General features: G+C 58.9%; 56 protein-coding genes and 1 tRNA gene (2 of these 57 only partly in view). 30 read left to right on the forward strand and 27 right to left on the reverse strand.

Annotated features, from left to right (window positions below; all coding sequences use genetic code 11):
- The 3 genes in view from emhC to emhA are tightly spaced (at most 3 nt apart) and all read right to left on the reverse strand, a layout consistent with a single transcriptional unit that may run on beyond the window.
- Window positions 1–827, reverse strand: partial view of an efflux RND transporter outer membrane subunit EmhC gene (gene emhC, locus ACYZUM_RS02895; RefSeq protein ID WP_108181911.1) — the 5' portion only. Its footprint begins 634 nt before the window's first position; 827 of the gene's 1,461 nt are visible here — the first part of the coding sequence; the start codon lies at window positions 825–827; its stop codon lies beyond the left edge, outside the window.
- Window positions 824–3,973, reverse strand: a complete 3,150-nt coding sequence (gene emhB, locus ACYZUM_RS02900; protein ID WP_473061233.1) for an efflux RND transporter permease subunit EmhB — start codon at window positions 3,971–3,973, stop codon at window positions 824–826. The genes emhC and emhB overlap by 4 nt, the downstream gene beginning before the upstream one ends.
- A gap of 3 nt (window positions 3,974–3,976) precedes the next feature.
- Window positions 3,977–5,131 (reverse strand): efflux RND transporter periplasmic adaptor subunit EmhA, encoded by a 1,155-nt coding sequence (gene emhA, locus ACYZUM_RS02905; protein ID WP_041070493.1) that lies wholly within the window; start codon window positions 5,129–5,131, stop codon window positions 3,977–3,979.
- A gap of 267 nt (window positions 5,132–5,398) precedes the next feature.
- On the opposite strand from emhA, the gene emhR reads away from it, so the two are divergent.
- Complete coding sequence (emhR, locus tag ACYZUM_RS02910) at window positions 5,399–6,031, forward strand: efflux system transcriptional repressor EmhR (protein WP_008080104.1); 633 nt, start codon at window positions 5,399–5,401, stop codon at window positions 6,029–6,031.
- Window positions 6,032–6,248: 217 nt separating this feature from the next.
- Here the strand turns inward: emhR and ACYZUM_RS02915 are convergent, their stop codons facing one another.
- Genes ACYZUM_RS02915 through ACYZUM_RS02925 form a run of 3 tightly spaced genes read right to left on the reverse strand, consistent with a single transcriptional unit; the run spans window position 6,249 to window position 8,821 of the window.
- Window positions 6,249–7,298 (reverse strand): alkene reductase, encoded by a 1,050-nt coding sequence (locus ACYZUM_RS02915; protein WP_108181913.1) that lies wholly within the window; start codon window positions 7,296–7,298, stop codon window positions 6,249–6,251.
- 30 nt (window positions 7,299–7,328) lie between these two features.
- Window positions 7,329–8,495 (reverse strand): MFS transporter, encoded by a 1,167-nt coding sequence (locus ACYZUM_RS02920; protein WP_003222434.1) that lies wholly within the window; start codon window positions 8,493–8,495, stop codon window positions 7,329–7,331.
- A 5-nt stretch (window positions 8,496–8,500) separates the two neighbouring features.
- Window positions 8,501–8,821: an ArsR/SmtB family transcription factor gene (locus tag ACYZUM_RS02925; protein ID WP_003222436.1), complete on the reverse strand. Its 321-nt coding sequence runs from the start codon at window positions 8,819–8,821 to the stop codon at window positions 8,501–8,503.
- Between the two features lie 169 nt (window positions 8,822–8,990).
- On the opposite strand from ACYZUM_RS02925, the gene ACYZUM_RS02930 reads away from it, so the two are divergent.
- Window positions 8,991–9,569 (forward strand): acyl carrier protein phosphodiesterase, encoded by a 579-nt coding sequence (locus tag ACYZUM_RS02930; protein ID WP_108181914.1) that lies wholly within the window; start codon window positions 8,991–8,993, stop codon window positions 9,567–9,569.
- Window positions 9,570–9,694: 125 nt separating this feature from the next.
- On the opposite strand, the gene ACYZUM_RS02935 is transcribed toward ACYZUM_RS02930, so the two are convergent.
- Window positions 9,695–10,486, reverse strand: coding sequence for a lysophospholipid acyltransferase family protein (locus tag ACYZUM_RS02935; protein WP_108181915.1), 792 nt, complete (start codon window positions 10,484–10,486; stop codon window positions 9,695–9,697).
- On the reverse strand, window positions 10,486–11,241 hold the full coding sequence (olsB, locus tag ACYZUM_RS02940; protein ID WP_007963187.1) for an L-ornithine N(alpha)-acyltransferase: 756 nt from the start codon (window positions 11,239–11,241) through the stop codon (window positions 10,486–10,488). The genes ACYZUM_RS02935 and olsB overlap by 1 nt, the downstream gene beginning before the upstream one ends.
- Before the next feature lie 153 nt (window positions 11,242–11,394).
- Between olsB and ACYZUM_RS02945 the strand changes: the two genes are divergently transcribed.
- From ACYZUM_RS02945 to ACYZUM_RS02965, 5 genes are all read left to right on the forward strand, one after another.
- A complete protein-coding gene (locus tag ACYZUM_RS02945; protein ID WP_108181916.1) occupies window positions 11,395–12,276 on the forward strand; it encodes an acyl-CoA dehydrogenase middle domain-containing protein in 882 nt (293 codons plus the stop codon).
- A 137-nt stretch (window positions 12,277–12,413) separates the two neighbouring features.
- Window positions 12,414–13,493, forward strand: coding sequence for a serine hydrolase domain-containing protein (locus ACYZUM_RS02950; RefSeq protein WP_108181917.1), 1,080 nt, complete (start codon window positions 12,414–12,416; stop codon window positions 13,491–13,493).
- On the forward strand, window positions 13,490–13,795 hold the full coding sequence (locus ACYZUM_RS02955; RefSeq protein WP_108181918.1) for an amidase: 306 nt from the start codon (window positions 13,490–13,492) through the stop codon (window positions 13,793–13,795). Before ACYZUM_RS02950 ends, ACYZUM_RS02955 begins: the two co-directional genes overlap by 4 nt.
- A gap of 143 nt (window positions 13,796–13,938) precedes the next feature.
- The gene (locus tag ACYZUM_RS02960; RefSeq protein ID WP_041070474.1) at window positions 13,939–14,529 is read left to right on the forward strand and encodes a YceI family protein; all 591 of its coding nucleotides are present in this window, start codon (window positions 13,939–13,941) and stop codon (window positions 14,527–14,529) included.
- Between the two features lies 1 nt (window position 14,530).
- Entirely contained in the window at window positions 14,531–15,688 is a 1,158-nt protein-coding gene (locus tag ACYZUM_RS02965) for a phospholipase D-like domain-containing protein (protein ID WP_041070472.1), read from the forward strand.
- A 104-nt stretch (window positions 15,689–15,792) separates the two neighbouring features.
- Here ACYZUM_RS02965 and bglX read toward each other — a convergent pair whose 3' ends face one another.
- Window positions 15,793–18,084 (reverse strand): beta-glucosidase BglX, encoded by a 2,292-nt coding sequence (gene bglX, locus ACYZUM_RS02970; protein ID WP_108181919.1) that lies wholly within the window; start codon window positions 18,082–18,084, stop codon window positions 15,793–15,795.
- Window positions 18,085–18,342: 258 nt separating this feature from the next.
- Here bglX and ACYZUM_RS02975 point away from each other — a divergent pair, with 258 nt between their 5' ends.
- The 4 genes from ACYZUM_RS02975 (at window position 18,343) to ACYZUM_RS02990 (ending at window position 21,836) form a co-directional block, all read left to right on the forward strand.
- Window positions 18,343–18,951 (forward strand): LemA family protein, encoded by a 609-nt coding sequence (locus ACYZUM_RS02975; RefSeq protein ID WP_007963199.1) that lies wholly within the window; start codon window positions 18,343–18,345, stop codon window positions 18,949–18,951.
- 13 nt (window positions 18,952–18,964) lie between these two features.
- On the forward strand, window positions 18,965–19,717 hold the full coding sequence (locus ACYZUM_RS02980; protein ID WP_041070468.1) for a TPM domain-containing protein: 753 nt from the start codon (window positions 18,965–18,967) through the stop codon (window positions 19,715–19,717).
- Window positions 19,718–19,750: 33 nt separating this feature from the next.
- A complete protein-coding gene (locus ACYZUM_RS02985) occupies window positions 19,751–20,368 on the forward strand; it encodes a TPM domain-containing protein (RefSeq protein ID WP_095667319.1) in 618 nt (205 codons plus the stop codon).
- A 241-nt stretch (window positions 20,369–20,609) separates the two neighbouring features.
- Window positions 20,610–21,836, forward strand: coding sequence for a class I SAM-dependent methyltransferase (locus tag ACYZUM_RS02990; protein ID WP_108181920.1), 1,227 nt, complete (start codon window positions 20,610–20,612; stop codon window positions 21,834–21,836).
- Between the two features lie 139 nt (window positions 21,837–21,975).
- Here the strand turns inward: ACYZUM_RS02990 and ACYZUM_RS02995 are convergent, their stop codons facing one another.
- Window positions 21,976–22,866, reverse strand: coding sequence for a DMT family transporter (locus ACYZUM_RS02995; RefSeq protein WP_108181921.1), 891 nt, complete (start codon window positions 22,864–22,866; stop codon window positions 21,976–21,978).
- A 292-nt stretch (window positions 22,867–23,158) separates the two neighbouring features.
- Between ACYZUM_RS02995 and ACYZUM_RS03000 the strand changes: the two genes are divergently transcribed.
- The 3 genes from ACYZUM_RS03000 (at window position 23,159) to ACYZUM_RS03010 (ending at window position 24,599) form a co-directional block, all read left to right on the forward strand.
- Entirely contained in the window at window positions 23,159–23,740 is a 582-nt protein-coding gene (locus ACYZUM_RS03000; RefSeq protein WP_108181922.1) for a DJ-1/PfpI family protein, read from the forward strand.
- A gap of 13 nt (window positions 23,741–23,753) precedes the next feature.
- A complete protein-coding gene (locus ACYZUM_RS03005; protein WP_003222468.1) occupies window positions 23,754–24,059 on the forward strand; it encodes a ribbon-helix-helix domain-containing protein in 306 nt (101 codons plus the stop codon).
- Between the two features lie 195 nt (window positions 24,060–24,254).
- Window positions 24,255–24,599, forward strand: a complete 345-nt coding sequence (locus tag ACYZUM_RS03010) for a YegP family protein (protein WP_108181923.1) — start codon at window positions 24,255–24,257, stop codon at window positions 24,597–24,599.
- 131 nt (window positions 24,600–24,730) lie between these two features.
- Here the strand turns inward: ACYZUM_RS03010 and ACYZUM_RS03015 are convergent, their stop codons facing one another.
- Together ACYZUM_RS03015 and ACYZUM_RS03020 are read right to left on the reverse strand one after the other, a co-directional pair.
- Window positions 24,731–25,615, reverse strand: coding sequence for a dihydrodipicolinate synthase family protein (locus tag ACYZUM_RS03015; protein WP_262948962.1), 885 nt, complete (start codon window positions 25,613–25,615; stop codon window positions 24,731–24,733).
- 22 nt (window positions 25,616–25,637) lie between these two features.
- Complete coding sequence (locus ACYZUM_RS03020) at window positions 25,638–26,420, reverse strand: aldolase (protein ID WP_041070452.1); 783 nt, start codon at window positions 26,418–26,420, stop codon at window positions 25,638–25,640.
- 106 nt (window positions 26,421–26,526) lie between these two features.
- Between ACYZUM_RS03020 and ACYZUM_RS03025 the strand changes: the two genes are divergently transcribed.
- Window positions 26,527–27,069, forward strand: coding sequence for a helix-turn-helix domain-containing protein (locus ACYZUM_RS03025; protein ID WP_027614428.1), 543 nt, complete (start codon window positions 26,527–26,529; stop codon window positions 27,067–27,069).
- Between the two features lie 88 nt (window positions 27,070–27,157).
- Here ACYZUM_RS03025 and ACYZUM_RS03030 read toward each other — a convergent pair whose 3' ends face one another.
- Entirely contained in the window at window positions 27,158–28,177 is a 1,020-nt protein-coding gene (locus ACYZUM_RS03030) for a DUF4917 family protein (protein WP_108181925.1), read from the reverse strand.
- Between the two features lie 153 nt (window positions 28,178–28,330).
- On the opposite strand from ACYZUM_RS03030, the gene yiaY reads away from it, so the two are divergent.
- Window positions 28,331–29,479, forward strand: a complete 1,149-nt coding sequence (gene yiaY, locus ACYZUM_RS03035; RefSeq protein ID WP_108181926.1) for an L-threonine dehydrogenase — start codon at window positions 28,331–28,333, stop codon at window positions 29,477–29,479.
- 144 nt (window positions 29,480–29,623) lie between these two features.
- Here the strand turns inward: yiaY and ACYZUM_RS03040 are convergent, their stop codons facing one another.
- Window positions 29,624–30,112, reverse strand: coding sequence for a DMT family transporter (locus tag ACYZUM_RS03040; RefSeq protein WP_041070444.1), 489 nt, complete (start codon window positions 30,110–30,112; stop codon window positions 29,624–29,626).
- Window positions 30,113–30,189: 77 nt separating this feature from the next.
- Between ACYZUM_RS03040 and ACYZUM_RS03045 the strand changes: the two genes are divergently transcribed.
- A complete protein-coding gene (locus ACYZUM_RS03045; RefSeq protein WP_262948924.1) occupies window positions 30,190–31,113 on the forward strand; it encodes a LysR family transcriptional regulator in 924 nt (307 codons plus the stop codon).
- Between the two features lie 7 nt (window positions 31,114–31,120).
- Here the strand turns inward: ACYZUM_RS03045 and ACYZUM_RS03050 are convergent, their stop codons facing one another.
- On the reverse strand, window positions 31,121–31,405 hold the full coding sequence (locus tag ACYZUM_RS03050) for a type II toxin-antitoxin system RelE/ParE family toxin (protein WP_108181928.1): 285 nt from the start codon (window positions 31,403–31,405) through the stop codon (window positions 31,121–31,123).
- A complete protein-coding gene (relB, locus tag ACYZUM_RS03055; RefSeq protein ID WP_041070438.1) occupies window positions 31,395–31,634 on the reverse strand; it encodes a type II toxin-antitoxin system RelB family antitoxin in 240 nt (79 codons plus the stop codon). Before relB ends, ACYZUM_RS03050 begins: the two co-directional genes overlap by 11 nt.
- Before the next feature lie 107 nt (window positions 31,635–31,741).
- Between relB and ACYZUM_RS03060 the strand changes: the two genes are divergently transcribed.
- The 6 genes from ACYZUM_RS03060 (at window position 31,742) to ACYZUM_RS03085 (ending at window position 35,862) form a co-directional block, all read left to right on the forward strand.
- Window positions 31,742–32,458: a PA3715 family protein gene (locus tag ACYZUM_RS03060; RefSeq protein WP_473061234.1), complete on the forward strand. Its 717-nt coding sequence runs from the start codon at window positions 31,742–31,744 to the stop codon at window positions 32,456–32,458.
- Window positions 32,459–32,463: 5 nt separating this feature from the next.
- On the forward strand, window positions 32,464–32,880 hold the full coding sequence (fos, locus tag ACYZUM_RS03065) for a fosfomycin resistance glutathione transferase (protein ID WP_041070434.1): 417 nt from the start codon (window positions 32,464–32,466) through the stop codon (window positions 32,878–32,880).
- A gap of 60 nt (window positions 32,881–32,940) precedes the next feature.
- Window positions 32,941–33,579, forward strand: a complete 639-nt coding sequence (locus ACYZUM_RS03070) for a LysE family translocator (RefSeq protein WP_064586399.1) — start codon at window positions 32,941–32,943, stop codon at window positions 33,577–33,579.
- A gap of 77 nt (window positions 33,580–33,656) precedes the next feature.
- Window positions 33,657–35,006 carry a sensor domain-containing protein gene (locus ACYZUM_RS03075; RefSeq protein WP_108181930.1) on the forward strand — a complete coding sequence of 450 codons (1,350 nt, stop codon included), beginning with the start codon at window positions 33,657–33,659 and terminating at the stop codon, window positions 35,004–35,006.
- A 118-nt stretch (window positions 35,007–35,124) separates the two neighbouring features.
- Entirely contained in the window at window positions 35,125–35,283 is a 159-nt protein-coding gene (locus tag ACYZUM_RS03080) for a KGG domain-containing protein (protein ID WP_080963245.1), read from the forward strand.
- Between the two features lie 75 nt (window positions 35,284–35,358).
- Window positions 35,359–35,862, forward strand: coding sequence for a DUF4142 domain-containing protein (locus ACYZUM_RS03085; protein ID WP_047292232.1), 504 nt, complete (start codon window positions 35,359–35,361; stop codon window positions 35,860–35,862).
- A gap of 117 nt (window positions 35,863–35,979) precedes the next feature.
- Here the strand turns inward: ACYZUM_RS03085 and ACYZUM_RS03090 are convergent, their stop codons facing one another.
- The gene (locus tag ACYZUM_RS03090; RefSeq protein ID WP_027614440.1) at window positions 35,980–36,390 is read right to left on the reverse strand and encodes a low affinity iron permease family protein; all 411 of its coding nucleotides are present in this window, start codon (window positions 36,388–36,390) and stop codon (window positions 35,980–35,982) included.
- Window positions 36,391–36,577: 187 nt separating this feature from the next.
- On the opposite strand from ACYZUM_RS03090, the gene tam reads away from it, so the two are divergent.
- Window positions 36,578–37,348: a trans-aconitate 2-methyltransferase gene (gene tam / locus ACYZUM_RS03095; RefSeq protein WP_108181931.1), complete on the forward strand. Its 771-nt coding sequence runs from the start codon at window positions 36,578–36,580 to the stop codon at window positions 37,346–37,348.
- A 128-nt stretch (window positions 37,349–37,476) separates the two neighbouring features.
- Here the strand turns inward: tam and ACYZUM_RS03100 are convergent, their stop codons facing one another.
- The 7 genes from ACYZUM_RS03100 to ACYZUM_RS03130 all read right to left on the reverse strand — a co-directional run bounded on the left by ACYZUM_RS03100 (window position 37,477) and on the right by ACYZUM_RS03130 (window position 42,682).
- Window positions 37,477–38,205: a class I SAM-dependent methyltransferase gene (locus ACYZUM_RS03100; RefSeq protein WP_108181932.1), complete on the reverse strand. Its 729-nt coding sequence runs from the start codon at window positions 38,203–38,205 to the stop codon at window positions 37,477–37,479.
- Window positions 38,206–38,432: 227 nt separating this feature from the next.
- Window positions 38,433–39,692, reverse strand: a complete 1,260-nt coding sequence (locus tag ACYZUM_RS03105; RefSeq protein ID WP_108181933.1) for a type II toxin-antitoxin system HipA family toxin — start codon at window positions 39,690–39,692, stop codon at window positions 38,433–38,435.
- On the reverse strand, window positions 39,685–40,002 hold the full coding sequence (locus tag ACYZUM_RS03110) for a helix-turn-helix domain-containing protein (RefSeq protein WP_027614444.1): 318 nt from the start codon (window positions 40,000–40,002) through the stop codon (window positions 39,685–39,687). The genes ACYZUM_RS03105 and ACYZUM_RS03110 overlap by 8 nt, the downstream gene beginning before the upstream one ends.
- A 289-nt stretch (window positions 40,003–40,291) precedes the next feature.
- Window positions 40,292–40,365 (reverse strand) — tRNA-Gly (locus ACYZUM_RS03115).
- A gap of 159 nt (window positions 40,366–40,524) precedes the next feature.
- Window positions 40,525–41,409: an alpha/beta fold hydrolase gene (locus tag ACYZUM_RS03120; protein WP_108181934.1), complete on the reverse strand. Its 885-nt coding sequence runs from the start codon at window positions 41,407–41,409 to the stop codon at window positions 40,525–40,527.
- 316 nt (window positions 41,410–41,725) lie between these two features.
- Window positions 41,726–42,418: a pseudouridine synthase gene (locus ACYZUM_RS03125; RefSeq protein ID WP_108181935.1), complete on the reverse strand. Its 693-nt coding sequence runs from the start codon at window positions 42,416–42,418 to the stop codon at window positions 41,726–41,728.
- A 33-nt stretch (window positions 42,419–42,451) separates the two neighbouring features.
- The gene (locus ACYZUM_RS03130; RefSeq protein WP_041070414.1) at window positions 42,452–42,682 is read right to left on the reverse strand and encodes a cysteine-rich CWC family protein; all 231 of its coding nucleotides are present in this window, start codon (window positions 42,680–42,682) and stop codon (window positions 42,452–42,454) included.
- 376 nt (window positions 42,683–43,058) lie between these two features.
- Here ACYZUM_RS03130 and ACYZUM_RS03135 point away from each other — a divergent pair, with 376 nt between their 5' ends.
- The 5 genes from ACYZUM_RS03135 to ACYZUM_RS03155 all read left to right on the forward strand — a co-directional run bounded on the left by ACYZUM_RS03135 (window position 43,059) and on the right by ACYZUM_RS03155 (window position 51,727).
- Complete coding sequence (locus tag ACYZUM_RS03135; protein WP_041070412.1) at window positions 43,059–43,322, forward strand: hypothetical protein; 264 nt, start codon at window positions 43,059–43,061, stop codon at window positions 43,320–43,322.
- 179 nt (window positions 43,323–43,501) lie between these two features.
- On the forward strand, window positions 43,502–43,897 hold the full coding sequence (locus tag ACYZUM_RS03140) for a hypothetical protein (RefSeq protein WP_108181936.1): 396 nt from the start codon (window positions 43,502–43,504) through the stop codon (window positions 43,895–43,897).
- Window positions 43,898–44,099: 202 nt separating this feature from the next.
- Window positions 44,100–45,308: a glycosyltransferase family 4 protein gene (locus ACYZUM_RS03145; protein WP_108181937.1), complete on the forward strand. Its 1,209-nt coding sequence runs from the start codon at window positions 44,100–44,102 to the stop codon at window positions 45,306–45,308.
- A gap of 36 nt (window positions 45,309–45,344) precedes the next feature.
- Window positions 45,345–46,205 carry a hypothetical protein gene (locus ACYZUM_RS03150; protein ID WP_108181938.1) on the forward strand — a complete coding sequence of 287 codons (861 nt, stop codon included), beginning with the start codon at window positions 45,345–45,347 and terminating at the stop codon, window positions 46,203–46,205.
- 2 nt (window positions 46,206–46,207) lie between these two features.
- On the forward strand, window positions 46,208–51,727 hold the full coding sequence (locus tag ACYZUM_RS03155) for a calcium-binding protein (protein ID WP_108181939.1): 5,520 nt from the start codon (window positions 46,208–46,210) through the stop codon (window positions 51,725–51,727).
- Between the two features lie 68 nt (window positions 51,728–51,795).
- Here ACYZUM_RS03155 and ACYZUM_RS03160 read toward each other — a convergent pair whose 3' ends face one another.
- Entirely contained in the window at window positions 51,796–52,908 is a 1,113-nt protein-coding gene (locus ACYZUM_RS03160) for an enoyl-CoA hydratase/isomerase family protein (RefSeq protein ID WP_108181940.1), read from the reverse strand.
- Window positions 52,909–53,040: 132 nt separating this feature from the next.
- Here ACYZUM_RS03160 and ung point away from each other — a divergent pair, with 132 nt between their 5' ends.
- A complete protein-coding gene (gene ung / locus ACYZUM_RS03165; protein ID WP_108184367.1) occupies window positions 53,041–53,733 on the forward strand; it encodes a uracil-DNA glycosylase in 693 nt (230 codons plus the stop codon).
- Between the two features lie 126 nt (window positions 53,734–53,859).
- On the opposite strand, the gene ACYZUM_RS03170 is transcribed toward ung, so the two are convergent.
- Entirely contained in the window at window positions 53,860–54,894 is a 1,035-nt protein-coding gene (locus tag ACYZUM_RS03170; protein ID WP_108181941.1) for an AbrB family transcriptional regulator, read from the reverse strand.
- Window positions 54,887–55,804: the 3' portion of a tripartite tricarboxylate transporter permease gene (locus ACYZUM_RS03175; RefSeq protein WP_041070400.1), read on the reverse strand. 597 nt of this gene lie beyond the right edge of the window; only the last 918 of its 1,515 coding nucleotides appear in the window; its start codon lies off the right edge, out of view — the gene reads right to left on this strand; the stop codon is at window positions 54,887–54,889. Before ACYZUM_RS03175 ends, ACYZUM_RS03170 begins: the two co-directional genes overlap by 8 nt.

Below are 55,804 nucleotides of genomic sequence, written 5' to 3' on the forward strand. Positions count from 1 at the left end.
ACGTCGCTGAGCAGATCATCCGACAGCGGTTTGGCCGCTTGCAGATTGGCCGGGATGCCGGTGCCGAGCAGCAGGGTCAGGCTGTTCTCGTCCTGAGCCACCTGACGGGTGTACTTGGCCAATTGTGCCCGGGCGTTTTCCACCGAGGTGCGCGACTGCGCCAGGTCCAGCGCCGAGGCCACACCGACTTCGTTGCTGCGGCTGGTCAGCTTGTAGCTTTCTTCGAAGGCACCGAGGGTGTCTTGCGTCAGCTTGAGCAGTTCCTTGTCGGCCTGCCAGGTCATGTAGGCGTTGGCCACACTGGCCACCAGACTGATCTGGGTGCTGCGACGCGCTTCTTCGGTGGCGAAGTATTGTTGCAGCGCTTGTTCGCTCAGGCTGCGCACCCGACCGAACAGGTCGAGTTCGTAGGCGCTGATGCCGACGGTCGCGGTGTAGGAGCTGCTGATGTTCGCTTCACCGGTCTGCGACGCACGGGCCGGAACCCGCTGACGACTGCCGCTGGCATTGGCCGAAACCGCCGGGAACAGATCCGCTCGCTGGATGCGGTATTGAGCCGCATAAGCGTCGATGTTCAGCGCCGCGACACGCAGGTCGCGGTTGTTTTCCAGTGCCACCTGGATCAGCTGCTGCAGGGCCGGATCATGGAAAAACTGCTTCCAGCCCTGCTCGGCAGCGGCTTGCGCCGGCGCCTGGGCCGGCGAATAGGCCGGCCCTTGCGGGTACTGACCTGCGACAGGAGCCTCAGGCTGCTGATAATCGGGGATCAGCGAGCAACCGCTCAGCACGAAGGCGGCGACTGCGATGGAGAGTAGCGACTTGCTCATTGGCCAGCCTCTTTAGGAGTTTCAGTCGTCTCGTCCGGATCGGCGATTTTGCGCTGGCCCATGGACGAAACCGTGACGAAGAACAGTGGGACCCAGAAGACCGCCAGGATCGTGGCCGTGAGCATACCGCCAATCACGCCGGTACCGATCGCATGCTGGCTACCCGAACCTGCACCCGTGGAGATCGCCAACGGTACTACACCGAGAACGAACGCCAGCGAGGTCATGATGATCGGTCGCAGACGCATGCGGCATGCTTCGATCGCCGCCTCGCGCAGACTGCGTCCTTGCTCGTGCAGCTCTTTGGCGAACTCGACGATCAGAATGGCGTTTTTAGCCGCAAGACCGATAGTCGTCAACAGACCCACCTGGAAGTACACGTCGTTGGACAGCCCGCGCAGGCTGGTGGCCATCAGCGCGCCGATGATCCCCAGCGGTACCACGAGCATCACGGCGATCGGAATCGACCAGCTCTCGTACAGCGCCGCCAGACACAGGAACACCATCAGCAGCGACAGGGCATACAGCGCTGGCGCCTGCGAGCCGGACAGCCGTTCCTCATAGGACAGACCGGTCCAGGAGATACCGACACCGGCCGGCAGCTTCTTGGCAATCGCTTCGACTTCGGCCATCGCTTCGCCGGTGGAGTAACCCGGCGCCGGAGAACCGAGGATCTCCATCGCTTCCACACCGTTGTAGCGCGCCAGTTTCGGCGAACCGTAGATCCACTCGCCCTTGGCGAATGCGGAGAACGGCACCATGGTCCCGGCGCTGTTGCGCACGTACCACTTCTTCAGGTCTTCCGGGCTCATGCGAGCGCCAGCCTGACCTTGCACGTACACCTTTTTCACTCGACCGCGGTCGATGAAGTCGTTGACGTAGCTACTACCGAAGGAGATCGACAGGGTGCTGTTGATGTCGGAAATGCTCACGCCCAGGGCGCGGGCCTTCGCATCGTCGATTTCCAGGTGGTATTGCGGCTCATCGTTCAGACCGTTCGGGCGCACCTGGTAGAGCACCTTGCTCTGTGCAGCCATGCCGAGGAACTGGTTACGCGCTTCCATCAGTTTTTCGTGACCGATACCGGCGCGGTCCTGCAGGAACACGTCGAAACCGGTGGCGTTACCCAGCTCCAGTACCGCTGGCGGGGCGAAGGCAAACACCATCGCGTCGCGGAAGCTGAAGAAGTGCTGCTGGGCGCGCTGGGCCAGGGCAAACACGCTGTTGCTCGAATCACGCTCGTGCCACGGCTTGAGCATGATGAACGCCAGACCCGAGCTCTGCCCACGACCGGCGAAGTTGAAGCCGTTCACGGTGAACACCGAGGACACCGCTCCCGCTTCTTTCTCCAGCAGATACGAACGCATTTCGTCGATCACGACCTGGGTCCGTTCGGCACTGGAACCCGCCGGGGTTTGCACTTGGGCGAACAGTACGCCCTGGTCTTCTTCCGGCAGGAACGCAGTCGGAATGCGGGTGAACAGCCAGATCATGCCGACCACGATCAACAGGTAGGCCAACAGATACGGCGCCTTGCGCTGCAGGATGTTGCCGACGCCGCGCTCGTAGCTGCGCACGCTGCGGTCGAAGTTGCGGTTGAACCAGCCGAAGAAGCCTTTTTTCGGCGTGCCGTGCTCGCCTTTCGGGATGGCCTTGAGCATGGTCGCGCAGAGCGCCGGGGTGAAGATCAGCGCAACCAGCACCGACAGGGCCATGGCCGAGACGATGGTGATCGAGAACTGACGGTAGATCACACCGGTGGAACCGCTGAAGAACGCCATCGGCAGCAATACTGCTGACAGTACCAGTGCGATACCGACCAGAGCGCCCTGGATCTGGCCCATGGACTTCTTGGTCGCTTCTTTCGGTGACAGGCCTTCTTCGGCCATCACCCGCTCGACGTTTTCCACCACGACGATGGCGTCGTCCACCAGCAAGCCGATGGCCAATACCATACCGAACATGGTCAGGGTGTTGATGCTGAAACCGGCAGCCGCGAGGATGCCGAACGTGCCGAGCAATACCACCGGCACGGTCATCGTGGTGATGACGGTGGCGCGGAAGTTCTGCAGGAACAGGAACATCACCAGGAACACCAGCGCGATCGCCTCGACCAGGGTTTCAACCACACCCTTGATCGATTCGGTCACCACTGGCGTGGTGTCGTACGGGAACACCACTTCCATGCCTTGCGGGAAGAACGGCTTGAGTTCGTCAATCGTCTTGCGCAGCGCCTTGGCGGTGTCGAGGGCGTTGGCGCCGTTGGCCAGTTTGACCGCCAGACCGGACGACGGCTTGCCGTTGAACTGCGCCGAGATGGTCGAGTTTTCACCACCCAGGCCGACGTCGGCGACATCGCCGATGTGCACTTGCGAACCGTCCTGGTTGACCTTCAGCAGAATCGCCTTGAACTGCTCGGCAGTCTGCAGACGGGTCTTGCCGATGATCGTGGCGTTCAGTTGCTGGCCAGGCAGCGCCGGCAAGCCGCCGAGCTGACCGGAAGACACCTGAACGTTCTGCGCCGAGATCGCGCTGCTGACATCAGCCGGGGTCAGGTTGTACTTGTTCAACTTGGCCGGATCGAGCCAGATGCGCATCGCGTACTGGGCACCGAAGACCTGGAAGTCACCGACACCGGCAGTCCGCGAGATCGGGTCCTGCATGTTCGACACGATGTAGTTGGACAGGTCGTCCTTGGTCATGCTGCCGTCACGCGATACCACGCCGATCACCAGCAGGAAGTTCTTCACTGCCTTGGTCACGCGGATACCCTGTTGCTGCACTTCCTGCGGCAGCAGCGGGGTCGCCAGGTTCAGCTTGTTCTGAACCTGAACCTGCGCGGTGTCGGAGTTGGTGCCTTGCTCGAAGGTCGCGGTGATGGTCATGCTGCCGTCGGAGTTACTTTCCGAAGACACATAACGCAGGTTGTCGATACCGTTGAGCTGTTGCTCGATCACCTGGACCACGGTGTCCTGCACGGTTTGTGCCGAAGCACCCGGGTAGGTCACGGAGATCGCGATGGCAGGAGGCGCAATGCTCGGGTATTGGTTGATCGGCAATTTGAGGATCGAGAGTGCCCCGACCAACATGATCACCAGGGCAATTACCCAGGCGAAAATCGGACGGTCGATAAAAAATTTCGACATGAGTTACTCCCCTTTGCCGCCAGCGGCTTTGTCAGCTGCTTGAGCGGGGGCCGGGTTCTTGGCTACGTTGGTCGCTTCGGTCGGGTTGACCTGAGCACCTGGGCGAACATATTGCAGGCCTTCGGTGATCAGACGATCGCCGGCTTTCAGGCCATCTTCGATCAGCCACTGGCTGCCGACGGTGCGGCTGGCCTTGAGCTGACGCAGCTCGACCTTGTTGTCCGGGCCGACAACCAGTGCGGTCGGGGTGCCCTTGAGGTCACGGGTCACGCCTTGTTGCGGCGCCAGAATGGCCGCGGCGTTGACGCCGGCCTGCAACTGGGCGCGAACGAACATGCCGGGCAGCAGGGTGTGATCCGGGTTCGGGAACACGGCGCGCAGGGTCACGGAACCGGTCGTCGGATCAACCGACACTTCGGAGAATTCCAGTTTGCCGTCGAGTTTGTACTGGCTGCCGTCCTCAAGGGTCAGCTTGACCGCTGCCGAGTTGTCGCCGGCCTTCTGCAGGCGACCGCTTTCCAGCTCGCGGCGCAGTTCCAGCAGTTCAACCGAGGACTGGGTGACGTCGACATAGATCGGGTCCAGTTGCTGGATCGTCGCCATCGCGTCGGCCTGACCATTGCTGACCAGCGCACCTTCGGTCACCGCAGAACGGCCAATACGACCGGAGATCGGCGCGTAGACCTTGGTGTATTTCACATTGATCTGCGCGCTTTGCAGCGACGCTTCCGATTCCATGCGGTTGGCCACGGCGGTGTCGTATTCCTGACGGCTCACGGCCTGCTCGTCGACCAGTTGCTTGTAGCGGTCGGAGATCGACTTGGTCGAACGCAGATTGGCTTCGGCGCTTTTCAAGGTCGCTTCATAGACTGCCGGATCGATCTGGTACAGCTGCTGACCGGCTTTGACGTCGGCGCCTTCCTTGAACAGGCGCTTGAGAATGATGCCGTTGACCTGTGGCCGGACTTCAGCGATGCGGTACGCACTGGTGCGCCCCGGCAGTTCCGACGTGAGGGTGAACGCTTGTGGTTGCAGGGTGACGACGCCGACCTGAGGAGGCGGAGCGGCCGGGGCCGCTTCTTCCTTTTTACATCCGCTGAGCAGCGATGCCAGGGCGACGGCAGTGACCAGAGCGGTAACAGCTGGCTTGAATTGCATGAAGATCCTCGGGTCAGGCGCGCAAAATGCGCACAAGAAGTGTGGAAGGGTAAAAAAATCGGGTCGAGTGGATAAGTAGCTTGCTAAGGAATATACTTACGTTCATGGTTGTTTGTAAATAGCTTGGCGTCGTACCCACCCTGTTACAAAATGCGTCGCAAGGTTTGAAATTGTAGGCCGGGGAGCCGATTCGTGAGAAATCGGCCCCCTCTTTATTCAGCGGATATTCAGCCATCCCTGAAACATCCTGTTTGAGGTTTTACTGCCATGGTCCGTCGTACCAAAGAGGAAGCTCAGGAAACGCGCAGCCAGATTCTCGAAGCGGCCGAGAAAGCGTTTTATGAAAGGGGCGTGGCCCGCACGACCCTGGCGGATATCGCGACAATGGCCGGCGTTACGCGCGGTGCCATTTATTGGCATTTCAGCAACAAGGCCGATCTGGTGCAGGCAATGCTCGACAGCCTGCATGAACCGCTGGATGAATTGGCCAAGGCCAGCGAGAGCGAGGATGAACTCGATCCGCTGGGGTGCATGCGCAAGCTGTTGATCCATCTGTTCCATCAGGTTGCCCTGGATCCGAAGACCCGTCGCATTAACGAGATTCTGTTTCACAAGTGCGAATTCACCGATGAAATGTGCGATCTGCGCCAGCAGCGCCGCACGGCCAGTCTCGATTGCAATCTGCGCATCGGACTGACCCTGCGTAATGCGGTCAATCGCGGCCAGTTGCCGGAAGATCTCGACACTGCCCGCGCGGCCATCAGCATTCATGCGTATATCGATGGCCTCCTGTATGGATGGCTATTGGCGCCGGACAGCTTTGAGCTGCATGCCGAGGCCGAGCGTTGGGTCGATACAGGGTTGGATATGCTGCGCCTGAGCCCCAGCCTGCGCAAATGAAACAAAATGCGTAATTGACACAGGTTATGTCAATTGGCCTGCTTTTACAGACGCCCGAACCGCGAGTTTAAACGTAGCGAGCTACGGATTTTGTAGGGATTTTGTGTCGTCCCTGTGAACGAATGTTAGCTGCCCCGTACCGGACGCCCAAGAAAAAGCCCCCGGCTCTCACGAGTCGGGGGCTTTTGCGTTTCGGCTGCTTTGTACTGAATAACGTTTACAGCGTCGGGTAGTCGATGTAACCGACCGGGCCCTTGCCGTAGAACAGCTCTGGGCGCGGATCGTTCAGCGGGGCATCGGCCTTCAGGCGCGCCGGCAGGTCCGGGTTGGCAATGAACGGTACGCCGAACGCCACGGCGTCAGCCTTGCCTTCAGCCAGCCACGCATTGGCGCTGTCTTTGGTGAAACGCTCGTTGGCGATGTACGCACCGCCGAAAGCTTCTTTGAGCTGTGGACCGAGGCTGTCGGCGCCTTCTTTCTCGCGGGAGCAGATGAAGGCGATGCCGCGCTTGCCCAGCTCGCGAGCCACATAAGTGAAAGTCTCGGCCAGATTGTCGTCGCCCATGTCGTGGGAGTCGGCGCGGGGTGCCAGGTGCACGCCGACACGGCCGGCGCCCCAGACGTCGATCGCCGCGTCAGTCACTTCCAGCAGCAGGCGCGCACGGTTCTCCAGAGAGCCGCCGTAGTTGTCGGTACGCTGGTTGGTGCTGCTTTGCAGGAACTGGTCGAGCAGGTAACCGTTGGCGCCGTGGATTTCCACGCCATCGAAACCGGCGGCTTTGGCGTTCTCGGCGCCGGTACGGTAGGCGTCGACAATCTCGGCGATTTCAGCGGTTTCCAGCGCGCGCGGGGTCGGGTAGTCGGCCAGTGGGCGCACCAGACTGACGTGACCTTTGGGCTGGATGGCGCTCGGCGCGACCGGAGCTTCACCGTTGAGGTACGACGGGTGCGAGATGCGGCCGACGTGCCACAGTTGCAGAACGATCTTGCCGCCGGCAGCGTGCACGGCTTTGGTCACGTTGGTCCAGCCGCGTACCTGGTCGTTGGACCAGATGCCCGGGGTGTCCGGGTAGCCAACGCCCATCGGGGTGACCGAGGTGGCTTCGGACAGGATCAGTCCAGCCGACGCGCGCTGTACGTAGTATTCAGCCATCAGCGCGTTCGGCACGCGGCCTTCGTCGGCGCGGCAGCGGGTCAGCGGAGCCATGATGATGCGGTTGGACAGCTCGAGGTCGCCCAGTTTGATCGGATCGAAAATAGTTGCCATGTGTACAACCCTCGTCAGTGAAGTGGTTAATCAGTGGGTAGCAGGGGCCAGGCCGGCATCGCCGTTCTGACGGAAAGTGATCAGGGTCACCAGCAGCGCGAGCACGGCCAGCGCGGCGGCGGCCAGGGGCACGCTGGTCAGGCCGAAACCGTGGGCGATGACGCTGCCGCCGACCCAGGCGCCCAGGGCGTTGCCGATGTTGAAAGCGCCGATGTTCAGGGTCGACACCAGATTCGGGGCCGCCTTGCCGAAGGTCACCACGTTGACTTGCAGCGCCGGGACGGCGGCAAACGAAGCGGTGGCCCAGAGGAACAGGGTGATCTCCGTCGGGATCAGCGCGACGCTGGTCCAGCTCAGCACGGTGGAAACCACCGCCATCGCCACGAACACGCCGATCAGGGTGGCGCCGAGACGCTTGTCCGCCAGCTTGCCGCCGATGATGTTGCCCACCGTCAGACCGAGGCCGATCAGCAGCAGGGTCCAGGTCACGCCTTTTGGCGAGACACCGGTGACATCACCGAGCAGCGGCGCGACATAGGTGAAGAGGGTGAACATCGACGCGGCGAACAGCGCGGTCATGCTCAGCGACAGCCAGATGCCGGCGCCTTTGAGGGCGGCGAGTTCGGCGCGCATGTCGAGTTTTTCCTCGTCACGTTTGGCCGGCAGGAAGCGGATCAGACCGATCAGCGCCACGACACCAATCACGGTCACCGCCCAGAAGGTCGAACGCCAGCCGGCTTCCTGACCCAGCGCCGTGCCCAGTGGCACGCCGAGCACGTTGGCCAGGGTCAGGCCGGTGAACATCAGCGCCACCGCGGATGCGCGCTTGTTTGGCGCGACCAGCCCGGCAGCTACCACAGAACCGATACCGAAGAACGCACCGTGGCACAGCGCGGTGACGACACGGGCAAACATCAGCACGTTGTAGTCACTGGCGATGGCACACAGCAGGTTACCGACGATGAAAATCCCCATCAGCGCTACCAGTGCGGCCTTGCGCGGCAGTCTGGCGGTGGCCAGTGCCATGAACGGCGCACCGATGGCCACGCCCAGGGCGTAACCGGTCACCAGCCAGCCGGCGCCGGGAATCGACACACCGAGGTCGGCCGCCACATCGGGCAACAAACCCATGATGACGAACTCGGTGGTGCCGATGGCGAAGGCACTCAAGGCCAGGATGAGTAGCGAGAGGGGCATTTGAATCAATTCCTTGTGGGAGCGCTGAGCTCTTTGACGATGGCGTCGAGGAACGCCTGGATCACGTCCTCGTTGCGTTTGAAGAAGTGCCACTGGCCGGCTTTCTGGCTGCTGATCAGGCCTGCACGTTGCAGGGTCGCCAGGTGGGCGGAGACGGTCGACTGCGACAGGCCGCAGCGTTGATCGATCTGCCCGGCACAGATGCCGTACTCGTGGTTGTGAATCTGCTCAGGAAACTGGGCTTTGGGGTCTTTCAGCCAGATAAGGATGTCTCGCCGTACTGGGTGTGCCAGGGCTTTTATTATTTCGTCGAGGTCGAGGTTCATGGCTTTGTGCTCGTGATGTGTAGCGCTATATCGCGATGAGGCGAACTTTAAATCGGTATTTCGCGATATACCAATATGAATTTGATCTGACGACCGCATAAATCGGTATATCGGGTTATAACGATACGTGTGCTGTAACGATGAAAGCGCGCAGTGCTAAGCTGCGCCCATGAACTATCTCGCACATTTACACCTCGGAGGCCAGCTCCCCGAGCAATTACTCGGCAGTCTGTATGGCGATTTCGTCAAAGGACGCCTGCAAGGGCAATTTGCGCCGCAGATCGAAGCGGCGATTCAGCTGCATCGGCGGATTGATGTGTTCACCGATCGCCATCCGTTGGTGGACATCGCCCTCGGGCGTTTCACCGAGACCCGGCGGCGTTACGCGGGGATTGTCCTCGATGTGTTTTTCGACCATTGCCTGGCCCGCGACTGGACGCTGTACGCCGATCAGCCGCTGGAGCATTTCACCCGCGACGTGTACCGGGTGCTGTCGAATGAACGGCAATTGCCCGAACGCCTGGCGAAGATCGCACCGCACATGGTTGCCAATGACTGGTTGGGTTCGTATCAGGCGTTTGAAGTGCTGGAGCAGGTGCTGCGCGGGATCTCCCGGCGCCTGACCCGGCCGGAGGAACTGGCGATGGCGATGCAGGAGTTGCGGCGTTTGTATGAGCCGCTGAGTGAGGATTTCGCGTTGTTCTACCCGCAATTGCAAGACTTCGCACAATCCTCAACAACACCCTGAATCCCTGTGGGAGCTGGCTTGCCAGCGATGGCGTCGGCACATTCAACATTCGTGTCGGCTGGTCTACCGCTATCGCTGGCAAGCCAGCTCCCACAGGGGCCGAGGGTGATTTTAGCGGTTGTATTTCAGGCGGCGATGGCCGGGTGCATCGGGGATTTTTGCTTTTCCGGAATCGCACCAAACAACGCCTTCTGCACCGCCTGCTGCGCTTCGAACGCCAGTGCCGCACGCTCGCGGCCCTGACAGGCGATCGGCTTGAGCAGATGCACTTCGACATCGGCGCAATCATTGCTGAACAGACGCATCAGGTGCGACAGCAAATCATCGTCACCAATGAACGGCGCCAGCGCGTCGATGGCGCCATTGCGCAGATAACGGATCGCCACCGGTTGCAGCATCACCTCGGAATCGATGGCCGCCGACAGCAGGCGACCATGAAAAGTGCGCAGCGAACGGCCGTCGGTGGTGGTGCCTTCCGGGAACATCAGCAGCGGATGCTGCGTCTGCAAATGGCGGGTCATCTGTTTGCGGATCAATTGGCTGTCACCCGAGCCGCGACGGATGAACAGGCTGCCTGCCTTGGCCGCCAGCCAGCCGGCCACCGGCCAGGTGCGCACTTCGGCCTTGGACAGAAACGACAGCGGCGTGAGCATGCCCAGCAGTGGAATGTCAGTCCATGACACATGATTGCTGACCCACAGCATCGGCTGCTGCGGCAACTCGCCGTGCACCGTTACGCGAAAGGGCAGGGCATTGCTCAAACGTGCCATGAAGAAACGCGACCAGCGCTGCCGACGTTGCATCGAGTGCGCCAGGCCCAGACGTTCGAATATGCCGAACACGCTGGCCATGGTCAGGCCCAGCGTCACCACCAGCAGCACTCGCGCGATTCGCGCGTACACGCGCAACCGGCTCATCACACGGCCGCCTTGAAGTGCTTGGCGTAACGCGGGCAGAGTTCGTCGCGCTTGAGCAGGATGAACACGTCGGCGACCTGGAAGTCTTCGTCCCAGCACGGCTCGCCGCAGATCTTCGCGCCCAGGCGCATGTAGGCCTTGAGCAGCGGTGGCATTTCGGCGATCACGTTCGACGGAATGTCCAGCGACGGCAACGGATTCTTCGGTTCGGCGCGCAGGTGTTCGGTGCACAGGTAGCGTTCGCGCAGACGCTGCATGATCGCGTGAGCCTGCACGCCGCCGTCCTGCATCGGGATGCTCGCGCAACCCATCAGGTAGCTGTAGCCGCCCTGATTCAGCACTTCGGCCAGTTCACCCCAGAGCACGGCGATGGTGCCGCCGTTGCGGTAGGCCGGATCGACGCAGGTACGGCCGATTTCGAGGATCGGACCTTGCAGGTGCGCCAGGCCATGCAGGCTGAATTCTTCTTCGCTGTAGAACTTGCCCAGGCTGCTGGCGGCGGTGTGATCGAGCAAGCGGGTGGTGGCGACCAGACGCCCGGTGTTCAGGTCACGCACGCCGATGTGGCTGCAGTGAACATCATAGTCATCCATGTCCAGACCCAGTTCCGCGCCTTTCAGCTTGGCGTTGAATTCGCCGCTGAAGACGCTGAAGCGCAAGGCCTGGGCTTGCTGCAAGGCCTCGGCGCCGATCAGGCGTTCGGCTTGCAGGCGGCGTTCATTGCCGGTGTCGCTGATGCGGGCGATCTGAGTCATTTGAATCTCCGTACGGGCCTTGAACCCGTCGTGGGTTGCAGCCGATCGACTTTCTTTATGCAGCCATGTTGTGCAAAGTCAGGCTATGTAGCCCCGGTGTCATCACCGTGAACGTTTGGTGATGCTTGTATGACAGCCCACAAGGAGCCTCTTATGCCCTGGCCCAGCCTGCTCGAAAGCCGTGAACGCCTGCCCGCCGTGACTGATCTGGCGGAAGGTTTCGCCACGTTGTTGCATCAACTGGGCAACGTGACGCCGTTCGAACTGGCGGTGGCCGGAGGGCGGCGCATGGCGACGCCGGGGCTGGCGTTTCTAGTGGGGTATCAGGCGGCGTTGCGCATGCTTTGGCCGAGTGCGCCGCCGAGTCTTGGCGCGTTGTGTGCGACCGAACAGCGCAGCCTGCGCCCGGCGGACATGCAGACCCGTCTCAGCGATTTGCGCTTGAGCGGGCGCAAGGATTTCGTCACCGCCGGGGATGCGGCGGACTGGCTGCTCATCGCCGCGCGCAGTGAAGAGCCCGGTGAAAAACCGCGTCTGAGTCTGGCGGTGGTCTATCCCGGCGAGCCCGGCGTGCGTGTGGAAAAGCTCCCGGCGCTGCCGCTGATGCCGGACGTCAGCCACGGTCGTCTGCACCTTGACGGCGCGTTGTGCGAGTTGCTCGCGGGGGATGGCTGGGATGCTTATGTCAAGCCGTTCCGCAGCCTGGAAGATGTCTATGTGTTGAGCGCGATGACCGCGTGGCTGTATGGCGTCGGTCAGGACAGTGGCTGGTCGCAGCCGCTGCTGTTGCGTTTGCTGGCGCTGCTGGCCGGCTGTGCGGAAGCGAGTCGCCAGCCGCCGAACAATCCGGCCGGACATGTGTTGCTGGGCGGGTTGTTTGCGCAGTTTGATGCGCTGAAGAACGAGATCGATCAGGCGTTGGCCGAGGGCAACCCGGAGTGGGCGCAGATGTGGCAGCGTGATCAGTCGGTGATGCAATTGGCGGCCGCCGCGCGGGCCAAGCGCTTGGCCAAAGCCCTGCACATTCCGCTGTAGGAGCTGCCGCAGGCTGCGATCTTTTGATCTTTAAATGCACAATCAAAAGATCGCAGCCTGCGGCAGCTCCTACAGTGATCGGGAGATTGTCATTTTTCTGGGCCATGATCCTTGCACCCGTCCGTTGAGATTTTTCCATGATCAAAGGCCTGTCCCTGTTCCTGCTGCTGATCAGCTTCACGGTCCAGGCCGAGCAATGGCCGGATGAACAATGGCCAACGGGCGCAAAAAACAGTGGCGCAGCAGTCGAGGCATTAGAGGCCTACGCCTTCCCACCCCGCGACGACGACACCCGCCAGGGCATCCGCACCGACGCCTTGCTGGTCATTCGCGACGGTCAGGTTATCTACGAACGCTATGCCGGTCCGACCCGTGCCGAAACCCCGCACCTGACCTGGTCGATCAGCAAGAGTCTGATGGCCACGGTGCTTGGCGTGGCGTATGGCGAAGGCTTGTTCAAACTGGATGATCCCGTTTCAAAATTTTATCCGGCGTTGGAAAAACACCCGGCGATCACCATGGCCGACCTGCTGCACTGGGCTTCCGGTCTGGACTGGCAGGAGGATTACGAATACGCCCCGCTGAAATCCTCGGTGGTGGCGATGCTCTACACCCGTGGGCAGCGCGACATGCCCGCGTTCACCGCCGATCACGACGCCTACGCGCCGCCGGGGCAGGCGTTCCGTTATTCCAGTGGTGACAGCAATCTGCTGGCGGCGGCGCTGAAGAACATGGTCGGCCCCGAGCGTTATCCCGACTATCCGTGGACGGCGCTGTTCGAGCCGTTGGGCATTCGCCATGCCGTGTGGGAAACCGATGCCGGCGGCACGTTTGTCGCGTCCTCTTACGCGTATCTCACCGCCCGTGATCTGGCGCGGGTTGGCCTGTTGATGCTGCGCGACGGACGTTGGCGCGACCGGCAATTACTGCCCAAGGATTGGGTGGCCTTCAACCGAACTGCTTTTACCGCCTACAAGGCGCATCAGGACGAAGCGGTGCCCGGCGGCCAGTGGTGGCTCAATCGCCCGGCGGATGGCGCCGTCGCGCCATGGCCCGACGCGCCGCCCGACACCTTCGCCGCCCTCGGTCATTGGGGGCAGGCGCTGTATGTAATCCCCAGCGAGAAACTGCTGATCGTGCGTTACGCCGATGATCGCGACGGCAGCTATCGCCACAACGAATTGCTCAAACGCGTGCTCAAGGCGGTGCAGCCATGAAGCTGTTGAAGCGGGTGTTGCTGCTGGCGCTGATCGTGCTGCTCGGCTGGATCTGGCTCGAACGCGACAATCTGTGGGCGTTCCCCGACATCATCAGTGCGTACACGGCCAAGGAATATTGCTCGTGTCGCTACGTGATGAACAACGAGGCTGAATATTGCCGGGGTTATGTGAAACAGTGGCTGCCGACCAGCGGTTTTACCGATGACAGCGCGAGCAAAATCGTCACCGTCAGTGGCATGGGCCGCAGCAACCGCGCGCAGTGGCTGGGTGAACGACAAGGCTGTCGTTTACAGCCTTGAAAGATCGCAGCCTGCGGCAGCTCCTACAGGTTTTGCATTCCTTGTAGGAGCTGCCGCAGGCTGCGATCTTTTGATCTTGATGTTTGCAATAAACCTATGGGCGGTTAAGGTTCGTGCAGGTTTATCGCCCCCACGAGTATTCAATGTTCAACCGCTCCCTCTATAAAGCCTTCGCCAGTCTGCTGCTGGCCGCCGCCGCGCTGCCGGCGCAGGCCAATTGGTATCTGGACGGTGAGTCGTCGCGGCTGTCGTTCGTCAGCACGAAAAACGCCCACATTTCCGAAGTACAGCGCTTTCTGGTGCTGCACGGCAAGGTCGATCCGGATGGCCGCGCTGAAGTCGAAGTCGAGCTGGATTCGATCAACAGCGGCATCCCGTTGCGCGACGAGCGCATGCGCAAGGAGCTGTTCCAGATCGAGCAATTCCCCGAAGCGACCATCAGCACCCGGATCGACCTGCGCCCGATCAACGATCTGGCCCCCGGCGCGCAGCTGGAATTGCGTTTGCCACTGACCGTCAACCTGCACGGCAAGCAACATGAATACCCGGCGCAGTTGCTGGCAACCCGCCTCGATGACCGGCGGTTTCAAGTGGTGACCCTGGAGCCGCTGGTGATCAATGCCGAGGATTTCGATCTGGTGCCGGGCCTGGAAACCCTGCGTAACCTCGCTGGCCTGTCGGCCATCAGTCTGTCGGTGCCGGTGGGTGCGGTGCTGATTTTCACGGCGCGCTGACATGCGCGGCGCGGTGTTCCCGTGGCGGGACGGCAACCGCTTCGAACTGTTGATTGACGGCCCGCAATTCTTCCCGCGCATGCTGGTGGAAATTGCCCGCGCCGAAGAACAGGTCGAACTCGAGTTGTATCTGGTGGAGGCGGGCGCCTGCGCCGAAGCCGTGGTGCAGGCGCTGGTGCAGGCCGCCGAGCGCGGGGTGCGGGTACGCTGCCTGTTCGATGACTACGGCAGCCTCGCGTTTACCCTGCACCTGCGTCAGCGCCTGATCAAGGCCGGGGTCGAACTGCGTTTTTACAATCGCCTGAGCTGGCGGCGTTGGGTCGGCAACTTTTATCGCGATCATCGCAAACTGTTGCTGGTCGATCAGCGTCTGGCGGTGGTCGGCGGCACGGGTGTCACCGATGAGTTCTGGACGCCGGGGCAAGACAGCAGCGAATGGCATGAAGTGATGGTGGAAATCAGTGGTCCGCTGGTGCTCGACTGGCAAGTGCTGTTCGACCGCCAATGGATCGCCAACCGCCATCGCCGGGCCTGGAAACCGTCGGCGCATGTCGGCCTGCCACGCTTGCCCAAGGTTCCGGACATGGGCGAGGGCATGGGCCGTGTGGCCTATGCCGATGCCCGCCAGCATCGCGACATTCTGCAGTCGCTGTTTCGTGCACTGAACAGCGGGCAGAAGCGCATCTGGATGGCCACCCCGTATTTCCTGCCGACCTGGAAAATCCGCCGCTCGCTGCGCAAGGCTGCTGCTCGCGGTGTCGACGTCCGGCTACTGCTCACCGGGCCGCGCACCGATCACCCGTCGGTGCGTTACGCCGGGCATCGCTACTACCCGCGCCTGCTCAAGGCCGGGGTGCAGATCTTCGAATATCAGCCGTGCTTCCTGCACCTGAAAATGGTCCTGGTGGACGAGTGGGTGAGCATCGGTTCGTGCAACTTCGATCACTGGAATCTGCGCTTCAATCTGGAGGCGAATCTGGAGGCACTGGATCCGTCGTTGACGGCAGCGGTGGTGCAGAGTTTCGAGAAGGACTTCGGCCTGAGTCAGCAGGTCAGTCTGGAGGAGTGGCAGCGCCGGCCGCTGTGGCGGCGGGTGAAGCAGCGGATCTGGGGCTGGGTGGATCGGCTGGTGGTCAATATTCTCGACAGACGCGGATAAGGCAAAAGCAAGATCAAAAGATCGCAGCCTGCGGCAGCTCCTACAGGGTGCACACCCTCCCAATGTAGGAGCTGCCGAAGGCTGCGATCTTTTGCTTTTAACGGTTACAGCAACTCAAAGCTCTGCTGCGTCACATCCTGCGAATCCAGGCCGATCTGCACGTTGAACTTGCCAGGCTCAGCCGCGTACTTGAGCTGGGCGTTGTAGAACTTCAGGTCATCCTCGGTGATGGTGAAGTGCACGACTTTCTGTTCGCCGGCCTTGAGCATGACTTTCTGGAAGTTCTTCAGTTCTTTCACCGGGCGAATCATCGAGCCGGTGACGTCCTGAATGTACAGCTGCACCACGGTTTCGCCGTCACGTTTGCCGGTGTTTTTCAGGGTGACACTGGCGTCGAGCTTGCCGGTGGCGTTCAGCGTGGTTGACGACAGCGCCATGTCGCTCAGGGCGAATTGGGTGTAGCTCAAGCCGTAACCGAACGGGAACAGTGGGCCCGTGGTGTCATCGAAATACTGCGAGGTGTAGTTGCCCGGTTTGCCCGGCGTGAACGGCCGGCCAATGCTCAGGTGGTTGTAGTAGGTCGGGATCTGGCCCACGGAACGCGGGAAGGTCACCGGCAGTTTGCCCGACGGGTTGTAGTCGCCAAACAGCACGTCGGCGATGGCGTTGCCGCCCTCGGTGCCGCTGAACCAGGTTTCCAGAATCGCATCAGCCGACTGGTTCTCTTCGAGAATAGTCAGCGGACGGCCGTTCATCAGCACCAGTACCAGCGGTTTGCCGGTGGCTTTCAGGGCACGGATCAACTCGCGCTGGTTTTCCGGGATGTTCAGGTCGGTGCGGCTGGAGGACTCGTGGGACATGCCACGGGATTCGCCAACGGCGGCGACGATCACGTCAGCGTCCTTGGCGGCCTTCACCGCTTCGTCGATCAGCACATTGGCCGGGCGTGGATCATCGACCACTTCCGGGGCGTCGAAGTTGAGGAAATTCAGGTAATCCAGCACTTTCTTGTCGCTGGTGATGTTGGCGCCACGGGCGTAGATCAGGTTGGCCTTGTCACCAATCACCGAGCTCATGCCGTCGAACAGGGTCACCGATTGTGCCGGCTTACCGGCCGCCGCCCAACTGCCCATCATGTCGATCGGCGCCTTGGCCAATGGACCGACCAGCATGACTTTTGCGTCTTTCTTCAGCGGCAGGGTGTCGTTCTGGTTCTTCAGCAACACCAGGCTGCGACGTGCCACGTCACGGGCTTCGGCGCGGTGCAGACGGCTTTCGGCGTAGGTGTCGGCCGGATCATCCTCGGCCTTGCCGATGCGCAGGTACGGGTCTTTGAACAGGCCCATGTCGTACTTGGCGGCGAGCACTTCGCGCACCGCGTTGTCGATGTCTTTCTGTTCGATCTCGCCGGACTTGAGCAGCCCCGGCAGCTCTTTGCCGTACAGGGTGTCGTTCATGCTCATGTCGATGCCGGCCTTGATCGCCAGCTTCGCCGCTTCGCGACCGTCGGCGGCCACGCCGTGTTTGATCAGTTCGAAGATCGCGCCGTGGTCGCTGACGGCCAGGCCCTTGAAGCCCCAGTCCTTGCGCAGCAGGTCGTTCATCAGCCAGGTGTTGGCGGTGGCCGGGATGCCGTTGATCGAGTTCAGCGCGACCATCACGCCACCGGCGCCGGCGTCAATCGCGGCGCGGTAGGGCGGCAGGTAGTCCTGGTACATCTTCACCGGGCTCATGTCCACGGTGTTGTAGTCACGACCGCCCTCGACCGCGCCGTACAGGGCAAAGTGCTTGACGCTGGCCATTATGCTGTCGGCGGCGCTCGGGGTACCGCCCTGATAGGCCTTGACCATCACTTTGGCGATGCGCGAAGTCAGATAGGTGTCTTCACCGAAACCCTCGGAGCTGCGGCCCCAGCGCGGATCGCGGGAGATGTCGACCATCGGCGCGAAGGTGATGTCGAGGCTGTCGGCCGCAGCTTCCTTGGCGGCAACGCGCCCGGACTGGCCGATAGCGTCCATGTCCCAGCTCGACGCCAGGGCCAGCGGAATCGGGAAAATCGTACGGTGACCGTGGATCACGTCGTACGCAAAAAACATCGGAATCTTCAGGCGACTGCGCATTGCCGCGTCCTGCATCGGACGGTTTTCCGGGCGGGTGATCGAGTTGAACGTACCGCCGATGTTGCCGGCGGCGATCTCTTTGCGGATCAACTCGCGGGGCATTTCCGGGCCGATGCTGATCAGGCGCAACTGGCCGATCTTTTCATCGAGGGTCATTTGCTTCATCAGATTGCTGATGAACGCGTCCTTGTTTTCCAGGGGTACCGGGGTCGTGGCGGCCAATACTTGATGACTGGCCAGGCTGACGAACAGGCCCAGCAAACACAGCTTCTTCATGAATATTTTTCTCGAGGGCCCAAACGGCAATGCAATGCCGGCCAGCCAAAAGTTAGGGAGCGACTATTGTTGTTCGGGTGCAGGCTCAAAATGACCGAGCCAAAAACGCCCGCCGACCGTCGGCAGCGTTTGCGCAGGGCCTCTTTTTAGCCCATCGGCCCGTTGCAATCCAGTGGCGCGGCCGATTATGCCCCAACCGCCGATGCAGAAGGTTTCACGGTCGGTTTTTTATGAAATACGCCAGGGAGCATCACTTTGATGAATGTCAGTCCAACCTACCGCTCGCGTCTGCAGGTCGCCACGTTGCTGGTGCTTGCCACTTTGTTGACCGCATGTGGCATCAACAATATCCCGACCCTCGACGAACAGGCGAAAGCCGCTTGGGGCCAGGTCCAGAACCAGTATCAGCGCCGTGCCGACCTGATCCCCAACCTGGTGGAAACCGTCAGAGGCTACGCCAAGCATGAGGAAGCGACCCTGACTGCCGTGGTCGAGGCGCGGGCCAAGGCGACGTCGATCCAAGTCGATGCCAGCACCCTCGACAACCCGGAAAAACTCAAGCAGTTCCAGCAGGCACAGGATCAGTTGAGCGGTGCCCTGAGCCGGCTGATGGTGGTGTCCGAGCGTTATCCCGACCTGAAAGCCAACCAGAACTTCCTCGCCTTGCAGTCGCAGCTCGAAGGTACGGAAAACCGGATTGCCGTGGCGCGGCGCGATTTCATTCTGGCGGTGCAGAAATACAACACCGAGATCCGCACGTTTCCCGGGCGCCTCTGGCATAGCGTGATGTACAGCGACCTGCCGATTCGCGAAACCTTCGAAGCCACCACCCCCGGCGCGGAAAAGGCCCCGGAAGTAAAGTTCTGACCCGAGGTTATTCATGCGTGTGTTGAAGATAGGCCTGGTGCTGATGCTGTGGCTGTTCGCCGTCAGCGCCCGGGCCGAGTTGACATTCCCGGCGCTGAGCGGGCGAGTGGTGGACGAGGCGCAGATGCTCGAGCCGTCGGTGCGCGCCCAGTTGAGCCAGCAGTTGCAGGCGCATGAGCAGGCGACCGGCGAGCAACTGGTGGTGGTCACGGTGCCCGATCTGCAGGGCACCACCATCGAAGACTACGGCGTCCAACTGGGCCGGCATTGGGGCATCGGCCAGAAGGACAAGAACAACGGCGCGCTGCTGATCGTCGCCCGGGACGAGCGCAAGCTGCGCATCGAAGTCGGTTACGGGCTGGAAGATCGGCTGACCGATGCACAGAGTTCGGTGATCATTCATCAAGTGATCACCCCGGCGTTCAAGGCCGGCAATTTCAGCAAGGGCATCAGCGATGGCGTCGCGGCGATGCTGGTGGTGCTCGGCGGCAATCCGCTGGACGAACCATCGACGGTGTACGAGTCGAGCGGTGACCCGCAAAACGATTTTGTCTCGCGTCATCCGCTGTTGTTCGTTTTTCTGGTGGTGTTGTTCATCCTGACCGTGTTTGTCTGCCAGATGCTCGGTATCCTTCCCGCCGGCCGTGGCGGCTCCGGAGGCGGGGGCGGTTTCGGCGGTGGTGGATTTGGCGGTGGCGGTGGAGGCGGGGGCTTCAGCGGCGGCGGGGGCAGTTTTGGCGGCGGCGGATCGTCCGGCGGCTGGTGAACACACAACAATAATGATCAGGCACTTTTCGACATGGCATTACTGACCGAACACGAACAACGCAAAGTCGCCGAGGCGATCGCCCGGGTCGAGCGCGACACCGACGCCGAACTGGTAACGGTGCTGGCGGCGCGCGCCGATGACTACGCATACATCCCGTTGCTGTGGGCCAGCCTGCTGGCGTTGCTGGTGCCGGGCATCGTCCATTACCTGACTGGCTGGCTGACCATGCGCAGCCTGTTGCTGGTGCAATGGGGGCTGTTTATCGTCCTGTGCCTGCTGTTTCGTCTGCCGAAAGTCACCACCCACCTGATCCCGCGTCGCGTGCGGCACTGGCGCGCATCGAACCTGGCACGGCGCCAGTTTCTCGAACAGAACCTGCACCACACCGTCGGCAGTACGGGGATGCTGATCTTTGTCTGCGAGGCCGAACGTTACGTGGAGATTCTGGTGGACGAGGGGATTTCCCGGCGGCTGGACAACAAGAGCTGGGACGCGATTGTCGCCGCGTTCACCGAGCAGGTGCGGCAGGGACGCACGCTTGAGGGGTTCATCACCTGCATCGAGGCCTGCGGTGAGTTGCTCAAGGTGCATGTGCCGGTGACGCAGGTGAGGAATGAATTGCCCAATCGTTTGATTGTGTTGGGTTGAGTCAGTCATGTGGCGAGGGGATTTATCCCCGATCGGCTGCGCAGCAGTCGCAAAAAATGTGCATCTGATTTGACTGGCCGGACATAAAGGGCAGCGTCGCGCCCTGTCGGGGATAAATCCCCTCGCCACAAGGTTGGGTGTCATGGATTTTGCCGTTGGGTAAATAAGAACGTGTCCCCAACCGCCATCCCCCCTAAAATACCCGCCATTCCCGTTTCGCCCCGCCCGAGGCTGCTTGTTCATGTCCGTTAACGCCCCATCCGCGCCGTCTGCCAAACCGGTGCCCGATCACCACGCCCAGTTCATCGAGCTGCTGCAAACCAGCCTCGAACAGAACGGCTTCATCAAACTGGTGCTGGCCAAATACGTGGGCGAAGAGGCGGAGCTGCAGCGGATCATCATCAAAGCGGTGACGGTCAAGGCGCAGCCACACCTGTCGTTTGTCTATCGCTACAAGACCCGTGACATCACCAAGAACCTGCCGCTGAGCGAAGGTGTGGCGGTGATTGCCGAGCTGTTGCCGGCGGCGTTCAAGAATGCGCATTTGCTGACTGTGACCGACGAAGCCCAGCTCGAATACAGCAAAAAGGGCAAGAGTTCACTGTTCAAGAGCAAACCTCAGCAATTGCGTGAAGCGCCGTCCGCCGAGCACAACCGCGAGAAAAACCGTTTTCTGGACCTGAGCCGACCGTTCCTCAAGGACCTGGGCGTGACCAACGCGCAGCATGAGCTGATCCCGGCGATGTCGCGCAAGTGGAAGCAGATCAACAAGTTCATCGAAGTCTTCAGCCACGCGCTGACCTCGTCACCGCTGGCGCTGGACAAACCGGTGCGAGTCGCGGATTTCGGTTCGGGCAAGGGCTACCTGACGTTCGCGATTCACGATTACTTGCGCAACACGCTGAAGGCCGAGGGTGACGTCACCGGCGTCGAGCTGCGCGAGGAGATGGTCAACCTGTGCAACGCCGCCGCGGCGAAACTGGAACACCCGGGCCTGGTGTTCAAGTGCGGTGACGTGCGCAGCGTGGCGCCGAGCGAACTGGACGTGATGATTGCCTTGCATGCGTGCGACATCGCCACCGACTACGCGATTCACACCGGCATCCGTTCCGGCGCGTCGATCATCATGTGCTCGCCGTGCTGCCACAAACAGATTCGCCTGCAGATCCAGAGCCCGGCGCTGCTCAAGCCGATGCTGCAATACGGTCTGCACCTGGGCCAACAGGCGGAAATGGTCACCGACAGCCTGCGTGCACTGTTCCTCGAAGCCTGCGGTTACGAGACCAAAGTGTTCGAATTCATCTCGCTGGAACACACCAACAAGAACAAGATGATTCTCGCGGTGAAACGCGCCGAGCCGGCGGACCCGGCCCGGCTGCTGGTGAAGATTCAGGAACTCAAGGACTTCTACTACATCAGCGAACACTGTCTGGAAACCCTGCTGCGCGCCGACGGCTTCCTCGCCTGACACCCGATACTGATCCGACACGAAACCCTGTAGGAGCTGCGGCACGCTGCGATCTTTTGATCTTTAAAGGCAACGTCAAAAGATCGCAGCGTGCCGCAGCTCCTACAGGGGCATGCGCTCGTCATTCGAGGGGCGGTGGTCATGCAGTGGCCGGTTGGGCAGGACGCACAGCGGTCTTGCGCCCGAGCATCACCGTCGCGATGACCCCGCAGGCAAACACCCAGGTAATCGGTTCCACATGTTCCCCAAAGAACAGCGCCGAAAACGCGATGGTGAAGAAGATCTGCAACAACTGGATCTGACTGACTCGCGCAATCCCGCCCATCGCCAGCCCGGCGTACCAGGCGAAAAAGCCGAGAAACTGCGAGAACAGCGCCACGTAGCCGAACGCCCACCAGGTCTTGGCTGACACCGCGCCATGATGCTGCAGCGCCAGGTACAACACCGGGCCGATCAGCAGCGGCGTCGACAGCACCAGCGCCCAGCAGATCACCTGCCAGCCGCCCATTTCCTTGGCCAACCGGCCACCCTCGGCATAGCCCAGACCACCCACGGCAATCGCGCCGAGCATCAGCAAGTCGCCGGCCTGAATGCTGCCGGCCCCGGTGTACAACGCGTAACCGAGCACCAGCGCACTGCCCAGTGCGGCGCAGGCCCAGAAGGCTTTCGACGGGCGTTCATGGGACAGCCACGCCGCATATAGCGCCACACACAGCGGTTGCAAACCGTTGACCAGCGCGCCGTGAGACGCCGGCAAGGTTTGCATGGCCCACGCCCACAGCACCGGGAAGCCGAGAATCACCCCGGCGATCACCAGGCTCAGGCCTTTGATCTGCTGCCAGCTCGGCCACTTCTCGCGTCGCCACAGCAACAGCGCCGCCGCCGGAATCGCCGCGAACAGCGCACGGCCCAAGCCATTGAGCAGCGGATGCAGTTCCTGCACCACGATCCGGGTGAAGGGCAGGGTCAGGCTGAAAATCACAACCCCGAGCAGGCCGAGGGCCATGCCGGTGTTTTCGCGTGAGGACATGTGAGTGACCAGAATTGAAGGTGACAGGGAAGTGACTTCATCTAGCCATAAACCGTGGAGTCCGGGCTGTTACAGCTAGGCACAGAGTTATCCATACAGTTCGCGGTAACCCCTGTAGGAGCTGCCGAAGGCTGCGATCTTTTGATCCTCGCTTTTAACAGCAAGATCAAAAGATCGCAGCCTTCGGCAGCTCCTACAGGGGACAGGTCGTAGTAGCCGGTTGTTACCCGCCCAAACGGATAAGGTCTACCTTGAAGACTCCTGCAAGCCCATTTCCAGAGGAGTCCTCCCCATGGCCGCGAAAAAAATCCTGATGCTGGTCGGCGATTACGTCGAAGACTACGAAGTGATGGTGCCGTTCCAGGCCCTGCAGATGGTCGGCCACACCGTGCACGCCGTGTGCCCGGACAAGGCCGCCGGCAAGACCGTACGCACCGCGATCCATGACTTCGAAGGCGACCAGACCTACAGCGAGAAACCCGGGCACCTGTTCGCCCTCAACTTCGACTTCGCCAAGGTCGCCGAGGCCGATTACGACGCGTTGCTGATCCCCGGCGGACGAGCGCCGGAATACCTGCGCCTGAACGAAAAAGTCCTGGAGCTGGTGCGCGCCTTCGACAAGGCTGGAAAGCCGATTGCCGCGGTCTGCCACGGCGCGCAGCTGTTGGCGGTAGCGGGCGTTCTCGAAGGGCGCGAATGCAGCGCCTATCCGGCCTGCGCCCCGGAAGTACGGCTGGCCGGTGGCACGTTCATCGATATCCCGGTGACCGACGGCCACGTTCAAGGCAATCTGGCCACGGCACCGGCCTGGCCGGCGCATCCGAACTGGCTGGCCGGTTTCCTCGGCCTGCTCGGCACCCAAATCACCCTGTAACGAGGATTCGCCGATGTGCGAGCTCTACGTCAAGGCCGACCCGATTCTCTACGAATCCCGCTCGCGCTCACTGCGTATCTGCGGCGTGGTGACGACGCTGCGCCTGGAAAACCAGTTCTGGGACATCCTCAGCGAAATCGCCGAAGTCGATGGCATGACCACCAACCAGTTGATCGCCAAGCTGTATGAGGAGGTGATGGATTATCGCGGCGAGGTGGTGAATTTTGCTTCGTTCCTGCGGGTGAGTTGTACGCGCTATCTGAGTCAGCGGCGGGTGACGGAGCCGCAGTTGTCGGTAGTGCGAGCAGTGGTGAAATAGCCAACACCGGGGTGACGCCTTCGCGAGCAGGCTCGCTCCCACATTGATTGCCGAGTGCTCACCTATTTTTGTGATCACTGGAGATCTACTGTGGGAGCGAGCTTGCTCGCGAAGAGGCCATTACAGGCGACAGAAATCTTGGGCTGGTCTTTACTCATTGGCGCAAAACCTTTCAACCGCCAAGGAGAATCGAGCATGTCCGGATGGTACGAAGTGAGCAAAAGCAGCAACGGCCAGTTCAGGTTTGTGCTGAAAGCCGCCAACGCCGAAACCATTCTCACCAGCGAGCTCTACACCACTCGTGCGGCAGCCGACAGCGGTATTGCTTCGGTGCAGACCAACAGCCCGCTGGATGAACGCTACGAGAAAAAGACCACCAAGGATGGTCATCCTTACTTCAACCTCAAAGCCGCCAACCACCAGATCATCGGCAGCAGCGAGTCCTACTCCAACGACACCGCGTGCGCCAAAGGCATCGCCAGCGTCAAGGCCAACGGGCCGAGCAAAGTGATCAAGGACAAGACCCTGCCGGTGCTCTGAACCTGGAACATCCCTCTGTAGGAGCTGCGGTACGCTGCGATCTTTTGATCTTGATGGTAAAGAGCAGGATCACAAGATCGCAGCCTCGTTTCACTCGACAGCTCCTACAAGGATTTTTGTTTTGCCTGAGATCAGCGCAGGGTTTTCAGGATGGTTTGCAGCTGCGTTTGTCCCGCCTCGCTCAACGGAAACACCGGCAAGCGCGGATCACCAACCTCCAGCCCCGTCTCCCGCAGTCCGGCCTTGATCGTCGCTGGCAAACCGCCCTTGAGGATGAAATCCAGCAGCGGCAACTGGCGATAGAACAGCTCGCGTGCGCGTTCCAGATCACCGGCCAGCGCAGCCGCATACAGATCCAGATTCAGCTGTGGGATCAGGTTTGGCGCGGCGGTGCACCAGCCTTTGGCCCCGGCGGCAAACGCCTCCAGCGCCAGCGGATTGCAACCGTTGTAGAACGGCACCTGACCTTCACCGAACAATTGCAGCTTGTGCATACGCTGAATGTCGCCAGTGCTCTCCTTGACCATGGTCACGTTTTCCACCGCATTGACGATGCGCAGGATCAGCTCGACCGACATGTCGGTGCCGCTGGTGGCCGGGTTGTTGTAGAGCATGATCGGCACGCCGATGCTGTCGCCGATGGCGCGGTAATGGGCGAGGATTTCCGCTTCTGTGAGCTTCCAGTACGAGGCCGGCAGCACCATCACCACGTCGGCGCCATGCGCTTCGGCGAAGCGCGCGCGGCGTACGGCTTTGGCGGTGGTCAGATCGGACACGCTGACGATGGTCGGCACCCGTTTGGCGACGTGCTGGATGCTGAACTCGGCGACTTGATCCCATTCGGCGTCGCTCAGATAGGCGCCTTCGCCGGTGCTGCCCAGCGGGGCGATGGCGTGAACGCCGCTGTCGATCAGGCGATCGATGGATTGGCCGAGGGCCGGCAGATCGAGGCCTTCGCCGTTGGCGCTGAACGGGGTGATGGTGTAACCGATGATGCCGTGAATATTGGACATGATGAGTCTCCGGGAAAAGCTGAAATCAGTTCAGGCAATCGGCGTGTTGGCGCAGGTTCTGCCGGGCGTAGTAGTTGAAAGCAGCGGCGTGGCGTTTGGGTTTCGACACCCAGTCATGGGCCTCGCGCCCCAGCGCCGGAATGATCGGTTTGATCGTGCCGGCGGCCATCGCCAGCAGCTGCAGTTTGGCGGCGCGCTCGATCAGTTGGGCGATGACACAGGCTTCTTCGATCGTGCTGCCGGTCGACAGTTGGCCGTGGTGCGACAGTAGAATCGCGCGCTTGTCGCCCAGTGCACCGGCGATCAGTTCGCCTTCTTCGTTGCCCACTGGCACGCCTGGCCAGCCTTCGAGAAATGCGCAGTCGTCGTACAGCGGGCACAGGTCCATGTGGGAAATCTGCAGCGGCACTTCCAGCATCGACAATGCAGCAATGTGGGTCGGGTGGGTGTGGATGATGCAGTTCACGTCCGGCCGGGCGCGGTAGACCCAGCTGTGGAAACGATTGGCCGGGTTGGCCATGCCGTGGCCTTCGAGCACTTCCAGGTCTTCGTTGACCAGCAGCAGATTGCTCGCGGTGATTTCATCGAAACCCAGGCCCAGTTGTTGAGTGTAATAGGTCCCCGGTTGCGGGCCGCGAGCGGTGATCTGTCCGGCCAGACCGGAGTCGTGACCGTTCTCGAACAGGATCCGGCAGGTCAGCGCCAGCTTTTGCCGGTCAGTCCACGTATTATCCGCCAGGCTTTTTTGCATTTGGGTCAGCGCTTGCTTGACCAGTTGTTCTTTAGGTAGTGCTAATGTCTTGGCCATGTCTGTGTCCTTTGGGTGATTGCAAATGACACTAAAGAGCCTATATGACACAAAGTGTCATAAGCAAGCATCAATCGTCGTTTCCTTGATGGAATAACTGCTACGCATGTCTATCCGTTTGAAATTGTTGAGAAAAAAACTTGGCGTGACACTTGAGGCGCTGGCGGAAAAATCCGGCATGACCAAGAGTTATCTGTCGAAGGTCGAGCGCGGGCTGAACACCCCGTCGATTGCGGCCGCGCTGAAACTGGCGAAGGCACTGAACGTGAAGGTCGAGGAATTGTTCTCCGAAGACAACGTCAGCCTCGACAGCTATAGCCTGGTACGCAGCCACGAACGCCAGTCACTGGCAGCCAACGATCAGAGTCCGGGATATGCGGTGCTGGCGCATCAGGTCAGCGAGCGCAACCTGCTGCCATTCATCATCTACCCGCCGCGCGAATTCACCGACAAGACCTTCAAGGAGCACTTGGGCGAGGAGTTTCTGTTCGTCCACGAAGGGCAGGTGGAAGTGGATTTCATGAACGAACGGGTGCTGCTGGAGCGTGGCGATGCGCTGCACTTCAATGCGCAGAAGCCGCACCGGATCAGATCGGTGGGCGAGGTGCAGGCGCAGTTGCTGGTGGTGGTGCACAGCAGCGAAGAATGAACCTTAAAATCAAAAGATCGCAGCCTGCGGCAGCTCCTACGCCGATCTGTGTAGGAGCTGCCGCAGGCTGCGATCTTTTGATCTTGCTTTAAACCTCGACCGGCACCGAAAGCTTCGCATTGCCCAACGCATGCGTCTTCGCATCAAAAAACCGCAACTCGATCCCGGTGCCCTCGAACACCTTCACGTAATGGCGCTTCTGATGCTGAATGAACGCCGCACTGCGCGGATAGATCGAGATCGCCACGCTTGCCGGTTTCGCCAGGCGCAGCGCCCGCACGATGTGCGCATCCTGCTCGCCCAAGGCATGACCGAAGATGCACAGGTTATCCGCGTGCCCCAATAACTGTTCATAACAGAACGACAGATAATCCGAACTGCGGATGGTCTTGAGCTTGTCCGCGCTCGGCCCTTCGGTGACGAACAGCGGCACGTCGTCCAGCGTCTTGATCGTATTGTTGATCGCGAAACTGCCGAGCAGGGTGCCCTCGGTCGAGGTCAGTTTGCGCGCGGTGCCGTCCTGGTTGCGCACCAGATGCAGACCGCCGTGCAGGTACAGCAGACGCGGTTTGGTGCTGGCGCTTGCGCTCAGATCGAAACTGGCGTCGGGGCCGTTGAACAGGTCGTCGATGGCCTCGCTGCGGTGCTGGATCGCCCAGTGGTTGAGCAGGTCGTAGTTGGTGGTGAATACCGTGCGGTAGCGCGCCAGTTCCTCATTGAGCGTGACCAGGGTCGAGGCCTGTACCAGCCGCCACGGAATGTGTACGGCGTGCACGGTATTGATCAGTGCTTCCTTGATCGCGTAATAGCGATTGCGCGGTGCCGCCGAGCTGACGGCCAGCGCCTTGTTGACCCGACTGGTGGTTTTCAGTGCACCGAGCACCTGCTCGAAGCTGCGCGTCTGCATCGCATCGAACACGCTCAGCTCCGACGGGCTCAGCGGTTTCTCTTCCACCGTGCGCGCGTTTTCGAACAGCGAGTCGTAGCCGAAGTCGTCCCACACCGCGCGACTGGCGCCATTGCCCACCAACAGACCGTTGAAGTCAGTGGTGGCACGCAGGGCGCTCCAGTCTTCGAGGGTGGCGTCGACATCCAGAAAATCGGTCATTGCGTGGGCAGTCTCAAAACAAAGGGCGGATGGACGGCGACTTTATCACGAGCGGGCGTTGAGCCAGATCAACATCGGCTGTGACCGATCAGTCGATCCTGTGCACATCCGCCGGATCGGAGCAGTCGATTCGGCCCCAGTCAGGAGACGCGCATGAGCAGCACCTTTTTCATTCCAGCCGTAAACATCATGGGCAATGGATGCCTCGACGAGGCCATGGTTGCGATCCGCAACTATGGGTTTCGCAAGGCGCTGATCGTCACCGACGCGGGGCTGGCCAAGGCTGGCGTGGCGACCATGGTCGCCGAGAAGCTGGCGATGCAGGACATCGACTCGGTGATCTTCGATGGCGCCAAACCGAACCCGAGCATCGCCAACGTCGAATCCGGGCTGGCGTTGCTCAAGGACAGTCGTTGCGATTGCGTGGTGTCGCTGGGCGGCGGCTCGCCCCATGACTGCGCCAAGGGCATCGCCCTGTGTGCGACCAACGGCGGGCAGATCCGCGACTACGAAGGCGTCGATCAATCGAGCAAGCCGCAGTTGCCACTGATCGCCATCAACACCACCGCCGGCACCGCCAGCGAGATGACCCGTTTCTGCATCATCACCGACGAATCGCGTCATGTGAAAATGGCCATTGTCGATCGCAACGTGACGCCGTTGCTGTCAGTCAACGACCCGGCGCTGATGGTCGCCATGCCGAAAAGCCTGACTGCCGCCACCGGCATGGACGCGCTGACCCACGCCATCGAAGCTTACGTTTCGACCGCCGCCAACCCGATCACCGATGCCTGTGCGCTGAAGGCCATGACCCTGATCAGCAACAACCTGCGCCTGGCCGTGCGGGACGGCAGCGACCTCGCGGCGCGGGAGAACATGGCTTACGCGCAGTTCCTCGCCGGGATGGCGTTCAACAACGCATCGCTCGGCTACGTGCATGCGATGGCGCACCAGTTGGGCGGTTTCTACGATCTGCCTCACGGCGTGTGCAACGCGGTGTTGTTGCCGCATGTGCAGACGTTCAACGCACTGGTCTGTGCCGAGCGCCTGACTGACGTCGCCCACGCCATGGGCGCGGACATTCGTGGTTTCAGCGCGGAGGAGGGCGCTCAGGCGGCGATCAATGCGATCCGCTGTTTGGCCAGGGATGTCGATATTCCTGGCGGCCTGCGCGAACTCGGCGCCAAGCTCAGCGACATCCCGGTGCTTGCCACCAACGCACTGAAAGACGCGTGCGGCCTGACCAACCCACGGGCGGCGGATCAGCGGCAGATCGAGGAGATTTTCCGTAACGCGTTTTGAGAGGCGCCGTCCTGATATGTTCAGCAGAGCTCACTGGCCCCTTCGCGAGCAGGCTCGCTCCCACAGTTGAAATGCGATCACTGTGGGAGCGAGCCTGCTCGCCAAGACTGACTCGTCAACACCACAAAACCATGAGCTCTCAGATCAGCCAACCGCTGCCACATTCCGCTCAAACACCCCACCAAACTGAATCAACACCACCCCGCCGATCAGCAGCAACGCGCCCAACACCCGCGACGCCGTCAGCTGTTTCTCCACCAGCCCAAACAACCCGAAGTGATCCAGCACCATCGACGCAATCACCTGCCCGGCCAACGCCAGCGCAACAAACCCCGACGCGCCGAGCTTCGGTAACAACATCACCGCCAGCGCCACAAAGCACACGCCGAACGCACCGCCAGCCCACATCCACAACGGCGCCTTGCTGATAAAACCCAGCGACGGCAGCGGCAGGCGCAACGCCAGAATCACCGGCAACAACACCAACACACTGACCAGCAACGAGGCCAGGGTTGCCCACAGCGGATGGCCGAGGCTCCGCGCCAGATTGCTGTTGATCGCACTTTGAAACGGCACCACCGCCCCGGCAAACGCGGCCAGCAGCAACAGGCCGGCCCACTGCAACGTACTCATGATCACACTCCAACAGGTTTTGCTGGACTCTAGAGTATTCGTCGCGCAGATTTAAATTCCGTTTTGTCATCCAGAGCATGCACAAGATGAATGATCTGCGCCGTATCGATCTCAACCTGCTGGTGATCCTCGATGCCTTGCTCAGCGAGCAACACGTCACCCGCGCCGCCGAGCGGCTACACCTGAGTCAACCGGCGGTCAGCCATGCGCTGGCGCGTCTGCGCGACGTGCTGGGCGATCCGCTGCTGGTGCGCGCCGGTTCGACGCTGGTGCCCACGGCGCGGGCGCTGGAACTGGTCGCGCCACTGGCCGAAGCGCTGGCCCAGGTGCAATCACTGCTGGCGCCGAACACGTTCGATCCGGCCACTGCGCGGCGGACCTTTCGCGTGGCGATGTCCGACTACGGCGCGGCCATCATCCTGCCTGGACTGATCCGCACCTTGCGCCGCGAGGCACCGGGCATCGACCTGCAGATCAGCCACGCCAGCCGCGAAGGCATGCTCGACGGTGTGCTCAACGGCGACATCGACGTGGCCGCCGGGGTGTTCCCGGAAATGCCCAACGAATTGCGCAGCAGCGTGCTGTTTGAAGAACGCTACGTCTGCCTGCTGGATCGCCGCCGCTTGCCGGCCGACGGCGTACTGGATTTGCCGACCTATCTGTCGCGCCCGCACGTCTTGCTGGAAATGCGTGGCAGCGGTACCCCGGAAATCGAACGGGCCCTGACGGCATTGCGCGAACGCCGCCGCGTCGCCATCAGCCTGCCGCACTGGAGCGTCGCGCCGCAGGTGATCAGCGGCACGGATTTGATTCTCACGGTGTCGTCACGCAGCGTGCGCGACATTGATCAACAGCAATTGATTGTGCTGCCGCCACCGTTCGAGATTGCGCCGTTCACCTTTGTGCTGGCGTGGCATAAGCGCCGGGGTGGGGATCAGGCGTTGAACTGGTTGAATCGCCGGATTGAGGAGGGGATAGATCGATCCGGGATCTGCGATTGAGAATGTGCTACCAAGTGCGGGGAGGAAGCCTGCGAGTATGGAAAACGCACAGAACCTGAAGCCGGCCCTGACGAACGCGGTAAGGAATCAAATAGGGGCGATCAGGGAGCGCCCATTCTCTGGTTCCGGGCAAACGTCCCTCGCGTCCGGAGGCGGGAAAGCGAGCAAGCTGATCGACGGAGTCGAGAATGGCTTGAACAAACTCAGAGGCCGCCTGCGGATTTTCAATCGCGATGTAGGCGGCTTCGTCATCGAGATTCCTTAGTGCAGTACGCAGCCACTCAACGCGCATTGGCATTCCATTTGTTGGCGATCGCCCTGACATCATCGGCAGAAGCGAAATCACCGGCATCGGCTTCGTCCAGCGCTTTTTGAATTTCTTCAATTTGCCAGGCTTCACGGGCCAGGTACTCGCGCAATGCATCGACTGCCAGATAGGACTTGCTGCGCCCGGTCGCTTTGGCGAGGTTAGCCAGCGTATCGGCAATTTCGTCGGGAAGCCGCAAAGACATGACGGACATGGTGGTCTCGGTGTAGTGGTTTGTAGTGCAACATACTACAGCGTCATACTTGCCCCGGCCCGCCATTCGTCTAACGGTTGCGCACAAGACTTTATCAAGGAAGAAAAATGATCTGCAGAAACACCTTCATCCTGGCTTGTGCATTCCTGGCCATCACCCCCCACGCCCACGCAGCCTGCACCACCAAGAGTTTCGACGGCAAATCCATGTCGCGTTGCAACGTCTGGCCGGCATTTCCGAGTCAGGCGATTTCGGTCAAATCCACCTACCTCGCCGACTCCGGTGGCGACGATGCCGGGGTGTTCGATCTGGAGCTGGCGCTCCTCAATGCGAGCAACGCCAAACCCATTGCCACTTACCATAAACCGGGCGCGTACAACTCCGATGCCGTGCGTCTGGAGGATGTACGCATCGATACGGCGCGCTACCGTTTGACCCCGGACGTCCGGGCTTTTGGGCTGCGGGCGAAATTCGCGCACAGTTCCCACGCCATCCCCTACGAAAAAACCGATCTGGCGCTGTATGTGCGTGAGGGGGACGAACTGCGTCCGGTGCTCGAAGGGCTGGTGGTGTACAAGAACCACGGTGAATTCACCAGCAAGTGTGAGGGCTATAACCGAAAAATCCGCCGCACCGTCGAGACCGGGCCTGCGATTCACCATGGTTTTGCCGATCTGATCGTCACCACCAGTGGCAGCAAAATGAAAAACACCCAATCTGGCAATCAGTGCGTATCGAAAACCACCGAGTTGAAGAAAAAGCAGGTCACCCTGACGTACGATGGCCAGCAGTACGCCGTCCCCGAAGACCTCAGAGGTTACTGATCCCGATGCTCACTGGCCTCAATCACCTGACCCTTGCCGTCAGCGACTTGCCGCGCAGTCTGGCGTTCTACCGTGACGTGCTGAATCTGCGTGTAGAAGCCACGTGGGACGCCGGCGCCTATCTGTCGCTGCCGGGGCTGTGGTTGTGCCTGGCGCTGGATGCGCAGCGCCGCGGCGAGCCGTCCGTCGACTACACGCATTACGCGTTCAGCCTGGCTGAGGCGAATTTTTCGTTGTTCGTGCAAACGCTAAAAGCGGCTAACGTGCGAGAGTGGCGTGACAACCGCAGCGAAGGTGCTTCGTTCTACTTCCTTGATCCTGATGGCCACAAGCTCGAAGCGCACGTCGGCAATTTGGCCTCGCGACTGGCAGCCTGTCGCTTGAAACCGTACTCGGGGATGCGTTTTTACGACGAGTCATGATCAGGCGTCGCAGGCTGATATAGACTGGCCATCATTTGTACTGGCGACAGCAGGTTTTTCATGACTCCATCGCTGCTAATGGCCGTTCTGGCCTCTGGTTTCATTTACGGCATCACACCCGGGCCGGGCGTTCTGGCGGTGTTCGGCATCGGCGCGGCACATGGCCGTCGGGCCGGGGCGGGGTTTCTTTGCGGGCATTTGCTTGGTGATGTGGTCTGGTGCAGTACCGCGCTGATCGCCATCGTCGGCGCCCGGGAAATCGGCAGCACGGCTTTTGACGTGCTCGGCGTACTCAGCGGCGTGTACCTGTTCTGGCTTGGCTGGCGCGCAGTGCGCGCCCAGCGGCGCAGCGATGATCAGCCGCAGGGCGCTGCGCGTCAGCCGTTCTGGCACGGAATCCTGTTTGGTTTGACCAATCCCAAGGCCTACCCGGTGGCGGTGGCGACGTTTACCGCGTTGCTGTCGAGTCGTGCCGAACTGCTCAACTGGTCGATGCTGCCGGCGCTGATCGCCCTGAGCTTCCTTGGCGGTTTGCTGGCCTACGCTATTCTGATCGGCGTGGTTGGCGCCCGCCGCGTACGCACGCTGTATCAGCGCCACGAGCTGATGATCACGCGTTTATGTGGCGTGATGTTCATCGGTTTTGCCATAAACGCACTGGTGCACGCACTACCGGGATTGCTGCCGAACAAGGCTTGAAATTGTGTGCAGGGATGCTTGATCAAGGGCAAGGATGGTTGAACAGTGCTGCATTGTCCGGACACCCACGCTGAACCATGGAAAGCCGAAACTCCGCGCCGTTGGCGAGTTATATGGACCTGTTGCTGGATGCCGTCTGTGCGGTGGACAGGCAGGGCCGTTTCGTTTTTGTCAGTGCCGCCTGCGAGCGCATTTTCGGTTATACGCCTGACGAGTTGATCGGCCGGCCGATGATCGAGCTGGTGCATCCGGCGGACCGCCAGCGCACGTTGGCAGCGGCCAGTGACATCATGGGCGGTGAACCGAAACATAACTTTGAAAACCGCTACGTGCGCAAGGACGGACGCATCGCGAACATACTGTGGTCGGCGCGCTGGTCGGAGGTCGATCAGCTGCGCATCGCCGTGGCCCGCGACATCACCGAGCGCAAGCAGGCGGAATCGCGTCAGGCTGCGCTGTATGCGATTTCTGAAGCGGCGCATGTCGCCGAAGACTTGCTGGCGCTGTTCAAACGCATTCACTTGATCATCGGCGAATGGCTGCCGGCGCTGAATTTTTCCGTGGCGCTGTACGACGAGCACTGTGCGCAGCTGAATTTCCCCTATCACGTTGATGACCACGAATCGCAGCCCGAGCAACCGGGCACCGTCACCGGGCGTTTGTGCGCGCAAGTCATCCGCAGCGGTCAGCCGATTCTGCTGACGCCCGACAACCCCGACGCCTCATCCGATTTCGCGGCGCTGGTGGCAGGGCAGGATTCACCGTGCTGGCTCGGTGTGCCGCTGAATTCGAAAAACGGCACCATCGGTGCGTTGATCGTCAAAAGCCTGCCCGGCGGCGAACGTTACACCGAACAGGACAAGGAACTGCTGCAATACGTCTGCGCCCAGGTCGCCACTGCCATCGAGCGCCAGCAACTGTACGCGCGGCTCAAGCGCATGGCGCAGTACGATCAATTGACCCAGTTGCCCAATCGCGGATTACTCAAAGACCGTCTCAAGGCCGCACTGGCCGGCGCCCGGGACGCGTCGGGAAACATGGCGTTGCTGTACGTTGATCTGGATCGCTTCAAACAGGTCAACGACACCTTCGGCCACGCGGTCGGCGACATGCTGTTGCAAACCGTGGCGAGTCGGCTCAAGGGCTGCGTACGCGATACCGATACCGTGGCGCGTATTGGTGGCGACGAATTCGTGGTGCTGCTGCACAGTATCCACGCCGCTGAAGACGCCGATAGCGTGGCCGAAAAAATCCGCCAGGTGCTTGTGCAACCCATGCGGCTGGACGGTCACAACCTGCACATCGAGCCTAGCATTGGCGTGGCTCGTTATCCCGAACATGGCAGCGAGGAGCAGCAACTGTTCCGGCATGCCGACCAGGCGATGTACGCCGCCAAACGCCTCAATCATCGGCTGGTTGATATCTGAACCGGTGCGCGCCGTTCGTCGCGGCGCGGGCAACTTTTCTAAACCTTTGGCAGCCTGGCAATTCTCAATCTAGGCGGGCACCTGCTCGTCAACGATCAACACCAAGAGGAAGAGAATCATGCCTAATTCAAGAAACTCCAACTCGGGAAACTTCGCCAACGATCGAACGAAGGCCTCTGAAGCCGGTCGCAAAGGTGGGAAAACCACCACCACGACAGTCGATAAAGAGCCTGCGAAAGCCGAAATGGGCCGCAAGCCAGCTCAGAAGTCGAAGTAGTCGGCGAGGTTGTTTTGATTGAGAGGCGGGGGCGCAAGCCCCCGCTTGAATTTGCAGAGATAGGAGGGCGCGACCATGAGCCGGATGGCCACGCAGATACGTCATTTAAGTGTTGCCACCCTGTTGGGTTTGTTCGCTGGCACGGCATTCGCCCAGTCGCCTGCCGACTTCATCAACGATGCTTCTGCCAAAGGCATGGCCGACATCGAAGCCAGCCGTCTGGCGCACCAGAAATCCGAATCCAAAGAGGTCAAGGATTACACCATCGTGGTGATCAATGACCGCACCACGGCCAACCAGCATCTGGCGAAGATCGCCAAGAAACTCGATCTGCCGGTTGCACCCCGTGAAGAAATCGCCGACAAGGCCAAGAGCATGATCCCGCAGGTCAAGGACGGTGAAACCTTCGACCAGGCCTACGCCGCCAGCCAAGTGAAAGCGACCGAAGAGGCCATCCAGCAGATCCAGCAGGAAGCGCAGTCGACCGATGTGCCGGAAATCAAGGCGTTTGCCGACGAGACACTGCCAAAACTGCAAAGCCATCTGCAAATGGCCCGGGCGCTGCAAGCCAGCCGCTGAGTTCGGATTTAACCAATGTCTGTGGCGAGGGAGCTTGCTCCCGCCGGGCTGCGTAGCAGACCTCTTCAGGGCTACTGAAACTCTCTCGCCGCAAAATTTGACCTGCCAGCAACGGTTTCAGCAGTCATTCAAATCCTGCTTCGGCTTGCTCTTCTCCCCCAGACCCTCAAGATCGAACACCTCGCTTTCCCCCAGGCTGCGGTAATGCTTGCGCAGCGCCTCCAGTTGTTTGAGATCCAGCGATTCCAACCCGAGCATCGCGTTCTGTGCTTCCTTGTTCACCCGCAGCAACTCATCAAGTTTCAGGTGCAGGATGTCGGTATCGCGGTTTTGCGTGTTCTGGATCAGGAATACCATCAGAAAGGTGATGATCGTGGTCGAGGTGTTGATGATCAGTTGCCAGGTGTCATTGAAATCAAAAATCGGCCCACTCAACCCCCACAGAAAAATCAGGATCAACGCGCCCATGAACGTTTTCGGGCTGCCGGCCCAAAGGGCCAGGGTCTGGGAGATTTTGGCGAATTTCATTGCGGTGTTCCTTATTGGGAGAGCATGAAATTCAGACATCCGGGATGCGATGAAAATTCTACTTACAACTGAAACCTGCCAATCATTGCGAGCAACCAGACACTCTTGGCAATAAGCCTCTCTGGAACTGCCCGCAGCGCTGCCTGTATGGTGACGAACCGCTGGAATGTCCCGACAGGAGAACGCAATGAGTTGGTCCGCCAGACAATACGTCGCTTTTGAAGATGAACGCACCCGCCCGGCCCGTGATCTGCTGGCGGCGATTCCCACGGTTCAGGCGCGATCGGTGGTCGATATCGGTTGCGGCCCGGGTAACTCCACCGAGCTGCTGGTGCAGCGTTTTGCGCAGGCGCAGGTCAGTGCTCTGGACAGCTCGGCGGACATGATTGACGCGGCGCGCAAGCGCTTGCCTGACGTGCGGTTCGAAGTCGCGGAAATCGATAGCTGGGCGGATCAAGGGCCGTTCGATGTGATCTTCGCCAATGCCGTTCTGCAATGGGTGCCGGATCACGCGACGTTGCTGCCGGCGTTGGCGGGTAAGCTGTCGGACGGAGGCAGCCTGGCGATCCAGATGCCGGACAACCTCAACGAGCCTTCCCATCGGCTGATGCGCGAAGTCGCCGCCAATGGCCCATGGGCCGCCAAACTGGCTGGCGCCGCCGGGCAACGCACCGACATGGCGAGTGCCAGCGATTACTTCTCGATGTTGCGTCCACACTGTTCGCGGGTAGATGTGTGGCGCACCACCTATCACCATCAACTCGCAGACGGCGCGGCGGGTGTGGTGGAGTGGTTCAAGGGCAGCGGCTTGATTCCGTTCTTGAACCCGCTGACTGAAGAGGAGCGGGCGCAATACCTGCAGCAGTATCTGGCGGCGGTGGCCAAGGCCTATCCGGCGTTGCCGGATGGCTCGGTGCTGTTGCCATTTCCGCGGTTGTTTATCGTCGCGACTCGCTGAAGCCAGCCTTCAGCCACCTGTAGTGAGGGGATTTATCCCCGATGGACTGCGCAGCAGACCCTTTAAGCGGGTGCTGCGCACCCATCGGGGATAAATCCCCTCGCCGCATATTGTTTGTTCAGATCAGATCAGCGCTGCACCGCCACCAGCATCATCATCGGCCGCTCCCGCTCTTCAGCCAGCGCCGGTTGCGCGGCCACCTCTGCATCGCTCGGCCCCCATTCGTTGACATGGCGGATGGCAAAACCTGCCGCGATCAACGCATTCAACAGCGTGCCCATCGTGCGGTGCTGCTTGATCACCCCGTCCGCCAGCCAGTGGGTCACCCGCTCGCCTTCCATCTGATAACTGTCCAGCGGCCAGCGCTTGTGGCCATCGCCGTCGACCAGCCAGCCCGGATTGCGTGGGGCCATGAAGATCGGATGCTCGATGGAGAACACAAAATGCGAACCCGGTTTCAACGCCGCGTACAGATGAGCGAACAGCCCTGGCAGATCCTTGATGTAGTGCAGTGCCAGCGAACTGTAGGCCAGATCGAAACGGCAGACCGGCAGGTCGAGATGCTCAAGGTCGGCGCGCTCATAGCGGATGTTCGCCGCCGTAGTGGTTTCGCGCGCACGCTCGAGCATTTTTTCCGAGACATCCAGCCCCAGCACCTGAGCGGCGCCGTGCTCACTGGCCCAGCGGCTGAACCAGCCATAGCCGCAGCCGAGGTCGACCACATTCAAGTCGTGCATCGATGGCAGCAACGCCATGAGTGCCGGCCATTCCGGCGCGGCATCGAGACCACCGATGGAGCGGTTCATCTGGCTGTAGCTGTGGAAAAATTCGGGGTCGTCGTAGATGTTTTGCGTCATGGGGAAGTGCTCTTTTAAGTTCGCTCGCCAGCGGCACAGTGGCCGCGCCATGGAGTCCCTCGAAAGTGAGAACGCGTATTCGTCGATGGCCGCGCAGGGGAGGGTGGTGGGTGATGGGGAAATGCTAGCGGGTCGTGGGGATGGTGAGAACCGTCGGTGTGTTGTGGATCTGTAATGTCGGAAAAATCTTCAGGGTTTCAAAAAGTGTGATTTGCAAGGATATGCAGTCATCGCAACAACTTGATGTTGTGATCAATTCGGCTTTGAATGGTACGCAGGGTTTCCTGAGTGATCACGTCAGGATAAAGATCATTTGCCACAGTCGAGAATTGACTGGATACGTCGCAAAAGCGGTCAATGATTATTCCGGCATCATGGGCGCCCACTTCCGCTTCTTCTGCAAGACCGAGCATGGCTTTTCGGTCGATTTCCAACGCTTCGCCCATCACATCCATCTGGTGATAACCACCCGGCCCCTCGCAAAAGGTCACATCGTAGGCCGGCGCTAATTTCCAGTCGCCAGTTCGTGACATGGTGTAGGCAAAATTTTTGGGGTGATCGTCTCGATTGTGGAACGCAACGTTGAATACAGCTCGCTCGAACGCTCGAGCTTTTTCTCGTACATCATTGGTGCATCTGTGCGTCGCGCGCAGGAAGTTGACGTAGTCCAATGCTCCAGGGGATCGAAAATCTGCTCCGGTGAAAGCTGCGAGACTTTGCATGGGGACGCGCAGCCCGTCCTGTCGATCAAAGCGTTTGCTGGCGAAGGCAGCCATTTCGTCTGACAGACTGAAGTATTGCGTGTCTGGTGTTTGAATGCCGCAGAGGCGCAAGCACTCGGCATAGACCATTTCGATAGCGCACACTTCGGGGTGTTCGTGCCGGGCCGGGAACTTCACCAGCCATGCTTCAAAATCCGGAGTGGCGGCAGTGGTGAACGTCCCGGTATCAGGATCGCGATAGACCAGAGCTTTTGGTCTGGCACCTTGCGGAAATCCTCCCACCAGCAACAACTTCTGAAGAAGCTCACCCCCTTCACCTTTGAGCACTTGCTGCACTTCGGATGCAAGCAATTCAATGGGAACATGCATCTGCGGTTCCTGCACCTCAGGCGCCACAGGCTTGAACGACATGGCTCCCATGGCATTGTTGCCAATGTAGGCCAGTCGCTCCAAGGGGCCGATGCGTGCAGGATTCAGGCCGCGACGTTTGAATAGACGATCCATCAGCAGCATGCCCCAACCGTCGGGCAGCGAGTCATAGACGGGGCCTGGCAATCCCAGCTGATGTTGCGGGAAATCCCGGCTTAATTTTGCGCCTTGTAAAGGAAGTTTCAGGGACGAAAGTTCGAGTCCTCTTTTTTTCGCTTCGTCGCTGTACTCAAACACCACCAGCGGCCGGCCGGTCAGAGCTGTGGTGGAAGCCAGCGTGCCCCACTGCCAATGTTCACCCCAGCCCTCGTAGTAGACGTCCACTCGCTCAAGCATTTTCGGATTTCCTTTTGATGCGTTGACGCTTGGCGCTGTTTTCGTAGCGCAGGATGTCATCCAGAGTTTCAAGCTTTGGCAGGAACAGATTTTCGAGTTCCTTGCTGCGTCCCAGTACCATGGCGACGCGCACCAGATTTTCGAAACCTACATTACGCCCGGCTTCCAGATTGGACACCGTGTTGGTTCCGATGCCGGCACGTGCAGCCACATCCGCCTGTGTCATTTCCAGAGCGAGCCGGTCAGTGCGTAGACGTTCACAGATCCGCTTGACGATCTCACTTGGCTTGCTAAGGCTTAAATCCAACATAATGGGTCTTACACCTCAAAAGCTACTTTAAATCCGGTAATTCTGGATTTATCCAGGAATTTGTCATCCATTCACTATTCCTGATTATTGTGGCTTATCTTTTGAAAATCGCAATAATCCACAGAAAAATGGAATTATTCAAATTTGGTTGAGGAGAGGTTCGAGTCAGGAGGAATCATCATTCCTGGTGCGTTCCCACAAATCCCGGACACAAAAAAACCGGCCTTGTAGGCCGGTTTTTTCTGTTCCTGCATCCCCCGTCATAACCACGACGTGAGACCTGATTGAGTGGAGCGGGTAGAGGGAATCGAACCCTCAACTAAAGCTTGGGAAGCTTTCGTTTTGCCACTAAACTATACCCGCTCAGAGCGGCTGACTTTGTACCAGAGTCGGGCGCGAATTTGAAGTTTTTCTTTTCCTCGCAGCGCGTTACAGCATTGAAAACGGTCATTCGCGGGCAAATCTGCAGGGCCATCGATACTGGTTTTTCAGCCCCACAGACCCGCTCGCGACGACACTTTTTCAAATGGCCAGTGCATGGTGATCCTGAACGAACGCATAACGCGTTCGGCTCGTTTGCTGTGACGGTTTCAGGAAGCCAAGCAGGGCGTTCTGGCTATCGCGGCACGCAGCCTTGTGCTCCATGTCGAGGAAGTGCCCAGTAGCCTGCAGCGTGGTGAAGGTGCTGTGCGCCACGTGGTTGCCGAATATCCGGGCGTCTTCGGCGGCGGTGTATTCATCCCATTCGCCGTTGAGGAACAGCACCGGCACATTGATCTTCTTCGCCGCATTCAAATAGCACTGACGATCGCTGTGCAACACGTCGTTGATGTGAAAGTGCATCTGCCCGTATTCGTGCTCGGCCAGGCTGCTGACGTGGCGATAGTTGAAGCGCTTGAACAGTGACGGCAGGTGTTTGCCAATCGTGTTGTTGACCAGGTGCCCGACCCGATCGCCATCGCGCTGGCCAAGGTAGTCGACACCGCGCTCCAGGTAATCAAGCATGTGTGCGTTGATCACTGGCGAGAACGAGCTGATCACGGCTTTTTCAATGCGCCGGGGCTGGTGGGCCAAGGCGACCAGGGTCGCCGCGCCGCCCCAGGAAAATGACAGCACATGTTCTGCGCTGAAGTGATCGATCAGCTCCAGCAGGATCTGCCCTTCGACTTCCTTGGTCAGATGTTTCTCGTGACGGTTGTGAATTTTCGACCTGCCCGCGTAGGGCTGGTCATAGCAAACCACGTTGAATTGCGGGTGCAGATTTTTCACGGTTTGAGCAAACGACGCAGTCGTGGCCATCGAGCCGTTGACCAGGATGATGGTCTTTTCTGCGGCGTCTGCGCGATAGAACTCCGTGTAAACCCGATACTGACCCTGTATATCCAGCACAGCGATTTCTGGCCTCATGTCATAAGACTCCTGGCAAGCAAGCGGGTATGCGCGCAAATAGAGATTGCACGAGCTTTGTGACAGGTAGGCATACGCCTGGAATTTGCTTGGCCCATGTCGATCCATGACTGCGGTCGACGGGTGTTGTTATTGGCGGGCAGTCTGCCGGCTGAGGCGCAACCCAGAGGGCTGACGACCGGCAAAAAGTTTCTTGGATGTATGTTGTGACTAATCGGTCACAATTTGGCCGACGTCCTGATTCAAGCAGTGGGATGGGGATCGCGCAAGTGCCGTTGGTAAATTGTTCGACAACTTCTGCTGAGCGGTCGCCGGCTTAGAACAAATGAATCTCTTCGGTGCGCAAAGCGCGGTACTCGCCCGGTTTTAGCGCGTTATCGAGCGACAGCGCGCCCATGGATTCGCGGTGAAGGCGCATGACTTTGTTGTTGAAGTGACCAAACATGCGTTTTACCTGATGGTAGCGACCCTCGACGATACTGAGGCGCGCCGCTCTCGGGCCCAGCACTTCGAGTTGCGCCGGTTGTGTGGTCAGGTTTTCGAAGGCGAAGTAGAGGCCCTCGGCAAACGTGACCGCGTATTGCGGCCCGATCTCCTGTTCGGTTTCGACGTAATAGACTTTTGGCAGTTTGGTCTGTGGCTGGGTCAGACGCCGTGACCAGCTGCCATCGTTGGTGATCAGCATCAGCCCGGTGGTGTTGAAGTCCAGACGCCCGGCGATGTGCAGGTCGTCCTTGTCCGGTTCATGGATCAGATCGAGCACGGTCGGGTGCTGCGGATCGCGGGTCGCACTGACGCAGCCAAGCGGTTTGTGCAGCATGAAGTAGCGCGCCGGTTTACCGACTTGCAGTACCTGCTCATCGACTTCGACGCGGCTGAACTCCAGCACTTCGCTGTGCGGGTCGCTGACGACTTTTCCGTCGATCCGCACGCGCTTTTCCACCAGCAACAGGCGAACCTGCTGACGGTTATAGCGGGGCAGGTTGCTGAGGAAACGGTCGACGCGCATGGTCAGAAATCGGCGGACAAAGGGCCGCGCATCTTACGTGATCGGCCGCGCTGCTGCTTGCAGCTGCGCCTCGACCTGCGCGCAGCGCGGGCACAGACAGGATTTGTCGCGCAGCGCCGCTGGCAGCGCCTCGAGGACTGCAGGATCAATGCTCACGCCGTAGCACCAGCAGGCTCGGTCAGCGGTTCGCGGGTCGGCAAGGCTGCAATCATTGCGTGCGCCGCAGGCCGGGCAGAGGTCGGGTTTAGTGTCGGAATCAGGCATAAGTCGGGTGAGGCATTTCCACGCAGGTGCGGTTACGGCCGGTTTGCTTGGCCCGTTACATCGCATGATCGGCCCGAGACAGCAGGGTATGCAAGGTGTCATGAGCATGTACGGTGGTGGCACCGATGTATTCCCGGACATTACTTAGGCTAACTGTGGGAGCGAGCCTGCTCGCGAAAGCGGTGGGTCAGCCAACGTAAATGTCGTCTGACGCTCCTTCTTCCTTCGCGAGCAGGCTCGCTCCCACAGGTGGGCAGTGTGACTGGCGCCGCTGATCTGAAGCCTTTCCGCGCCCGGCACTTGCCCCGGACCTGACAGTCAAAACTGTGTCGGCTGCGCTGTCTTGCTGTGGCCGCTGGTCTTTCAGGAGGCCGTCATGAGTACTTCAAAACTGTTGCGCCGGGTGCTGCTGGGAGCGGTGCTCGGCTTGGGGCTGTCCGGGTGTTATTACTACGCCGGTCCTTACGATGCTTACCCTGCCACTTACTACTATCCCGGCTATTACTCACCGTATTACTACGGCGGTTATTACGGCCCGCGCTACTACGGTGGCGGGCACTATTACTACGGCGGTCACGGCTATCGCGGCGGTTATGGACGCGGTTACCACGGCGGCGGCTATCACGGTGGGCACCACTGATCGGCGGCTGAATGACAGCGTTTTCCAAATGAACAGGATTTCATCAATCACATGTTTCAACTTGTTACGAAAGCGCACCAGATTCGGAAAACGCTGTCAGATAATTCGTCAGTCATCGAATAAACGACTGATGCCTGCCAGCGTCGCTGGTGCGGCTACCCGCGGTCCAGGAGGCCGCCATGTATCGACGAATTCTTCTACTTGCTGCGATGATGTTTTCCGTTGCCGGTTGCGCTCCTTACTCCTACGCAGACAGTTACTACAGCTCGGAGGTCTACACGTCACCCGCTCCCGCGTACTACAACACTGGCGGCACGTATTACAGCGGTGGCAGCACCTACTACTCGGCCCCTCGCTATTACCAGGCGGCCCCGCGTTACTACCAACCGGCTCCGCGTTACTACTCGGCGCCGCGCTACTACCAGCCAGCGCCACGCTACTACGAAAGCCGTCGCTGGCACGACAATGATCGTGGCCATTGGGACGGTCACCGTGGTGGTTGGGATCGTGACCGTGGTGGACGCGATCATCACGGTAACCGCGGCGACCACGACGGGCGAGGCGGTCGCTGGTAATCATCCGCAAACCAAAAAGCGGCGCATTGAGCGCCGCTTTTTTTGTGCCTGCTGAAAAGTGCATGGATAGCTACATCTCCTAGGAAGCTCTCGGAAGGTTCCTACAGTTTTATTTCTTAATGTTTGATAGCGTTTATTAAAACCCATTGATGTTGGAGGAACTCAATTTTGCGGAGTTGTATAAACATGGAAGTCTTCACGTATGAATTTACTTGTTATTCATCAGAATTTCCCCGGTCAATTTCGTCACGTCGTATTGGAAGCGCTTCGCAGGCGGATAAAAGTACTTGCGATTGGGCGTGATACGGCACCGGGTGTCGTTGGTATAGAACTGCGTCAGTATCGGTCTTCAAGAATTGACTTCAATATTGGTCATCCATACTTGCGTGGTTATGAAGTGGCTGTGCGAGATGGGCAAAGTGTTTTCGAACTGCTGAAGAAGCTTAAGCGTGAGGGATATCGACCCGATATTATTCTTGCTCATCCAGGATGGGGTGAATCGCTATTCGTCAAAGACGTGTACCCGAATGTGCCCCTGATTCATTTCTGTGAATATTATTATCGTGCACAGGGAGCGGACTCTGGTTTTGATCGAGAATTTGCCGGTGCGTGGGATGCATCATCACGATTAAGAGTCTTGAACTCCATGCATCTTCTGAATATTGAACAGTGTGATGTTGGAATTGCGCCTACACAGTGGCAGCGTAGTCTTTTTCCTCAAGCCTATCAGCCCAAAATTCGTGTCATTCATGAGGGAGTGATTCAAACACTGCATGCAGAAAAAGTTGAGGCAGTAACACTGCCCAATGGCGTGGTGATTAAAACGTGTCAACCCATCGTGACGTACGTCGCCAGAAACCTCGAACCCTATCGTGGATTTCATGTATTCATGAGATCCATTCCCCATATTCAAGCCCAATGTCCAACCGCACAAATAGTCATCGTCGGCGGAGATGACGTCAGCTATGGAAGCAGGCCTGTCGGTTTCAAGAATTGGCGAGAGCGAATGTTGTCGGAGGTGGATTGCGATACTTCAAAAGTGCATTTTGCCGGGAGGCTGCCTTACCAGAAATATAGAGCGGTCCTGGAGCTTTCGAAGGTGCATGTATACCTGACTTATCCGTTTGTTCTGTCTTGGTCGTTGTTGGAGGCCATGGCGTCTAACTGTGTGGTGATCGGCTCTGACACAGCCCCGGTCACTGAAGTTGTTGTCGATGGGGTTAATGGTTTTATTGTCGATTTTTTTGATGGTGAAGCTATAGCGGCCAAAGTGTGTGGGGGATTAAGGTGTTTCAAAGAACTCGATGATCTCAGAAACGCGGCGAAGAGAACAGCAAACCGGTTCTCTATAGATAATGGCTTGAAAGGTTACTTTCAGATTTTTGAAGATGCAGTGGCGGGTCGGTTTTAATTGGCGTGTTTCGTTATTTTGAAATGGAGATTTGAAATGTTCAAAGTTTCACGCAAGGATGCTTTAAAAAAAATCAAGGTCTTGGTGAAGTACGGTCTGATTCTGCTGATGTGTTATTGGGTTGTGAATTTTTATATCGAATGGGAGGAAGCAGCAGAGCGCAGGGCGATTTACCAAAAGGAGCAAGGGGACTGCAGCAAAAAGCTCGCCGGTATGGAGCGGGTTCCTATCAAGGGCGGGAGTTTGCTCGATCGGACCCGGATACCCGGGTTCCACTTCGGATCGACATTGAAGAGTGACGGATCGTGCATTGCCGATATTCTTGAAGGTTCGTTTTGGTGGACGGGAACGGAACTTCGTACGGAGTATGAGATGAGCGGGATAGAACCACCTGCCGGGTGGGGATACTTTCAGGTCGCGGCCATTCTTTCTACCCGGACGGGACGCACTGAGCCGCACAGGATGGGGTATCGACATACAGACTGGCCGGATGATCTGATTGTGGTACTGAAAAATTATCCAGGATTAGAACTTTGGCTTAATGCTCCCCCGCCTCATTTCAAGAATGCCTTTTCCGTTACCACATTTGTTATGCGTGATTGGCGTCGGCATGACGGAACACCTAGGACGATAGATTGTGATGGATTGAATTATCCTGGCGACAAGATTAAGGCGGCTGGTTTGGGCAGGCTGGACTTGTTGAAGTTTAATAAAGAACAATTGGAAAATCTGGATTTTGGAGAGTTACAGACCTACTGCACAGTCGAGCTCTACAGTTTTGATTTTGCAGGTGGGATCGGACGTATCGGGCTGGACACAAGTTCGTTACGAGGTGCGCCTGAGGCGATTAAATTTGTTAGTGACTATCTTTCACGCGCCATAATTACAGGGAAGTAACTATGAGTTATGTTTTTGATGACTTACAAAAGTCAATGGTGCTACAGGCTGCTAGTATTTCTGAGGGGATGTGGTTTGATCAGGATGCTCAAAGGTATAAAGCCTCTGCGGAGCAGGGGCGAAATTGTGCTAATTTTTATCGGGTTTTATCCAAAATCATTGGCGAAAAAATTTCTGAGGATATTTTCTCCGAAAAAGATGTGGTTGATGTTTTGAAAAGCGCGAGGCTTTGGCTTGATGTGGCAATTGATGCCAATGGTGGGCAGGGTGCTTACTCTGCTTTGATTCGTGCCTATACCATGCGCCAAGGAGAGCTTAGATCAAGTAAAAGGTTTACTGATTCGGAAATGCAGAAGTCCTCTAATCAGGTCGCTGTAAATTTCATGAATACTCTGGCTAATGGATCAGTTGAGTATGATTTGGCTCCATGGACCGTACCTTCAATAAGCCAGATTGCCGCCATCGATGCGAGTGCTATTGGACGGGTTTTATTTGATGATATTGGAACGGACGATACCGCTACAAGCCGTAATGCAGGTTGGTCTGGAACCATCGGTTTCAGCCTGTTAGGTGGCAAACCCCCGTATGAAACCTGGAGACTGATTTCCGCAGGCGACCCCAGTTCAGAAATCAAAGGTAATCATGAACTGGCTAAAGTTAATAGACTCGATGATTTCAAGAATATTCTATTTGCCATTGACTCATACAGTGTCGGCCTTCGCGCGGCGGTCAATAACTTTGGCCTCAATGTGCTTGAGAGCGTGTTTTCCGTAGTGCCCGAGCAAATAAAAATTGCAATGGCCAGTGGAAACACCAACCCATTAATCCAGTATGTGGTGAAAGGCACACCCATTTCTCCCATCGTTGATCTGATATTGCGATATGGCAAAAATGCATTTTTTGACATGTTCAGACGAACATACGACGGCGGCTCTGATACCACGCCTACAACCGATCAAACGTTCGCGGCCAACGCCTACACATTTTTCTCAGGGTTTGCCCCGACGCAATCCCAAAGCATTGTTACCAAAACCATTGGCGAATATGGCAGCGCCACAGGATGGGCACGCCTCGCCATTCAGGACACGCCGCTTGGTATGGCTTTGCGCAATTCCCTGAAACAGCTCAGTGAAATAGTCATGGAGCGAGAGGACGGTTTCCCGGGTCGCGAACTGGAGCTTTATGACCCAGCAACTGGCAAAGGCTTTATTACCGAACAGTGGATTTTGGATCGTGCAGACATGTTGGCCCGGTTGATATCCAGAACCCATGGTTCGTTCGGAGAAAACACACTGCAGAAATTTTCTTTCACGGATATCGCATCGGGCAAACAGGCGCCCATGACCACTGGCGTATCCAACCCACTGGTGATGTTCGGTGACGACGGAGGGCGATCTTTCGGTGGCGCGACAAATGCCGATCATCTGTATGGCGGTGCGGGCAATGACTCGATCAGTGGACTGGCAGGTAATGACGTTATCGAAGGTGCTCGCGGTAACGACTGGATAAGCGGTGGCGACGGCAATGACGCGCTATACGGGATGGCGGGTGATGATGTTTTGATCGGCGGCAAGGGTAACGATTCTCTGACCGGTGGCGAGGGTAATGACCGATACACGTTTTACAGTGGTGATGGAATCGATGAAATTTTCGATGCAAATGCTGATGGGCAGTTATTGATAAATGACCGTCCGATTCCCGCCGTCAAACGCAGTGCTCTTCTGAGCAACACATGGTTCACGCAAGACCGATCCATAACGTTGACGCTCATTGAAGAACTCATGGAAAACACACTGAACATCCGCTACGGCCAGAGCGATCTGATCGTAATCAAGCACTACAGGCCGGGAATGCTGGGTATTCAGCTCCCGGACTTCGATGGCCACACCTTTTCAACACCCGATCTGGTTATCCAGGGTGACTGGAGAGCCGCCGATACGGACCCCAATGTTCCCGGTGATCAGCTTTCCTACGATGACTTGGGTAACGTTGTGCTGTTGCCAAATGTAAAACAGAGGAATAAGGCCGACGCACTTTACGGATCGCCCAAAGACGACGTCCTCCTTGGGCTTGGCGGCTCCGATCGACTGTTCGGACAAGCTGGAAACGATCGATTGTTTGGAGACAAACAGTCAACCCTGGAAAAAGCTCTGGCTGATGGTGTCGCCAAGGGGAAGGTCGGTCGTGGCGATTGGCTGGATGGTGGGCAGGGCGATGATCTGCTGGTGGGGACTGCCTCTGGAGACGTGCTGCTCGGTGGCAACGGTCGAGACACACTGGCTGGGGGGGCGGGTGATGACTTCTTGCACGGCGACGATACGACTGGGGTACTGGAGCAAAACTGGAAATATAAACGACATGAAGCCGTTCTTGCCCAAGGCGTCATCAGCTTGCGCACCACCTTCGACAAATCCTCCGTGACAGATGCATTGGAAGGAGGCAACGACGTTCTGTACGGCCAAGGCGGGAGAGATGTTCTCACGGGCGGTTGGGGCGAGGACGTGTTGGATGGCGGAACTGAAGATGATCAGCTGGGCGGCGACGGAGGCGATGACACCCTGACGGGTGGCAGTGGCAATGACACATTGTTCGGAGACAACCTTGATTGGGGCGGAGGACTCCAAAGCAAGCACCATGGCAACGATCTGCTGGAGGGAGGCAGTGGCGACGACGCTCTCGCTGGCAACGGCGGTAGCGACGTCTTGTATGGCGGCCCCGGCAATGATGTCCTGAAGGGGGATGACGAGGTATTGGATGGTGTGGCGGGTGACGCTAGCCATTTCTTCGGACGTGACTTTCTGGACGGTGGTGCGGGCGATGACACCCTTTGGGGCGGCGGTGCTGATGATTTGCTGTTTGGTGGGGCAGGAAATGACGAGCTGGTTGGCGATTACTACGACCATCCGATTCGCCACCACGGTGATGATTTCCTTGATGGCGGTATGGGTGACGACACGCTTCAAGGCTTGGGTGGCTCCGACACACTCATAGGCGGGCCGGGCGCTGATGCTCTGGATGGCGACCAGCCAAACCTGCCATCCGGCGGCACCAACGATGACCTCGTTCGAGGCGATGCCGGAAACGACACCCTTTGGGGGGGCTTGGGCGCCGACACGCTTTACGGCGGTGCTGACGATGACTTGATGTCTGGCGACTACGAGCAGACGCCTGAAGGCGAACAGGGTGCAGATTATCTGGACGGTGGTTCAGGCAATGACACGTTGCTGGGCGGCGGTGGAAACGACACGTTATTTGGCGGGGAGGGTGTGGACTACCTGCGCGGTGACTCAGGAAATAATGTGTTTGAGGGCGGAGCCGGTAACGACTACCTGGAAGCGAGGGACGGGGATGATATTTACTATTTCGGAGCCGGTGATGGGCTTGATGTAGTTGTAGACGCCGGTGGCAACAATGTCATGAAGTTTGGAGCCGGTTTTTTTGCGGATAATCTGAAAGTTGAAATTATCGATATTGAAATGGGTTTGGTATTGCGGCTGGCTAACGGAGTAGGTGACGCCGTTCTGATAAAAAATCACGAGACGTGGCGAGACTCAACTTTCAGTTTCAGTGATGGAGTGGTCTTGAGCTACCAGGATGTCATCAAGAAAATGCTTGCTCCGGTAGTTGTGATGGAACCGCCGGTAATGGAAGTGGTGGACAAGGCAGACATAGAAGAAACAGAAGACACGGGTGAAGACAGCGGTATCGCAAGCGTTCCCGTCCTGTCAGCCATTGATGTTTCGAGCGAAGGAAATGAGGCGGAATCGGGCAATGGCATTGAAGGGGTGGAAAAATTCCTTGGGGAAATTCAAGGAAGGCGTTCGAAAAACAGGCAAGCCACGGGTTTCACACTCAATGATCAAGGTGTCTGGGTCAGAAATCAGATTGTCACGACTGATACGGGTTACATCACTTATACCGACTTGATTGATGAAAGCATCGAAAACGGATCCTTGTCTGACACCCCGCAGTGGATGAACGCTCCATCTGGCAGAGCTGTGTACAGCGACAGGCAGACGAGCTCTGCATCACACTCCTATTTCAAAAATACAAAGGCTGAGGGGGCAGCAAACCCATCGAACCACAAACCTCAATATTATCGATCTGGTTCGGGTGGCGGGTTTTCGTTTAAAGCAGGAGACGTGCTGGTAGAGGATAGAAACAAGTCAGGGACTATCGAAGGTTGGTACATCTATCCTGCAGCAAGCTTCAACGCTGGCGAAACTGTTCGTAAAGAATTTCGCCGAGATGTAAAGACCGAAACCATCAAGCACAAGACTGTGCAAGGTGACGCCGGCGGCGGACGAGTGAACCTGGAAGTTGGAAATACCTTTCATGGCGGTAAGGGTGATGACCTGATAGTCACTTATGCACGCTCACTGCTTGACTATGGCTCAGTGAATGACCGGATTCCTGGTGCTGTTTTATCGGCTGGGGCAGGCAACGATACGCTGCTCGGATCCGAGGGGGGCGATTATTTAATCAGCGGTTCAGGGATTGATTGGCTCTACGGTGAAAATGGTGCCGACACCTACACTGTCCAAGCACACGCTGGCGCAACGACCATTATTGCGGATGTACTGAGTCCTGTTTTTCACCGCCCGGAAGTGGGTGTGACGGGGTGGAAAGACGAGTATGGGCTGATCGATCAAGATGTTGTCATTCTTCCAGACGGGGCAAGGCTGGACGAGCTGCAATTAAGTTGGGGGGCGGCGTTGATTGAAACAGTCAATATCGAATTGGCCCCCAATCCGTCACGTGACAACTATCGCTATCCACCTCGAGCGAAGATGCTCTATTCGACCCTCGATATTAAATGGGGGACTCAGCAGGTTCGTATCGTTTTACCCAATGCAGGGGATCTCCAGGGCTCCGGGATCGAAGTCATAAGGTTTGCCGACGGCACAAGCATCAGCCTTAAGACTCTTCTCGAGTCTAGTCAACTGGGCCCTGCCCCGGATACTTACCATAATGCCGTCGTCATTGATGATGCAACTACCGCCCAATCTCTTCGAGATGCTCAAACGCTGCCACTGGTGGGCGGTCACGGTAATGATTTGCTAACGGGTAGCTCTGGCGAGGATGTGCTGCTGGGTGGCCCAGGTAATGACACGTTGTCCGGCGGTGCGGGCGATGATGTTTATAAATATGATGGTCTTGGCAGGGACGTGATTGATAACTCGGGCGGCGGTATTGATGGTATCGATTTTTCAGATGTTGACTTGAATATCGGGCAATTGAAATTCCATCGCGAAGGTGATGATCTGGTAATCGTTGTGAATTACGGTGTTTCACCGAAGGTGCGAGTTTCCAATCATTTTTCTGGAGGGGAAAGCGCCATCGGCTATATAAGAGTTAGAAGCGGAGGTAAAGCGACTCAGGACTATACTGCCACTGAAATTGCTGAACGTTTGCATCCTCTACCTCCGTTAAGGGATGTGGAGGATATCTTGATTAAGAATAACGAGGAATCGTCAATCGCTATTGCGGAAATAGTAAAGTTTTACGAGTTGAATAGTTAGGTTTAATAAGGTCAGTTAAAGTTCGCCCGCGACAGGCGACAAGCGGGGCTATCGCGGGCAGTTGCCAATTAATACTGCGACAGATCCGCCAACGGATGCCGACCTTCCCACACCTTGTGAAAATGCGCCTCGACCACCGCCTCCGGGACGTTATTGATGTCCGGCCAATGCCAGTGCGGCTTCTGATCCTTGTCGATCAGTCGCGCGCGAACCCCTTCACTGAACTCCGGATGCCGGCAGCAATTGAGGCTCAGGGTGTATTCCATCTGAAAGACTTCCGCCAGTGACAGGTAGCGGGCGCGGAGGATCTGTTCCCAGACCAGATGCGCGGTCAGCGGCGAGCCTTCGCTCAGGGTTTTCGCGGCGCGGGCGATCAGCGGGTCGTTGCTGTCGCGTTGCAGGCTGATGGCTTTCCAGGCGCAGGTGACGTCGCTGACGTCGAGCAGTTCGTCGATCTGCTGGCGGCGCGGCAACCACTGCGCCTCGGGCATCTGCCCGACGGCTTCCTGTTGCAGGGCCTTGAGCAGACTGTTGAGTTGCATGTCGGTTTGCTCCTGCCAGTTGAGTTGCAGCAGGCCTTCGATCAGTTGCGGTTGCTGCTCTTCAAGCAGAAAGCGGTCGGCCAGATCCAGATCGATCGCATCACGCCCGTTCATGTGCGCACCGGTCAGACCGAGGAACAAGCCGAGCTTGCCCGGCAACCGGGAGAGAAACCAACTGGCCCCGACGTCCGGATACAGACCGATGGTGATCTCCGGCATCGCCAGGCGACTGCTCGGCGTGACGATCCGCGTACTGGCGCCTTGCAACAGGCCCATGCCGCCGCCGAGCACGTAACCGTGGCCCCAGCAGATCAGCGGTTTGGGGTAGGTGTGCAGGCTGTAGTCCAGGCGGTATTCGGCGGCGAAAAACTGCGCGGCCAGTGGCGGCACTTCGCCGGGATGGGCGCGGCAGGCTTCCACCAGGCTGCGTACTTCGCCGCCAGCGCAGAATGCCTTGACGCCATTGCCGCGCAATAGCACGCAGACGATTTGTGGATCCTTGGCCCAGGCGTTCAGTTTGTCGCTCAGGGCGTTGATCATCGGCAGGGACAGCGCGTTGAGCGACTTTTCAGCATCCAGGCTGGCGATCCCGAGGCGGGCGCCGTCGCTGCCGGTGAGTTCTTCGAAGTGCAGATTCATCGTGACCTCGATCGGGAATTTGAACGATCAGTATGATCGCTGTGTGGGAAAGTGCCGGATCTGCGTCAGATCAATTGACAAGCGTGGTCGGCTTTCCTAGGGTTCGCCCCATTGTTTTTGCCGGGTATGACCATGACTGCTGACGACCGTATCAAACTCGAACCGAGCTGGAAGGAGGCACTGCGTGCTGAATTCGACCAGCCTTACATGGCAGAGTTGCGCAATTTTCTGCAGCAGGAGCGGGCGGCCGGCAAGGAGATCTATCCGCCGGGACCGCTGATTTTCAACGCGCTGAATTCGACGCCGCTGGATAAAGTCAAAGTGGTGATCCTCGGCCAGGACCCGTACCACGGCCCGGGCCAGGCCCATGGCTTGTGCTTCTCGGTGCAGCCGGGCGTGCCGGCGCCGCCATCGCTGGTTAACATCTACAAGGAGTTGAAGCGCGACCTGAACATCGACATCCCCAATCACGGCTACCTGCAGAGCTGGGCCGATCAGGGCGTGTTGATGCTCAACACCACCATGACCGTCGAGCGCGCCAATGCCAACGCGCACAAGGACAAGGGCTGGCAGTTCTTCACCGACCGGATCATCGAACTGGTCAGCGAACGCCAGCCGCATCTGGTGTTCATGCTGTGGGGCGCGCATGCGCAGAGCAAACAGAAGCTGATTGATGCGACCAAGCACCTGGTGCTGACCTCGGTGCACCCGTCGCCGTTATCGGCGTATCGTGGCTTCCTGGGCTGTGGGCATTTCAGCCGGACCAACAAGTTTCTTGAGCAGAATGGTGAAGCGCCAATTGAGTGGCGTCTGCCGCCGATTTGATGGGTTGAATGGGCGGGCCCTATCGCTGGCAAGCCAGCTCCCACAAGGTTTCAGGGGTGTACACACGATTTGTGCCACCCACAATCCTGTGGGAGCTGGCTCGCCGGCGATGAAGTCGACTCGGTATTACTCGGGATTACGATTCCAATACTTGAACAACGGCTCCGCCAGAAACAGCACAAACAACAGCCGCATCACTTGCATCGCCGTCACCAGCGGCACCGACAGTTGCAGGGTTTCCGCCGTCAGACTCATTTCGGCAATGCCGCCGGGCATCATGCCCAACGTCAGCGAACGCAGATCCAGATGGGTCAGCGCACTCAAGCCCAGTGCCGCCAGGGTGGCGATCAACATGGTCAACGCCGTGCCGATCAACGTACGCCCCATGAATGACGGCGCGCGCCGGAAGAACTGCCGATTGAAGTGACAGCCCAGTCCGCTGCCGATCAGCCACTGGCCGATCTGGCTGCCTCCGTCCGGCAGGCCAATGTGCAAATCCCAGGCAATGCTCACCGTGGCACTGACCAGCAACGGGCCGAACAGCCACGGATTGGGTTGACGCAAACGCTGCCAGAGCCAGGCGAGCAGGGCGCCTGTGGGAAACAGAATCGCCAGCCAACGCCAATCGACGTTGCCGGCGTGGGAAATTGGCGTGCCGTCGCCCAGCAGATACTTGAACGCAGCCGGCACGCACAGCACCACCACCAGCACCCGCAGACTCTGCCCGGCCGCGACATGGCTGAGCAACGCACCATTGCGCGCGCCGAGATTGACCATTTCCCCGGAGCCGCCGGGCATGCTCGAGAAAAACGCCGTGGCGCGATCTTCGCCGGTGCGGCGCATCAGCCACACGCCGACCACCGCCGAGAGGCTGGTGACCAGCGCACCGAAGAAAATCAGGCCGAAGTGACTGAGCACCTGCTCCATCACCAGCGGGGTGAAGTGCAGGCCGATGCCGATGCCGACAATCCATTGGCCGCATTTGCGCCCGCCGGGGATTTCCGTAAGTTGCCACGGGGTCAGGCAGCGCACCAGGATGATCGCCAGCAACGAGCCGACCATCCACGGTAGTGGCCAGCCGATCTGGCTGGCGATAAAACCGCCAAGCAGACCGACCAGCGGGGTGGCCCACCAGCTTCTGAGGGACGTGCGATCAGACATCGGCGATGGCGCGTTGCGCTGCCGCACGTTTGCGCCAGATGCGGATGATCGGCATCAGCAGCATGATCCCTGTCAGTACCCAGACGCCGAGCGTGATCGGGCTCGACCAGAGGATTTCCAGCGCACCGTTGGAGATCGACAGGGCGCGACGCAGGTTCTGCTCCATCAGTTCGCCAAGAATGAAGCCCAGCAACAGCGGCGACAGCGGGAAGTCCAGCTTGCGCAGGATGTAGCCGAAGATGCCGATACCGATCATCAGGAACAGGTCGAACGTGGTGGCATGCACGGCATACACGCCAATCCCGGTGATGATGGCGATGACGGGCACCAACGCCCAGTTCGGCACGGCGAGGATGCGGGTGAAGATGCGGATCATCGGGATGTTGAGGATCACCAGCATGACGTTGGCGATGAACAACGAAGCGATCAGGCCCCAGACGATGTCCGGTTGCTGTTGGAACAGCAGCGGCCCCGGAGTGATGTTGTACAGCGACAGGGCGCCGATCATCACCGCCGTGGTGCCCGAGCCGGGAACACCGAGGGTCAGCATCGGCACCAGCGCACCGCAGGCCGCACCGCCAATAGCCGTTTCCGGCGCGGCGAGGCCTCGGGCATCACCTTCACCAAACTTGCCGCTGGTGCCGGCGATGCGTTTCTCGGTCATGTAGGCCACGGCACTGGCGAGGGTCGCGCCGGCACCCGGCAACACGCCCATGATGAAACCCAGCACGCCGCAGCGGACGTTGACCACGAATACCGAAGCCGCCTCCTTGAAGTTGAACATCATCCGGCCGGTGGCTTTCACCGCTTCCTGGCCGTGGTGGGTTTTTTCCAGCAGCAGGAGAATTTCGCTGATGGAAAACAGGCCCAGCACCAGCACCACGAACTGAATGCCGTCGGTCAGGTGAAT

The sequence above is a fragment of the Pseudomonas sp. m6p genome, from assembly GCF_055760375.1.

Coding starts and splice junctions, on each gene's coding strand:
- emhB (WP_473061233.1), bottom strand. CDS start 3,973: ATGTCGAAATTTTTTATCGACCGTCCGATTTTCGCCTGGGTAATTGCC.
- emhA (WP_041070493.1), bottom strand. CDS start 5,131: ATGCAATTCAAGCCAGCTGTTACCGCTCTGGTCACTGCCGTCGCCCTG.
- emhR (WP_008080104.1), top strand. CDS start 5,399: ATGGTCCGTCGTACCAAAGAGGAAGCTCAGGAAACGCGCAGCCAGATT.
- ACYZUM_RS02915 (WP_108181913.1), bottom strand. CDS start 7,298: ATGGCAACTATTTTCGATCCGATCAAACTGGGCGACCTCGAGCTGTCC.
- ACYZUM_RS02920 (WP_003222434.1), bottom strand. CDS start 8,495: ATGCCCCTCTCGCTACTCATCCTGGCCTTGAGTGCCTTCGCCATCGGC.
- ACYZUM_RS02925 (WP_003222436.1), bottom strand. CDS start 8,821: ATGAACCTCGACCTCGACGAAATAATAAAAGCCCTGGCACACCCAGTA.
- ACYZUM_RS02930 (WP_108181914.1), top strand. CDS start 8,991: ATGAACTATCTCGCACATTTACACCTCGGAGGCCAGCTCCCCGAGCAA.
- ACYZUM_RS02935 (WP_108181915.1), bottom strand. CDS start 10,486: ATGAGCCGGTTGCGCGTGTACGCGCGAATCGCGCGAGTGCTGCTGGTG.
- olsB (WP_007963187.1), bottom strand. CDS start 11,241: ATGACTCAGATCGCCCGCATCAGCGACACCGGCAATGAACGCCGCCTG.
- ACYZUM_RS02945 (WP_108181916.1), top strand. CDS start 11,395: ATGCCCTGGCCCAGCCTGCTCGAAAGCCGTGAACGCCTGCCCGCCGTG.
- ACYZUM_RS02950 (WP_108181917.1), top strand. CDS start 12,414: ATGATCAAAGGCCTGTCCCTGTTCCTGCTGCTGATCAGCTTCACGGTC.
- ACYZUM_RS02955 (WP_108181918.1), top strand. CDS start 13,490: ATGAAGCTGTTGAAGCGGGTGTTGCTGCTGGCGCTGATCGTGCTGCTC.
- ACYZUM_RS02960 (WP_041070474.1), top strand. CDS start 13,939: ATGTTCAACCGCTCCCTCTATAAAGCCTTCGCCAGTCTGCTGCTGGCC.
- ACYZUM_RS02965 (WP_041070472.1), top strand. CDS start 14,531: ATGCGCGGCGCGGTGTTCCCGTGGCGGGACGGCAACCGCTTCGAACTG.
- bglX (WP_108181919.1), bottom strand. CDS start 18,084: ATGAAGAAGCTGTGTTTGCTGGGCCTGTTCGTCAGCCTGGCCAGTCAT.
- ACYZUM_RS02975 (WP_007963199.1), top strand. CDS start 18,343: ATGAATGTCAGTCCAACCTACCGCTCGCGTCTGCAGGTCGCCACGTTG.
- ACYZUM_RS02980 (WP_041070468.1), top strand. CDS start 18,965: ATGCGTGTGTTGAAGATAGGCCTGGTGCTGATGCTGTGGCTGTTCGCC.
- ACYZUM_RS02985 (WP_095667319.1), top strand. CDS start 19,751: ATGGCATTACTGACCGAACACGAACAACGCAAAGTCGCCGAGGCGATC.
- ACYZUM_RS02990 (WP_108181920.1), top strand. CDS start 20,610: ATGTCCGTTAACGCCCCATCCGCGCCGTCTGCCAAACCGGTGCCCGAT.
- ACYZUM_RS02995 (WP_108181921.1), bottom strand. CDS start 22,866: ATGTCCTCACGCGAAAACACCGGCATGGCCCTCGGCCTGCTCGGGGTT.
- ACYZUM_RS03000 (WP_108181922.1), top strand. CDS start 23,159: ATGGCCGCGAAAAAAATCCTGATGCTGGTCGGCGATTACGTCGAAGAC.
- ACYZUM_RS03005 (WP_003222468.1), top strand. CDS start 23,754: ATGTGCGAGCTCTACGTCAAGGCCGACCCGATTCTCTACGAATCCCGC.
- ACYZUM_RS03010 (WP_108181923.1), top strand. CDS start 24,255: ATGTCCGGATGGTACGAAGTGAGCAAAAGCAGCAACGGCCAGTTCAGG.
- ACYZUM_RS03020 (WP_041070452.1), bottom strand. CDS start 26,420: ATGGCCAAGACATTAGCACTACCTAAAGAACAACTGGTCAAGCAAGCG.
- ACYZUM_RS03025 (WP_027614428.1), top strand. CDS start 26,527: ATGTCTATCCGTTTGAAATTGTTGAGAAAAAAACTTGGCGTGACACTT.
- ACYZUM_RS03030 (WP_108181925.1), bottom strand. CDS start 28,177: ATGACCGATTTTCTGGATGTCGACGCCACCCTCGAAGACTGGAGCGCC.
- yiaY (WP_108181926.1), top strand. CDS start 28,331: ATGAGCAGCACCTTTTTCATTCCAGCCGTAAACATCATGGGCAATGGA.
- ACYZUM_RS03040 (WP_041070444.1), bottom strand. CDS start 30,112: ATGAGTACGTTGCAGTGGGCCGGCCTGTTGCTGCTGGCCGCGTTTGCC.
- ACYZUM_RS03045 (WP_262948924.1), top strand. CDS start 30,190: ATGCACAAGATGAATGATCTGCGCCGTATCGATCTCAACCTGCTGGTG.
- ACYZUM_RS03050 (WP_108181928.1), bottom strand. CDS start 31,405: ATGCGCGTTGAGTGGCTGCGTACTGCACTAAGGAATCTCGATGACGAA.
- relB (WP_041070438.1), bottom strand. CDS start 31,634: ATGTCCGTCATGTCTTTGCGGCTTCCCGACGAAATTGCCGATACGCTG.
- ACYZUM_RS03060 (WP_473061234.1), top strand. CDS start 31,742: ATGATCTGCAGAAACACCTTCATCCTGGCTTGTGCATTCCTGGCCATC.
- fos (WP_041070434.1), top strand. CDS start 32,464: ATGCTCACTGGCCTCAATCACCTGACCCTTGCCGTCAGCGACTTGCCG.
- ACYZUM_RS03070 (WP_064586399.1), top strand. CDS start 32,941: ATGACTCCATCGCTGCTAATGGCCGTTCTGGCCTCTGGTTTCATTTAC.
- ACYZUM_RS03075 (WP_108181930.1), top strand. CDS start 33,657: ATGGAAAGCCGAAACTCCGCGCCGTTGGCGAGTTATATGGACCTGTTG.
- ACYZUM_RS03080 (WP_080963245.1), top strand. CDS start 35,125: ATGCCTAATTCAAGAAACTCCAACTCGGGAAACTTCGCCAACGATCGA.
- ACYZUM_RS03085 (WP_047292232.1), top strand. CDS start 35,359: ATGAGCCGGATGGCCACGCAGATACGTCATTTAAGTGTTGCCACCCTG.
- ACYZUM_RS03090 (WP_027614440.1), bottom strand. CDS start 36,390: ATGAAATTCGCCAAAATCTCCCAGACCCTGGCCCTTTGGGCCGGCAGC.
- tam (WP_108181931.1), top strand. CDS start 36,578: ATGAGTTGGTCCGCCAGACAATACGTCGCTTTTGAAGATGAACGCACC.
- ACYZUM_RS03100 (WP_108181932.1), bottom strand. CDS start 38,205: ATGACGCAAAACATCTACGACGACCCCGAATTTTTCCACAGCTACAGC.
- ACYZUM_RS03105 (WP_108181933.1), bottom strand. CDS start 39,692: ATGCTTGAGCGAGTGGACGTCTACTACGAGGGCTGGGGTGAACATTGG.
- ACYZUM_RS03110 (WP_027614444.1), bottom strand. CDS start 40,002: ATGTTGGATTTAAGCCTTAGCAAGCCAAGTGAGATCGTCAAGCGGATC.
- ACYZUM_RS03120 (WP_108181934.1), bottom strand. CDS start 41,409: ATGAGGCCAGAAATCGCTGTGCTGGATATACAGGGTCAGTATCGGGTT.
- ACYZUM_RS03125 (WP_108181935.1), bottom strand. CDS start 42,418: ATGCGCGTCGACCGTTTCCTCAGCAACCTGCCCCGCTATAACCGTCAG.
- ACYZUM_RS03130 (WP_041070414.1), bottom strand. CDS start 42,682: ATGCCTGATTCCGACACTAAACCCGACCTCTGCCCGGCCTGCGGCGCA.
- ACYZUM_RS03135 (WP_041070412.1), top strand. CDS start 43,059: ATGAGTACTTCAAAACTGTTGCGCCGGGTGCTGCTGGGAGCGGTGCTC.
- ACYZUM_RS03140 (WP_108181936.1), top strand. CDS start 43,502: ATGTATCGACGAATTCTTCTACTTGCTGCGATGATGTTTTCCGTTGCC.
- ACYZUM_RS03145 (WP_108181937.1), top strand. CDS start 44,100: ATGAATTTACTTGTTATTCATCAGAATTTCCCCGGTCAATTTCGTCAC.
- ACYZUM_RS03150 (WP_108181938.1), top strand. CDS start 45,345: ATGTTCAAAGTTTCACGCAAGGATGCTTTAAAAAAAATCAAGGTCTTG.
- ACYZUM_RS03155 (WP_108181939.1), top strand. CDS start 46,208: ATGAGTTATGTTTTTGATGACTTACAAAAGTCAATGGTGCTACAGGCT.
- ACYZUM_RS03160 (WP_108181940.1), bottom strand. CDS start 52,908: ATGAATCTGCACTTCGAAGAACTCACCGGCAGCGACGGCGCCCGCCTC.
- ung (WP_108184367.1), top strand. CDS start 53,041: ATGACTGCTGACGACCGTATCAAACTCGAACCGAGCTGGAAGGAGGCA.
- ACYZUM_RS03170 (WP_108181941.1), bottom strand. CDS start 54,894: ATGTCTGATCGCACGTCCCTCAGAAGCTGGTGGGCCACCCCGCTGGTC.